At 70.9% G+C, this 48,712-nt stretch carries 47 protein-coding genes and 1 tRNA gene (1 of these 48 running past the window's edge); 19 read left to right on the top strand and 29 right to left on the bottom strand.

Translation table 11 applies throughout. The features are described from left to right. The 6 genes from ACTB72_RS00255 to ACTB72_RS00280 all read right to left on the bottom strand — a co-directional run. A protein-coding gene (locus tag ACTB72_RS00255; protein ID WP_463034962.1) for a hypothetical protein crosses the window boundary here: on the bottom strand, positions 1-306 show its start. The gene continues 933 nt to the left of window position 1, outside the view; 306 of the gene's 1,239 nt are visible here — the first part of the coding sequence; it begins with the start codon at positions 304-306; its stop codon lies off the left edge, out of view. A 58-nt stretch (positions 307-364) separates the two neighbouring features. Beyond that, positions 365-2,380, bottom strand: a complete 2,016-nt coding sequence (uvrC, locus tag ACTB72_RS00260) for an excinuclease ABC subunit UvrC (protein WP_463034963.1) — start codon at positions 2,378-2,380, stop codon at positions 365-367. 336 nt (positions 2,381-2,716) lie between these two features. Further along, the gene (locus ACTB72_RS00265) at positions 2,717-3,568 is read right to left on the bottom strand and encodes an SDR family oxidoreductase (RefSeq protein ID WP_463034964.1); all 852 of its coding nucleotides are present in this window, start codon (positions 3,566-3,568) and stop codon (positions 2,717-2,719) included. Between the two features lie 37 nt (positions 3,569-3,605). Next, a complete protein-coding gene (locus tag ACTB72_RS00270; protein ID WP_463034965.1) occupies positions 3,606-4,586 on the bottom strand; it encodes a calcium/sodium antiporter in 981 nt (326 codons plus the stop codon). A 119-nt stretch (positions 4,587-4,705) separates the two neighbouring features. Beyond that, entirely contained in the window at positions 4,706-4,867 is a 162-nt protein-coding gene (locus tag ACTB72_RS00275; protein ID WP_463034966.1) for a hypothetical protein, read from the bottom strand. 7 nt (positions 4,868-4,874) lie between these two features. Next, positions 4,875-5,732, bottom strand: a complete 858-nt coding sequence (locus tag ACTB72_RS00280) for a S49 family peptidase (protein WP_463034967.1) — start codon at positions 5,730-5,732, stop codon at positions 4,875-4,877. 232 nt (positions 5,733-5,964) lie between these two features. Between ACTB72_RS00280 and ACTB72_RS00285 the strand changes: the two genes are divergently transcribed. The 3 genes from ACTB72_RS00285 to ACTB72_RS00295 all read left to right on the top strand — a co-directional run bounded on the left by ACTB72_RS00285 (position 5,965) and on the right by ACTB72_RS00295 (position 7,984). Next, positions 5,965-6,180 (top strand): YdcH family protein, encoded by a 216-nt coding sequence (locus ACTB72_RS00285; protein WP_463034968.1) that lies wholly within the window; start codon positions 5,965-5,967, stop codon positions 6,178-6,180. A gap of 252 nt (positions 6,181-6,432) precedes the next feature. After that, positions 6,433-6,894 (top strand): 5-(carboxyamino)imidazole ribonucleotide mutase, encoded by a 462-nt coding sequence (purE, locus tag ACTB72_RS00290; RefSeq protein ID WP_463035008.1) that lies wholly within the window; start codon positions 6,433-6,435, stop codon positions 6,892-6,894. Further along, on the top strand, positions 6,884-7,984 hold the full coding sequence (locus ACTB72_RS00295) for a 5-(carboxyamino)imidazole ribonucleotide synthase (protein ID WP_463034969.1): 1,101 nt from the start codon (positions 6,884-6,886) through the stop codon (positions 7,982-7,984). Before purE ends, ACTB72_RS00295 begins: the two co-directional genes overlap by 11 nt. A gap of 79 nt (positions 7,985-8,063) precedes the next feature. On the opposite strand, the gene ACTB72_RS00300 is transcribed toward ACTB72_RS00295, so the two are convergent. Further along, complete coding sequence (locus ACTB72_RS00300) at positions 8,064-8,213, bottom strand: hypothetical protein (RefSeq protein WP_463034970.1); 150 nt, start codon at positions 8,211-8,213, stop codon at positions 8,064-8,066. A 185-nt stretch (positions 8,214-8,398) separates the two neighbouring features. Here ACTB72_RS00300 and ACTB72_RS00305 point away from each other — a divergent pair, with 185 nt between their 5' ends. The 6 genes from ACTB72_RS00305 to ACTB72_RS00330 all read left to right on the top strand — a co-directional run bounded on the left by ACTB72_RS00305 (position 8,399) and on the right by ACTB72_RS00330 (position 13,487). Further along, positions 8,399-9,307, top strand: coding sequence for a LysR family transcriptional regulator (locus ACTB72_RS00305; RefSeq protein WP_463034971.1), 909 nt, complete (start codon positions 8,399-8,401; stop codon positions 9,305-9,307). Positions 9,308-9,437: 130 nt separating this feature from the next. Further along, on the top strand, positions 9,438-9,707 hold the full coding sequence (locus tag ACTB72_RS00310; protein ID WP_463034972.1) for a DUF2312 domain-containing protein: 270 nt from the start codon (positions 9,438-9,440) through the stop codon (positions 9,705-9,707). 567 nt (positions 9,708-10,274) lie between these two features. Beyond that, complete coding sequence (gene arfB / locus ACTB72_RS00315; RefSeq protein WP_463034973.1) at positions 10,275-10,697, top strand: alternative ribosome rescue aminoacyl-tRNA hydrolase ArfB; 423 nt, start codon at positions 10,275-10,277, stop codon at positions 10,695-10,697. Between the two features lie 31 nt (positions 10,698-10,728). Beyond that, positions 10,729-10,932 carry a GFA family protein gene (locus tag ACTB72_RS00320; protein WP_463034974.1) on the top strand — a complete coding sequence of 68 codons (204 nt, stop codon included), beginning with the start codon at positions 10,729-10,731 and terminating at the stop codon, positions 10,930-10,932. A 136-nt stretch (positions 10,933-11,068) separates the two neighbouring features. Continuing rightward, on the top strand, positions 11,069-12,484 hold the full coding sequence (locus tag ACTB72_RS00325) for a TrkH family potassium uptake protein (RefSeq protein ID WP_463034975.1): 1,416 nt from the start codon (positions 11,069-11,071) through the stop codon (positions 12,482-12,484). A 331-nt stretch (positions 12,485-12,815) separates the two neighbouring features. Next, a complete protein-coding gene (locus ACTB72_RS00330; protein WP_463034976.1) occupies positions 12,816-13,487 on the top strand; it encodes a methyltransferase domain-containing protein in 672 nt (223 codons plus the stop codon). 10 nt (positions 13,488-13,497) lie between these two features. Here ACTB72_RS00330 and ACTB72_RS00335 read toward each other — a convergent pair whose 3' ends face one another. From ACTB72_RS00335 to phnC, 7 genes are all read right to left on the bottom strand, one after another. Next, positions 13,498-14,259: a TSUP family transporter gene (locus ACTB72_RS00335; protein ID WP_463034977.1), complete on the bottom strand. Its 762-nt coding sequence runs from the start codon at positions 14,257-14,259 to the stop codon at positions 13,498-13,500. A gap of 331 nt (positions 14,260-14,590) precedes the next feature. Next, positions 14,591-15,376 carry a phosphonoacetaldehyde hydrolase gene (gene phnX / locus ACTB72_RS00340; protein WP_463034978.1) on the bottom strand — a complete coding sequence of 262 codons (786 nt, stop codon included), beginning with the start codon at positions 15,374-15,376 and terminating at the stop codon, positions 14,591-14,593. Positions 15,377-15,396: 20 nt separating this feature from the next. After that, on the bottom strand, positions 15,397-16,527 hold the full coding sequence (locus ACTB72_RS00345) for a TIGR03364 family FAD-dependent oxidoreductase (RefSeq protein WP_463034979.1): 1,131 nt from the start codon (positions 16,525-16,527) through the stop codon (positions 15,397-15,399). A 10-nt stretch (positions 16,528-16,537) separates the two neighbouring features. After that, positions 16,538-17,149, bottom strand: a complete 612-nt coding sequence (locus ACTB72_RS00350) for a DapH/DapD/GlmU-related protein (RefSeq protein ID WP_463034980.1) — start codon at positions 17,147-17,149, stop codon at positions 16,538-16,540. Next, on the bottom strand, positions 17,149-19,371 hold the full coding sequence (phnE, locus tag ACTB72_RS00355) for a phosphonate ABC transporter, permease protein PhnE (RefSeq protein WP_463034981.1): 2,223 nt from the start codon (positions 19,369-19,371) through the stop codon (positions 17,149-17,151). The genes ACTB72_RS00350 and phnE overlap by 1 nt, the downstream gene beginning before the upstream one ends. 89 nt (positions 19,372-19,460) lie before the next feature. Further along, positions 19,461-20,360, bottom strand: a complete 900-nt coding sequence (gene phnD, locus ACTB72_RS00360; protein WP_463034982.1) for a phosphonate ABC transporter substrate-binding protein — start codon at positions 20,358-20,360, stop codon at positions 19,461-19,463. 72 nt (positions 20,361-20,432) lie between these two features. Then, positions 20,433-21,257, bottom strand: a complete 825-nt coding sequence (gene phnC / locus ACTB72_RS00365; RefSeq protein ID WP_463035009.1) for a phosphonate ABC transporter ATP-binding protein — start codon at positions 21,255-21,257, stop codon at positions 20,433-20,435. A gap of 226 nt (positions 21,258-21,483) precedes the next feature. On the opposite strand from phnC, the gene ACTB72_RS00370 reads away from it, so the two are divergent. From ACTB72_RS00370 to ACTB72_RS00380, 3 genes are all read left to right on the top strand, one after another. Further along, positions 21,484-22,257, top strand: a complete 774-nt coding sequence (locus tag ACTB72_RS00370) for an HpcH/HpaI aldolase family protein (RefSeq protein ID WP_463034983.1) — start codon at positions 21,484-21,486, stop codon at positions 22,255-22,257. A 90-nt stretch (positions 22,258-22,347) separates the two neighbouring features. Further along, a tRNA-Met gene (locus ACTB72_RS00375) sits at positions 22,348-22,424 on the top strand. A gap of 387 nt (positions 22,425-22,811) precedes the next feature. Further along, complete coding sequence (locus ACTB72_RS00380) at positions 22,812-23,453, top strand: DsbA family oxidoreductase (protein WP_463034984.1); 642 nt, start codon at positions 22,812-22,814, stop codon at positions 23,451-23,453. Between the two features lie 10 nt (positions 23,454-23,463). Here the strand turns inward: ACTB72_RS00380 and ACTB72_RS00385 are convergent, their stop codons facing one another. From ACTB72_RS00385 to chvE, 8 genes are read right to left on the bottom strand one after another with little or no spacing between them, the layout of a single operon-like run. Further along, positions 23,464-24,324: an SMP-30/gluconolactonase/LRE family protein gene (locus tag ACTB72_RS00385; RefSeq protein WP_463034985.1), complete on the bottom strand. Its 861-nt coding sequence runs from the start codon at positions 24,322-24,324 to the stop codon at positions 23,464-23,466. Further along, positions 24,321-25,280, bottom strand: a complete 960-nt coding sequence (locus tag ACTB72_RS00390; protein ID WP_463034986.1) for a 2-dehydro-3-deoxygalactonokinase — start codon at positions 25,278-25,280, stop codon at positions 24,321-24,323. The genes ACTB72_RS00385 and ACTB72_RS00390 overlap by 4 nt, the downstream gene beginning before the upstream one ends. Before the next feature lie 17 nt (positions 25,281-25,297). Continuing rightward, on the bottom strand, positions 25,298-27,043 hold the full coding sequence (gene araD / locus ACTB72_RS00395) for an L-arabinonate dehydratase (protein WP_463034987.1): 1,746 nt from the start codon (positions 27,041-27,043) through the stop codon (positions 25,298-25,300). Continuing rightward, positions 27,040-27,828: an SDR family NAD(P)-dependent oxidoreductase gene (locus ACTB72_RS00400; protein WP_463034988.1), complete on the bottom strand. Its 789-nt coding sequence runs from the start codon at positions 27,826-27,828 to the stop codon at positions 27,040-27,042. Before ACTB72_RS00400 ends, araD begins: the two co-directional genes overlap by 4 nt. After that, positions 27,825-28,820: an AraD1 family protein gene (araD1, locus tag ACTB72_RS00405; RefSeq protein WP_463034989.1), complete on the bottom strand. Its 996-nt coding sequence runs from the start codon at positions 28,818-28,820 to the stop codon at positions 27,825-27,827. Before araD1 ends, ACTB72_RS00400 begins: the two co-directional genes overlap by 4 nt. 2 nt (positions 28,821-28,822) lie before the next feature. Further along, positions 28,823-30,046 carry a multiple monosaccharide ABC transporter permease gene (gene mmsB / locus ACTB72_RS00410; RefSeq protein ID WP_463034990.1) on the bottom strand — a complete coding sequence of 408 codons (1,224 nt, stop codon included), beginning with the start codon at positions 30,044-30,046 and terminating at the stop codon, positions 28,823-28,825. 14 nt (positions 30,047-30,060) lie between these two features. After that, the gene (mmsA, locus tag ACTB72_RS00415; RefSeq protein ID WP_463034991.1) at positions 30,061-31,596 is read right to left on the bottom strand and encodes a multiple monosaccharide ABC transporter ATP-binding protein; all 1,536 of its coding nucleotides are present in this window, start codon (positions 31,594-31,596) and stop codon (positions 30,061-30,063) included. Between the two features lie 55 nt (positions 31,597-31,651). Continuing rightward, positions 31,652-32,725, bottom strand: coding sequence for a multiple monosaccharide ABC transporter substrate-binding protein (gene chvE, locus ACTB72_RS00420; RefSeq protein ID WP_463034992.1), 1,074 nt, complete (start codon positions 32,723-32,725; stop codon positions 31,652-31,654). Between the two features lie 153 nt (positions 32,726-32,878). Here chvE and ACTB72_RS00425 point away from each other — a divergent pair, with 153 nt between their 5' ends. The 4 genes from ACTB72_RS00425 to ACTB72_RS00440 all read left to right on the top strand — a co-directional run bounded on the left by ACTB72_RS00425 (position 32,879) and on the right by ACTB72_RS00440 (position 37,050). Next, the gene (locus ACTB72_RS00425; RefSeq protein ID WP_463034993.1) at positions 32,879-33,823 is read left to right on the top strand and encodes a LysR family transcriptional regulator; all 945 of its coding nucleotides are present in this window, start codon (positions 32,879-32,881) and stop codon (positions 33,821-33,823) included. Positions 33,824-33,909: 86 nt separating this feature from the next. Next, the gene (locus ACTB72_RS00430; RefSeq protein ID WP_463034994.1) at positions 33,910-34,959 is read left to right on the top strand and encodes a phytanoyl-CoA dioxygenase family protein; all 1,050 of its coding nucleotides are present in this window, start codon (positions 33,910-33,912) and stop codon (positions 34,957-34,959) included. A gap of 130 nt (positions 34,960-35,089) precedes the next feature. Continuing rightward, positions 35,090-36,124 carry a histone deacetylase family protein gene (locus ACTB72_RS00435; RefSeq protein WP_463034995.1) on the top strand — a complete coding sequence of 345 codons (1,035 nt, stop codon included), beginning with the start codon at positions 35,090-35,092 and terminating at the stop codon, positions 36,122-36,124. Then, positions 36,121-37,050, top strand: a complete 930-nt coding sequence (locus tag ACTB72_RS00440) for a DMT family transporter (protein ID WP_463034996.1) — start codon at positions 36,121-36,123, stop codon at positions 37,048-37,050. The genes ACTB72_RS00435 and ACTB72_RS00440 overlap by 4 nt, the downstream gene beginning before the upstream one ends. Here the strand turns inward: ACTB72_RS00440 and ACTB72_RS00445 are convergent. The 5 genes from ACTB72_RS00445 to ACTB72_RS00465 all read right to left on the bottom strand — a co-directional run bounded on the left by ACTB72_RS00445 (position 37,047) and on the right by ACTB72_RS00465 (position 43,359). Next, entirely contained in the window at positions 37,047-38,504 is a 1,458-nt protein-coding gene (locus ACTB72_RS00445; RefSeq protein WP_463034997.1) for an amidase, read from the bottom strand. The two genes, ACTB72_RS00440 and ACTB72_RS00445, sit on opposite strands and share 4 nt — an antisense overlap. Then, positions 38,501-39,172: an HD domain-containing protein gene (locus tag ACTB72_RS00450; RefSeq protein ID WP_463034998.1), complete on the bottom strand. Its 672-nt coding sequence runs from the start codon at positions 39,170-39,172 to the stop codon at positions 38,501-38,503. The genes ACTB72_RS00445 and ACTB72_RS00450 overlap by 4 nt, the downstream gene beginning before the upstream one ends. 111 nt (positions 39,173-39,283) lie before the next feature. After that, positions 39,284-40,405 (bottom strand): CaiB/BaiF CoA transferase family protein, encoded by a 1,122-nt coding sequence (locus ACTB72_RS00455; protein WP_463034999.1) that lies wholly within the window; start codon positions 40,403-40,405, stop codon positions 39,284-39,286. 497 nt (positions 40,406-40,902) lie between these two features. Next, positions 40,903-42,252: an oxygen-independent coproporphyrinogen III oxidase gene (gene hemN / locus ACTB72_RS00460; protein ID WP_463035000.1), complete on the bottom strand. Its 1,350-nt coding sequence runs from the start codon at positions 42,250-42,252 to the stop codon at positions 40,903-40,905. Positions 42,253-42,513: 261 nt separating this feature from the next. Continuing rightward, positions 42,514-43,359, bottom strand: coding sequence for a universal stress protein (locus ACTB72_RS00465; RefSeq protein ID WP_463035001.1), 846 nt, complete (start codon positions 43,357-43,359; stop codon positions 42,514-42,516). 162 nt (positions 43,360-43,521) lie between these two features. Here ACTB72_RS00465 and ACTB72_RS00470 point away from each other — a divergent pair, with 162 nt between their 5' ends. Continuing rightward, on the top strand, positions 43,522-44,511 hold the full coding sequence (locus tag ACTB72_RS00470; RefSeq protein ID WP_463035002.1) for an alpha/beta hydrolase: 990 nt from the start codon (positions 43,522-43,524) through the stop codon (positions 44,509-44,511). Between the two features lie 86 nt (positions 44,512-44,597). Here ACTB72_RS00470 and ACTB72_RS00475 read toward each other — a convergent pair whose 3' ends face one another. Both ACTB72_RS00475 and ACTB72_RS00480 read right to left on the bottom strand, forming a co-directional pair. Then, positions 44,598-45,224: an MlaC/ttg2D family ABC transporter substrate-binding protein gene (locus tag ACTB72_RS00475; RefSeq protein ID WP_463035003.1), complete on the bottom strand. Its 627-nt coding sequence runs from the start codon at positions 45,222-45,224 to the stop codon at positions 44,598-44,600. A 68-nt stretch (positions 45,225-45,292) separates the two neighbouring features. Continuing rightward, positions 45,293-46,147 carry an MlaA family lipoprotein gene (locus tag ACTB72_RS00480; RefSeq protein WP_463035004.1) on the bottom strand — a complete coding sequence of 285 codons (855 nt, stop codon included), beginning with the start codon at positions 46,145-46,147 and terminating at the stop codon, positions 45,293-45,295. 407 nt (positions 46,148-46,554) lie between these two features. On the opposite strand from ACTB72_RS00480, the gene ACTB72_RS00485 reads away from it, so the two are divergent. Both ACTB72_RS00485 and ACTB72_RS00490 read left to right on the top strand, forming a co-directional pair. After that, entirely contained in the window at positions 46,555-48,261 is a 1,707-nt protein-coding gene (locus ACTB72_RS00485) for a type I secretion system permease/ATPase (RefSeq protein WP_463035005.1), read from the top strand. Continuing rightward, positions 48,258-48,692 (top strand): hypothetical protein, encoded by a 435-nt coding sequence (locus tag ACTB72_RS00490; RefSeq protein WP_463035006.1) that lies wholly within the window; start codon positions 48,258-48,260, stop codon positions 48,690-48,692. The genes ACTB72_RS00485 and ACTB72_RS00490 overlap by 4 nt, the downstream gene beginning before the upstream one ends. Positions 48,693-48,712 lie beyond the last annotated feature (20 nt).

Raw genomic sequence — 48,712 nt, forward strand, 5'->3', positions numbered from 1 at the left:
GAGGAATTGCCCACCGAGATTTTTTGCGGGGATGCGCCGTCCTTCAGCGATGCAAGCTTCGAGATGAACTTCGGTTTCTCGGTCGCCCAGCTTGCCAACCGAGTTCAGCATCAAAGCCGATGCAAACTTCAGTCCGGCAAGAGGACCCACATCGTCCGTATCGTGTAAAAGGCCACCCAAGCCGGAAAATGGGGCCACGCGCATCAGCGCCCGTGCGCAGAGAACCTTTTTCACCTTTAGAGGCTGCCTGGCGAGCCAAAGAGCAAGCGAGCCTCCATCGTCCATGCCAGAAGCGCTTTTGACCAATCGCCGTTCCTCCCCGCATCCACCGTGACACGGGCATGAACGGCGGGCAACGGCGCCCTCAGCTCTCGGGATGGAAATGGGCGTGGATGGTTTCGGCCAGCGCGGCGGAGACGCCGGAGACGGCCTTCAGCTCCTCCACCCCCGCCCTTGTCACGCCCTTGGCCGAGCCGAAATGCGCCAGGAGCGCCCGCTTGCGCGTCGGCCCCACGCCCGGCACGTCGTCGAGCGGGTTCTTGACCGAGGCCTTGGCCCGCTTCGCCCGATGCGTGCCGATGGCGAAACGGTGCGCCTCGTCGCGCAGGCGCTGCACGAAATAGAGCGTGGCGGAGCGGTGGGGCAGCGCGAAGGGGGCGCGGCCGGGGGCATGAAACAGCTCCTTCCCCGCGTCGCGATCCTCGCCCTTGGCGACGCCGATCAGGGTCACGTCCTCCACCCCCATCTCGGCCAGCACCCCGGCGGTGGCGGAAAGCTGCCCGGCGCCGCCGTCGATCAGCAGGAGGTCGGGCCATTGGCCGAGCTCGCGGTCCGGATCCTCCTTCATCAGGCGGGAGAAGCGCCGCTCCAGCACCTCGCGCATCATGGCGAAGTCATCGTCGGTGGCGGCCTGCCGGATGTTGTATTTGCGGTATTGCGACTTCACGAAGCCCTCGGGCCCGGCGACGATCATCGCGCCGACGGCGTGGGCCCCCTGGATATGGGAGTTGTCGTAGACCTCGATGCGCTGGGGGGGGGCGTCGAGCCCGAAGGCCTCGGCCAACCCCTCCAGCAACGTCGCCTGGGCGGAGCTTTCGGCGAGCTTGCGGGCGAGGCTTTCCTTGGCGTTGCGGAGCGCGTGTTCGACCAGCATACGACGCTCGCCGCGGATCGGCACGGCGACCTCCACCTTGCGTCCGCGACGGGCGGCGAGCGCCGCGGCCAGCAGCTCCGGGTCCTCGACCGGATCCGACAGCAGCACGCGCTTCGGCGGCTCCTTGGTCGAATAGAACTGGACGAGGAAGGCTTCGAGGATCTCGGCCGGCTCCGCGCCCGCGCCGGTGCGGGGATAGTAGGCGCGGTTCCCCCAGTTCTGGTGCGCGCGGAAGAAGAACACCTGCACGCAGGCCTGCCCGCCCTCCTGGTGCAGGGCCACCACATCGGCCTCGTCCACCGTCTCGGGGTTGATGCCCTGCACGGCCTGCACCTGGGTCAGCGCCTTGATCCGGTCGCGCAGCGCGCCGGCGCGTTCGAATTCCAGCGCGGCGGAGGCGCGTGACATCTCCTCCGCCAGCCCCTTCTGGATGTCGGAGGATTTCCCCTCCAGGAACCGCACCGCGTCGTCGACGGCGCCGGCGTAGTCCTCCTCCGAAATCCGGCCGACGCAGGGGCCGGAGCAGCGCTTGATCTGGAACAGCAGGCAGGGGCGGGTGCGGTTCTCGAACACCGAATCCGTGCAGGTGCGCAGCAGGAACGCGCGCTGCAGCTGGTTGAGCGTGCGGTTCACCGCCCCCGCCCCGGCGAACGGCCCGAAATAGCGCCCGGCCTCGCGCCGCGCGCCGCGATGCTTGGCGATCTTGGGGAAGGCATGCGCGTCGCCGACCACGATGTTGGGAAAGCTCTTGTCGTCGCGCAGCAGCACGTTGAAGCGGGGCTTGAGCTGCTTGATCAGGTTCTGCTCGAGCAGCAGGGCCTCGGTCTCGGTGTTCGTGGTCAGGAACATCATCGAGGCGGTGGCCGAGATCATCCGCGCGATGCGGGCGGTGTGCCCGGTCGGCCGCGCATAGGAGGCGACGCGCTTCTTCAGGCTGCGCGCCTTGCCGACATAGAGCACCTCGCCCTTCACATCGAGCATCCGGTAGACGCCGGGCTGATCGGGCAGGTGGCGCAGTTCGGCCTGGATCACCGCGGCGCCGGTCAGGCCGCCCTGACCGGGGAGGCGGGCGGCCCCGTCCTCGTCATAGCCACCGGATTCGGGGCCGCCGGATTCGGGCGCGTCGTCGGGCGCGCGATCGCGCGCACCCGCATCCGACGCAGCGTCGCCTTGTGCCGGCGGCGGGACGGAATCGGATGGGTCTGGATCTGCGTCTGGCGGGGTCATGAGTCGGGCTCTCGGCTAGAACAGCGGACCGGCGAGTTCAAGCGTGAAGGAGTCCACCGAAACTGTGGATAAGTCTGTAGGCAACTCTGAATGAAATGCGCTTCCCTTTGACGGCAAAGGCCTTTCATCGGGTTGATACTTTTTTAAGCAATTTTGCAAACGCCTGATTCGCAACGTAAAAATAACTCGAAACCGGGTCTTCTTGATTCCGTTGACGTTTTCGCGACGATGGCGCGACGTAAACCGCGACGCGTGGACAACATGCGCGTCACGCGGCCGTCGATCACCCCTGGCGCGGCGGTGGAAATCCTTTCCTCCCGTTAGGGTTGTTCGCCATCACTCCACGCCCTGCACATCCGGCGTGCGCCATCCCAGGTGCTGTCCGCCGTCCAGCGCGACCATCTGGCCGGTCAGCGAGTCGGCCGAGAGAATCCATCTCAGCGCCGCGCAGACCTCGGCGGTGGAGCCGCCCCGTTCCAGCAGCACGGCGCGACGCTGGCCGTCGAAATGCTTCTCGCTCTGGCGGTCGCCCTGCAGGGTCGGGCCGGGGCCGATGCCGTTGACCCGGATGCCGGGCGCGAGCCCCTGCGCCGCCGTTCGCGTGAAAGCCCAGAGCGCGGCCTTGGCGAGCGAGTAGGTCATGAATTCCGGCGTCGGCTTCCATACCCGCTGGTCGATCATGTTGACCACGCAGGCGGTGGCGCGCGCGAAGCCCTCTTCGTCGGTCGCCGGCCCGGGCGCCTGGGCGGCGAAGGCCTGGGTCAGCATGAAGGGCGCGCGCAGGTTCGACCCCATGGCCCGGTCCCAGCTGGTCCGCGTGGCGGAGGCCAGCGTGTCATGTTCGAAGATCGAGGCGTTGTTGACCAGCAGGGTCAGCGGCCTTGCCAGCGCCTCGGCGGCGCGGGGGACGAGGGCGGCGGTCGCGGCCTCGTCCAGCAGGTCGGCGCGCAGCACCACGGCGCGGCGGCCGAGCCCGCGGATCTCGTCCGCCACCGCCTCGGCGCCCTCGGTCGAGGTCATGCAGTGCAGCGCCACGTCCCAGCCGGCCCGGCCCAGATCGCGGGCGATGGCCGCCCCGATCCGCCGCCCGGCCCCGGTGACGAGCGCCGCCCCCGGCGGCACGCCCGCCGCGCGATCCACATCCGAAGCATCCGCGTCCGGCGCGACGCCGCCCATTTGAGAAGTCATCGATAGCCCCCCGGCTGCTGCGCGCGCCGGTCCCGCGTCAGACCGGACCTCCGGTCAGGGCGAAGCCGACATAGGCGACATAGACCGCGATCATCACGGCGCCAGCCGTCCGGCCGAGCACCATCTTGCCGCAGATGAAGGGCGCGATCACCAGGGCGCTGGCCAGCATCACCCAGAGGTCGATGCGCAGCAGGCCCGGCGGGACCTCGAGCGGGCCGAAGAAGCTCGCCACGCCCATGATCGCCAGAATGTTGAAGATGTTGGAGCCGATGACGTTGCCCAGCGCCACGTCGGCCTGCCGGCGCATCGCGGCCATGACCGTGGTGGCGAGCTCTGGCAGCGAGGTGCCCAGCGCCACCAGGGTCAGGCCGATGGCGGCCTCGGACACGCCCATGGCCAGCGCGATGCCGCGCGCGCCCTCGATCAGCAGATGCGCGCCGGCGGGCAGGCCGATGAGGCCGACGCCCAGGAACAAAGCCAGCTTCCATATCGGCATGTTGGGGTCGGCGTCGGCGATCTCGTCGGGGAGGTCGTCATCGGCGTCGCCCGCCCCGGCGCAGACGCCGGCCCTGCGATGGTCCCGGGCCGCGCGATAGGCGTCGTGGAGCACCAGCGACAGGAGCCCGAGCAGCAGCAGCCCCTGCGGCCAGTCGAGCGGCCCCATGAAGCACAGGACGATGTAGACGGCCGACGCGCCGATCATCATCGCGTAATTGCGCCGGCTGTCGCAGTCGCGCGCGTCGATGGCCGAGATCACCGCCGGCACGCCCAGCACCATCAGCACATTGGCGATGTTGGAGCCCACGACGTTGCCGAAGGCGATGCCCGGCGCGTCGTCGAGCGCCGCCTGGACCGAGATCAGCAGCTCCGGCGCCGAGGTGCCGAAGGCGACCACGGTCAGGCTGACCAGCAGCGCGGGGATGCCCAGGCGAAGGCTCAGCGCCACCGCGCCGCGCACCAGCGCATCGCCGGCGCCCAGCAGGATGGCGAGACCGAGAACCGCGGCGACCAGATCCATGAACGTCCTTTCGCATCGGTTGGCCCAGCAAGCCTCGTCATATGGGCGCTGTCCGGCGAGTTGTCAGGGGGCGCGACGATCATGCCGCGAGGCGGAATGGAAAGGCGGGAACGCGGGAGTCAGTCCCGCCTGTCGGGCGGACCCCGCTTGCGCCCGACGCCGCCCAGCAGCCGCCTTATGCCCTGGCCCACGCCCGGGCCGTCGCCGGCCTTCGGGCGTCCGAAGATCATCGCCAGGGCCACCATGGCCAGCAGGAAGAGGAGCGCGAGTTTCCAGAGCATAGTCCGCTCAGGCCCCGAACCGGGACCAGGCGGCGCGGCTCTCCAGCGCCTCGATCGCGGCCGAAGCCGCCTCGGCGGCGAGGCCGGCGGAGGCGCCCGCCCCCGGCCCGCCCCCCGCCAGCCCGATGCGCCGCGCGAAGCTGCGTTTCGCGCCATATTCGCGGTAGCGGACCTTCTCGCCCAGCTTGCCCTCGAGCACCGGGCGCAGATGGCCGAGCCCGTCGGCCAGGCCCAGCTCCACCGACCGCGCCCCGGTCCAGAATTCGCCGGTGAAAAGGTCGTCCTCGGTCAGCTTCGCCCCCCGCCTGCCGCGCACATGGGCGACGAAAGCGTCGTGGATCTCGGCCTGGAGGGCCAGAAGACGGGTCACGTCCTCGTCCTTCTCCGGCTGGAACGGGTCGAGCATCATCTTGCGGGTCCCGGCGGTGTGCACCCGACGCTCCACCCCCAGCTTGCCGATGGCCTCCTGGAAGCCGAAGCCGGCGGAGATCACGCCGATGGAGCCGAGGATGGACGACGCATCCGCCCAGATCTCGTCCGCCGCGCAGGCGAGCCAGTAGCCGCCCGAGGCCGCCACGTCCTCGCAGAACGCGTAGACCGGGATCTTCTTCGCCTCCGCCAGCCGGCGGATGCGGGCGGCGATCAGCGCCGATTGCACCGGCGAGCCGCCGGGCGAATTGATCGCCAGCGCCACCGCCGCGGGTTTCGCGGCGAAGGCGGCCTCGATCGGCTCGGCCAGACCCGCGTCGGACAGCGACGACGACATGCGCCCCGGCATCCCGATGGGGCCGTAAAGGCGCAGCACGCTGACGCGGGGGGCGCGCCGGGCTGCGATGAAGGCGCGGAAAGGTCTGCGAATGTCCATCGTTGTCATCTAGAGGCGAGGAGGGTCCGGGACAACCGCCCCTGCGCGCGGCGCGGCCGGTTGGCGCGGCGGCGCCACGGTCGCGCGCTTCCCCACCCTCCGCCCGCGCGGATCGCTTGTGCGGCGGCCCGCATCGACTATCATGCGCGTCCCGGACCCGAGGCGCGCGCTGCGTCGCCGACGGGGCCCGCCCTGCGCCGTTCCAGACCCCGCAACCGTGCCCGGAGCCCGAATGACGTCCCACGTGATGACCCGCGAGGAGCTTCTCACATCGGAACTCGAGTCCTTCCGGGCCGAGCACCGTGACCTGGACGCGGCCATCGACGCCATGCAGGCCAACCCGGCGACCGACCAGCTGGCGCTGAAGCGGCTGAAAAAGCGCAAGCTGGCGCTGAAGGACCGCATCAGCCGGATCGAAGACGAACTGTTTCCCGACATCAGCGCCTGACCGCCGCCCATCCGGCGCCCATGCGGGCTCGCGCGCGTGCGCGTGCGTGACAGCGTAGGCCTGAACGGCTAAGGCCGGAGAGATGCGGCGCACAGGCCGCGGCGGGCGACACGGAGGACGCGCATGGCCGAAGACCCCGAGATCGAAGACACCGGAGCGACTGAGGACGCGTCGCCCGACGAAATCCTGGACGCGGTCGAAGAGGCCGCCGGGGATGCCGCCGACGCGGTGACGCCGCTGGTCGGCATCGTCATGGGCAGCCAGAGCGACTGGGCCACGATGCGCCCGGCCCGCGACACGCTGCTGGTGCTGGGCGTGCCGCACGAGGTGCGCATCGTCTCCGCCCATCGCACGCCCGACCGGCTCTTCGACTACGCCGAGACCGCGATCGACCGCGGGTTGCGCGCGATCATCGCCGGCGCCGGCGGGGCCGCGCATCTGCCCGGCATGCTCGCCGCCAAGACCCGGATCCCGGTGCTGGGCGTGCCGGTGCGCAGCAAGGCGCTGGCCGGGCTCGACAGCCTCTATTCCATCGTCCAGATGCCCCGCGGCATTCCCGTGGGGACCTTCGCCATCGGCGAGGCCGGAGCCGCAAACGCCGCGCTTTTCGCCGCCGCGATGCTGGCCACCACCGATCCCGAGCTGGCCGAACGGCTCGACATGCTGCGCGAGGCGCAGACCGCCTCCGTGGCCGAGGAACCCGATGACCTCTGAAACGACGCCCGCCGCCCCGGTCGCTCCGATCGGTCCCGGCGGAACCGTCGGCATCCTGGGCGGCGGGCAGCTCGCCCGGATGCTGTCCATGGCCGCCGCCCGCCTCGGCCTGCGTACGGTGATCCTCGCGCCCGACTCCGAGCCCTGCGCCGGCGACGTCGCCCATCAGGTGATCCGGGCGGACTACGGCGACCCGGCCGGCCAGGCCGCGCTCGTCGCCGCCGCCGACGTGATCACCTACGAATTCGAGAACGTGCCGGTGGACGCCGCCCGCGCGCTGGAGGCGCTGGCCCCGGTCCGCCCCGGCCCGATGGCGCTGGAAATGGCCCAGGACCGGCTGACCGAAAAAGACTTTTTGGGCGGCCTCGGGCTGACCACCGCGCCCTATCGCGCCGTCTCCACCGCCGACGCGCTGGCCGAGGCGATGACCGAATTCGGGACCGCCGGCGTGCTGAAAACCCGGCGCATGGGCTATGACGGCAAGGGCCAGGTGCGGCTGGGCGGCCCCGAGGACGCGGCCGGCGCCATGGCCGAGCTCGCCGGCGCGCCCGCCATCCTCGAAGGCTTCGTGACCTTCCGGCGAGAGATTTCGGTGATCGCCGCGCGCGGGCTCGACGGCGACGTGGTGGCCTATGACCCGGTGGAGAACGTGCACGAGGCCGGGATCCTGCGCCGCACCGCCGCGCCGGCCCGGATCGACATTTCCCGGCGGCTCGACGCGGTGACGGCGGCCGGCAAGATCCTGCGCGCGCTCGACTATGTCGGCGTGATCGGGGTGGAGTTCTTCGAGACGGCCGACGGCCTCGTGGTCAACGAGATCGCGCCCCGCGTCCACAACACCGGCCACTGGACGCTGGACGCCTGCCCCGTCGACCAGTTCGAGCAGCATATCCGCGCGGTCTGCGGCTGGCCGCTCGGCGACGGGTCGCGCCACTCGGACGCGGTGATGGAGAACCTGATCGGCGACGAGGCCGACGACTGGGCCGGGCTCGCGGGCGACGCCGCCGCGCGCCTGCACCTCTACGGCAAGGGCGCCTCGCGGCCGGGCCGCAAGATGGGCCATGTCACCCGCCTGACCCCCCGCAGCTGAACCCCGAAAAGACGACGGGCGCGGCGGCCGATCCCCGGCCCCGCGCCCGTTCGCGTTTCAAGCCGGCCTTTCGCCCGCCTCAGCCCCGGTGCCCGCCGCCGAGCCGGCGGCGGATGAGCGCCCGCAGGCTCCAGAACGACCGGCGCGAGGCGCGCGCGGGGCGAAAGGCGTCGGGCGGCGCCGGCGCGCGGGTGGCGGTGAAGATCGTCGCGGCCATCACGGTGAACATGGTCGGGCCTCCTGTCAGGCGTTTCGGTCTGGCGTCGCGGGCCGACGTTCCGGTCCGGTTTCGCGTTGCCCCTCATCTGCGCCTTCCGCCCCGGGATTGCGACTCAGGAATCCTTTTCATATGTAACCTGAAGTTACAGACCAACCCGGAGCCCTCCCGCCCGGGCCCGTCGCCGGAGCCCGCCCATGCCGCCGCTTCCCTCCCTCGCCGCCCTGCGCGCCTTCGAGGCCGCGGCCCGCACCCTCTCCTTCTCCGAGGCCGGACGGGAGATGAACGTCTCCCACGCCGCCGTCGCCCAGAACGTGCGCAAGCTGGAAGGGGAGCTCGGCCGCGCGCTGATCGCCCGCTCGGGCCGCGGACTGGCGCTGACCGCCGACGGGGCGCTGCTCGCCCGCGGGCTGTCGGAGGGGTTCGCGACCATCCGCGCCGCGCTCGACCGCTTCGCGCAGGACGACGCCGCCCGGCCGCTGCGCATCACCATGACCCCCAATTTCGCGGTCGGCTTCCTGATCCCCCGCCTCGGCAGCTTCCGCGCGGCGCATCCCGAGATCGCGCTGGACCTCGACCCCTCCGCCCGGCTGACCGATCTCGGCCCTGGAGGGCCGGATCTCGCCATCCGCTACGGCGACGGCGACTGGCCGGGACTGGAGACCGAGCTGCTGATCGCCGCCCCCAAGGTGATCGTCGCCGCCCCAAGCCTGATCGTCGGCCGCCCGGTGACCCGGCCCGAGGATCTGCTCGCCCTGCCCTGGCTGCAGGAGCAGGGGACGGAGGAGATCCGCGACTGGCTGGCCACCCGCGGCGTCGCTGGCGCGCACGGGGCTGGGGGCGCGATGCTGCCGGGCTACATGCTCTATCCGGCGCTGCTGGAGGGGCAAGGCTGCGCGCTGGCCGGCAAGGTGTTCGTGGCCGACGACATCGCCGCCGGGCGTCTTGTGCGCCTCTTCGAGGACGAGGATCCCGAAGGCCGGCTCGGCTATCACCTGACCCGCCGCCCCGGCCCGCCCCGCCCGGCGCTGACCGCCTTCATGCGCTGGCTGCGGCGCGAGGCGCCCGGCGCCTCCGACGCCATGTCGCTGATCGGACGGCCCTGACGGGCCGCCGCCCGACCCCGACCGACCCCGCCCGCCCTTGCCGGGACCGGCGCGCGCGTCTAGCGTCGCGCCCTCGCCTCGGATCGCCGAATCCGACGCCTCCCAGAATTCGACGGCCGGAGCCCCGGACATGAGCGACGACGACAACGACTTCTCGACCACCACCGTATCCGCCGGCCAGCTTCGCTCGATCATCGAGCGCATCGAGCGGCTGGAGGAGGAGAAGAAGGAGGTCGCGGAGCAGATCAAGGAAGTCTACGCCGAGGCCAAGGGCAACGGTTTCGACGCCAAGATCCTCCGCAAGATCGTGGCCCTGCGCAAGAAGAAGCCCGAGGAGCGCTCCGAGGAGGAGGCGATGCTCGAGCTTTACATGAACGCGCTGGGCATGCTGCCGGGCTGAGGCCCGGGCGCGCCGACCTGAAACGGCCGCCCGGCGCGGCGGCCCCCCCCCGATCGATCTTCCCCCGCCCCGGCCTCGCCGGGCGCGGGTTTTCTTCGCGCGCATCGCCTGCATTTTTTCGTGGACGGACGGGATTTGATCGCGCATGATTCCAACAGGTTCAACAACACGGAAGGAGGTGGTCTGATGTCGAGTGGGATGTTGGAGCAGAAAGTCGGGTCGGCATTCGGGCCTCGCGAATAGCGAGCAGCCTCCATTCCGATGGCCCAAACGCCCGGGACGCTTCGTTCCGCCCGTTTCTGGTTCCACGGCTCACGGGGACCGCGGTTTAGGCCGCGGTCCTTGCTTTTTAGGGATGCATCCCCGATTTTCGTCCCCGGTTCGGTCCGACGCTCCCGCATCGACCGGCGCGATGCGCCCGGCGCCCCCGGTCCAACGCCGCGCGGGCGCGACCGTGCGGCAGGCGCCGAGGTCGACGCGCGGCCTTGTTCCGCCGGGGTCGCCCGGTGCAGGCTGGGCGGCGCGAACCCCGCCCCCGCCTGAACCGGAAAAGCCTGAATCCCCGCCATGCTCCGCGTGACCGACGCCGTCTCCATCGCCGACTGGGAACTGACCGAAAGCTTCATCCGCGCCTCCGGCCCGGGCGGGCAGAACGTCAACAAGGTCTCCACCGCCGTCGAACTGCGCTTCGAGGCCGCCCGCTCCCCCCACCTGCCCGCCGACGCCAAGGCCCGCCTGCGCCGCCTCGCCGGGCGGCGCTGGACCGAGGAGGGCGCGCTGATCATCCGCGCCGAGACCCACCGCTCGCAGTCCCGCAACCGCGAGGACGCCCGCGACCGGCTGGCCGAGCTGATCCGCAAGGCGCTGGAACGCCCCCGGCGCCGCATCGCCACCAAGCCGACGCTCGGCTCCAAACGCCGCCGCCTCGCCGCCAAGACCCAGCGCGGAGAGGTCAAATCGCTCCGCCAGGCGCCTGGCCAGGACGAATGACGACCGCCTCTGCGGCGGCGTGCGCTTCGCGATGGCCGAACCGCTCGGCGCCGCCGTCGACGTCTCGGCCGCGGCCGCGGCCTTCGAGCTCACCCGCGGCGCAGCCTCGGCCTTCGCCGTGGTCCCGGACGCCGGATCGCCCATCATGCGGCATTTCTGCCCGAATTGCGGTTCGCCGCTCTGGTCCTCTTCGCCTGCCGACCCGGATAGGGTCTATGCGAAGGCGCGCGCTTGACGATCCCGACCAGGTCGGCGACCGCAACCGGGCTGGCGCCGGAAAGACGCGCCCGGCGAAATTCGCCGCGCAAGCGATTGACCGGGCGAACGTTCCGCCGCTAATTCCCGCCGGTCGGGGCTGAGGAGGCATCGCCGTGCAGCTCGTGCTGCGCATGAACGGTCTGGTGGCGGTGCTGGTGGGCTTGATCATGCTGATCCCCGCCGCTGCCGACACGAGCCATGCGCGGCCGTTCCTGATGGCGTCCTTCCTGTCGATGACCCTCGGCGCGCTGGTGGCCATCGCCGCCCAGCGCCCCGACTACAGCGGGTTCCGCGCCCGCCACGCCTTCACGATGACCACGTTCGCCTGGCTGACCGCGGCCTCCGTCGGCGCGGCCCCCCTGCACCTTTCGGGGCTGAGCGTGACCGATGCGTTCTTCGAGGCGATGTCGGGCCTCACCACCACCGGCTCCACCGTGATGAACGGCCTCGACGACACCGCGCCGGGCATCCTGGTCTGGCGGGCCATGCTGCAATGGATCGGCGGCATCGGCATCATCGTCACCGCCATCGCGGTGCTGCCGATGCTGCGGATCGGGGGCATGCAGCTGTTCCGCTCCGAAAGCTCCGACACCGCGGACAAGGAGCTCGGCTCCGCCGCCCGCTACGCCGGCGCGACGCTGTGGATCTATGTCGCCCTGACCCTCGCCTGCGCCCTCGCCTACGAAGTCGGCGGCATGAATGGCTTCGACGCGGTGCTGCACGCCATGTCCACGGTGTCCACGGGCGGCTTCTCCACCTATGACGCCTCGCTCGGCCATTTCGACGACAGCTTCATCATGGTCACCGCCACCGTGTTCATGCTGTCGGGCTCGATCCCGTTCGTGTGGTATCTGCGGGTATGGAACAAGGGGCTGTGGCGGTCGGAGCAGGTGGGGATCTACTTCGCCTCGCTCGCCGCGATCATCCTCGGGATGGCGGCATGGCTGACGCTGACCGGCTACGCGGACCCGCTCGACGCGCTGCTGCGCGTGGCGTTCAACGTGGTTTCGGTGGTCACCACCACCGGCTTCGCCACCGAGGACTACACCGCCTGGGGCGCGGCCCCGGTGACGGTGTTCCTGATCGTGACGGTGTTCGGCGGCTGCACCGGCTCGACCTCCGGCGGGCTCAAGGCGATGCGGCTGATCCTGACCGCGAAGGCGATGTTCGCCGACCTGCGCCGCACGCTGAGCCCCAACATGGTCGCCCCGATTCGCTACGAGGGCCGGGTGGTGGGCGACGAGACGCTGATTTCGGTCGTGTCGTTCTGCACCATGTTCCTGATCACCTTCGGCGTGGTCGCGGCGCTGCTGGGCATGCTGGGGCTGGATCTGCTGACCGCGATCAGCGGGGCGGCGACGGCGCTGGCCAATGTCGGCCCCGGCATCGGCGACGTGATCGGACCGGCCGGCAACTTCTCCACGCTGCCGGTGGCGGCGAAATGGGTGCTGGCCATCGCCATGCTGCTGGGCCGGCTGGAGATCCTGACCGCGCTGATCCTGCTGACCCCCGGCTTCTGGCGCAGCTGAGCCTTTCGGGCCGCAGGCGGGCCCGCCCCGCAAGAAACGCGCCGCGCTTCGGCGGCGGCAGCCCTGCGAGAGCCGGCCCCCGCAGCTTCGGCGGAGGCGCGCCACCCTCCGCCTCCGGGCGCCGGAGGAAAAGAGCCGCCGTGTCGAGCGCGCCGGGGCGCCCGCGTCGACCTCCGGGAGGGTGTGCGCGGCCAGCGATAGCCGTGTCGCACCGCGGAGGCGAGATGGCCGGGCAGCGGAAATCGATAAAATTCTACGGATCCAGCGTCGCCGCCCGCCGCCGGTGCGAAGCGCGTGGCGGCGAAGATCCGGGCGCGGTAGGCTGGTTCGCATGACAACACCTGACGCCGCCCCGCTGCCGCTCGACCCCAACCTGTCCGCGGGCCCCGCCGCGCCCGGCTCCGGACCGGACTGGGATGCGCGCTACGCCGCGTCCCAGGGCGGGCTCTTCGGCGAGACGCCCAACATCTGGCTGCGCATGGCGCTGGCCCGGCCGGGACCGGCCCCGGTCTCGGCCCTGCTGATCGCCGATGGCGACGGGCGCAACGGCGCCTGGATGGCCACGCAGGGGCTGTCGGTGACCGCCTTCGACCTCTCCTCCGAAGCGACCCGCCGGGCCGAGGCGCGCGACCGCGCCGCCGGGGTGCGGGCCGAACGCTTCGCCGCCGACGTCATGACCTGGACCCCGGACGGGCGGGTCTGGGACCTGGTGGCGCTCGTCCACCTGCAGGGGCCCGAGGGGCTGCGCCGGGCCGCCTTCTCCGCCGCCGCCGCGGCGCTGGCGCCCGGCGGACGGCTGGTGCTGGAAGGCTTCGGCGGCGAGGGCGGCGGCCCCGGTCCCGAACGCACCGCCCAGCGCTGGCAGGACGTGGAGGTGGAGGCCTGGACCGCCGCCGCCGGCCTCGTGGTGAAGGAGCTGCTGGAGGGGACCGTGACGCTCGACGAAGGGCCGCGCCACCAGGGGCCGGCCCGGATGCTGCGCCTGATCGCGCGGCGCCCGTAGGGGCCGGCCCTCAGACCTCGAGCAGATCCATGACCCCGGCGATCACCAGCCGGGCGGCGAGCGCGCAGAGGATCCAGGTCAGGATCCGGTGAAACCGCGCGTCGTCCGACCTGATCAGCAGCCGCTTGCCGACCAGCGTGCCGGCGAGCCCGGTCGCGGCCATCGCCAGCACCGGGACCAGCCACGGCCCGAAGGCGAAGCCGAGCAGCCCGAAGGCCATGACCTTGATCAGGTGCTGCCCGGTCATCATCGCGGCATGGGTCGCGACATGGGACAGCCGGTCGAGCCGCAGGGTTTTGACATAGGCCGCCACGAAGGGGCCGGTGGCGCCGAAGAACATGGTCAGCAGGGTGGAGACGAAGCCGGCGGGCGCGGCGGCGCGGGCGAGCGCGGCGGGCGGGCTCGCCAGCGCCGACCAGGCCACGAACACCCCCACCCCGATCGCCACCGCCGGCCCCGGCAGCGCCACCGAAACCGAGCCGCCCAAGCCCGCCCCCAGCACGGCGCCCGCCAGGAACGGCAGCAGCTTTTCGGCGCGCACATGGGCGGCCAGGGCTGCGGCGCGCCCGGCATTGGAGGCGAGCTGCACCAGCCCGTGCACCGGGATCAGCGCCGCGGGCGGGATGACCGAGGCGAGGATCGCCAGCATCGCCACCCCGCCGCCCAATCCGAAAGCGGCGGTGAGGAACGACGTGGCGAAGCTCGCCGCCGCGATCAGCCCGAAAGCGGCGGGGGAGAGCTCGGGCGGCAGGACGAAGAGATCGGCGATCATCGCAGAGGTCCGGCACGGAGGCGGGGCGGCTCGCCCGCCTCTCCCATCCCCCCGGCGTCGCGTTCGCGTCAAGCGTTTCGCAGGCCGCGCGACGCCCGATGCGCGCGTGGCGGCGGGGCGCTCGCGCGGCGTTGGACCGGAGGCGCGGATGGGCAGGGGCCCGACGGAGCCGGTGGGACCAAGACCGAGCCCGCAGCCGCCCCCGCCGAAATCCATGCCCCTGCGCCGACACTGGAGACGCCCCCGCCGGGCGACCCGCCGCCCCGCGCCGCGGGCGGGACGTGGCCGTCGGCGCGACCTCGACGCGGCGCCCGGCGCAGGCGGCGCGATGTCAGACCTTCGCCCGCTCCAGCATCGCGATCAGCGCCGGCAGGTCGGCGACCGTGTCGATCACATGATCGGCCCCCGCGCCGCGCAGCGCCTCGGACGCGCGCGCGCGCAGGCGGTCCCGCTCCGGCCCCGGCAGGGCCGCCAGATCGTCCGGGGTCAGCCCCACATGGTTGCCCGACATCGCCACGCCCACCGTGATCGCGCCGACCGCCACGCCCTCGGCGATGCCCGGCTCGGTGTCGTCGACCTTGATCACCGCGCCCGCGTCCGAAATCCCCATCAGCTCCATCGCCCGCAGCATCTGGCCCGGCCCGGGCCGCCCCTCGGCCACGTCGTCGGCGCAGACCACGCAATCGGGCGCGTAGCCCTGCGCCGCCGCCGCCGGCAGCACGCGGGCCATGATCGAGCGCGTGTAGCCGGTGGTCGAGCCCACCGCCACGCCCCGCGCCCGCAGCCCGTCATAGGTCGCCTTGGCGCCGGGGATCAGGGCGGCGTAGCGGGGCGCGACCTCCTCGTTCATCGGCACGAAGATCTCGTAGAGCGCATCGACGTCGGCCTCGGTCGGCGCGCGGCCATGCGCGGCCTCCCACTGCTTGCGGATCCCGCTCAGCGCCATCATCGCCTGGATATGCGCGCGCTTCGGCCGTCCCATCGGTCCGCGGGCGTCGGCGATGGTCGCCTTGATCCCGAAACGCGAAAACGCCTCCACGAACACGCCCATCGGCGCGAAGGAGCCGAAGTCGATCATCGTGCCGGCCCAATCGAACACGGCGGCCTGGAGTTTCATGGCGAGGGTCCTCTTTGGGGTCAGTCGAAGAGCGCGGCGACGGTCTCCTCGCCGATGGCGAAGCCGGTGGAGGCGCCGCAGCCGGCGGTGACGATCACCACCCGCGTGGCCGCGTCCGGCGCGTCGGTCAGCCGCCAGCGGCCCGCGTCCTTCCCTGTCGCGGAAGCGTAGGTGCCAAGCCAGCGGTCGGTGGTCCGCCAGGGGCCCAGCGCCAGCGTCGCCTCCATCTCCTCGGTGATCAGGTCGTCGACCGACTGGGGCGCGAGGGGGTCGGGGGTGGCGGAATAGTGGTGACTGTCGCCGACCACCAGCGAGCCGTCGGCCGAGCGCACCACGATCAGGTGCACGCCGTTGGCCCGCTGGCCGGGCTGCTCGGCGTCCAGCCGGGCGGCGAGCGCCGCCGCCTCGGGCAGTTCGGCATACCCAAGATACCGCGCGAGACCGAGATCGGACATCACCGCCGCCTCCAGTTTCACGGGGGTTTCGGGGCGGACGCGGAGCATGTGCAGCTTGCAGCGGGTGAGCTCGTAGGCGGCGAGCCGCTCCGCGAACGGCCCGGTATAGTCGTCGCCGGGGCAGAAAATGACGGCCTCGGCGTGAATCGGGCCGGCGGAGGTTTCCAGGCGCGGCGTCTCCACCCCGTGCACCTCGACGCCCCAGCGGAACTCGACGCCGTGGGCCTCGGCCAGCCACCGGGCCAGCGCGGGGAGCGCGTCGCGGCTCTCCACGCGAAGCTCCAGCGGCGACCACAGGGCGCCGGTGACGGCGGCGGCGATCGGGGCGCGCTCGGCCGCCTCGGCCAGCGTCAGGCGGCGACAGGCGGTTTCGCGGGCCATGTCGGTGGCGAGATAGGCGTCGATCACCGCCTCCGCCTCCGGCCGGCGGGCGGTGACCATCATGCCCTGGTGGATCACCGGGATGCCGGCGGCAGGGGCGACTTCGGCCCAGACCTCGCGCGTCCGACGCGCCAGCCCCCAGCAATCGCCCGCTTGCTGGCCGTTGACGGTCACAAACCCGAAATTGCGGATCGAGGCGCCGTTGGACTGCGCGCTCCGGTCGATCACCACCACCCGCTTGCCGCGCCGGGCCGCGGCCAGCGCATGGGCGAGGCCGAGGATCCCGCCCCCGACGACGGCGACGTCATAGGTCATGCGGACACGCTCATTCGTATTTTTCGAGAAACGCCTCGACCGGGAGGCTGCGGAAGTCGTCGAGCGTATAGCGAAGCCGCTGGTGATCCCAGTCCCACCACGCGAGCGCCTGGAGCCGATCCGCGATCCCGTGTGGGAACCGCCGCTTGATCTCCGCCGCCGCGACGCCGCCGACGATGGCGTAGGGGGCCACGTCCTTGGTCACCACCGCCCCGGCTGCGACGATGGCGCCGTCGCCGACGGTCACGCCCGGCATGATGATCGCGTTGTAGCCGAACCAGGTGTCGTGGCCGACGGTCACGCCGTTGCGGCGACGCGCCTCGAAGACCTCCGCCTCATCCTCGGCGTCGTCCCAGTAGTTCGAGGCGCGATACATGAAGTGATGCAGCGAGGCGCGCTGATACGGATGGTTGGTCGGGCAGATCCGGCAGCCCGACGCGATGTTGGCGAATTTCCCGATGCGCGAATAGGCGATCTCGTTACGCCCGGCGCAATAGGAATAGTCGCCGAAATCCACCTCCAGCAGCGAGGAGCCCGCCATGACCTCGGTGTAGCGGCCGAGGCGCGAGTTCAGCACCTGGCTGGTCGGGTCGACCCACGGGGTCTCGGACAGGCGCGACATCAATGCTCTCCCTGCGCTCCGCCCTGTATCAGGCGGCGACGCAGCCAGCTCGACGCTGCGTCCATGGCGAACACCACAAGAATGGTCAGGATGATGATGTAAAGGGTGTTCTCCCAGTCGCGCGAGGTGCGCATCGTCTCCACCAGCATCAACCCGATGCCGCCCGCGCCGAGCGCGCCGATGACGGTGGCCGAACGGGTGTTCGATTCGAGATAGTAGAGCACCTGGGAGACGAAGACCGGCAGGATCTGCGGGATCACCCCGAAGCGGTAGCGCTGCAGGCGGCTGGCCCCGGTGGAATGCACGCCCTCCACCTGCTTGTCGTCGACATTCTCCAGCGCCTCGGAGAACAGCTTGCCGAGCGAGCCGGTGTCGGTGAAGGCGATGGCCAGCGCGCCGGTGAGGGGGCCGAGGCCGAAGGCCCGGATGAAGATCAGCGACCAGATCAGCATGTCGATGCCGCGCAGAAGGTCGAAGCCCCGGCGCACGAAGAAGCGGATCCCCTGGCTCGGCGTGAAGTTCGACGCGGCGAGGAAGGCCAGCGGCAACCCGACGAAGGCCGCGACCAGCGTGCCCAGCACCGCCATCATGATCGTCTCGAGCAGCGCCTGGAACACCTCGCCATGCTGCCAGCCGGGATTGCCGCGGAACTCTTCGAAGATGAAGGCGGCGTTGGACATCGCGGGGTCGAGGCGCTCCGACGACCAGGCCAGCGCCCAGACCTCGCCGGCCGAGAACCCGCTGAGCGGCGAGCGGAAGTCGAACCAGAAATTCTCCCAGCCCCAGAAATAGCGGTGGACCTCCACCTTGGCGGACGAGACCTGGATGCGCTTGCCGATGCTGGGACGGGCGTCGAATTTCTTCTCGGACAGGTTGAGCCAGTCGGGGACCGGGCCGGGGGGCAGCGTGGCGCTGACGGAGCGGTCGGCCGCCTCCACCCGGATCAGGCCGTAGCCGGGCGCGTCGATGGTCACCAGCGGACCCGCCATCGTCACCCGCCAGCCGTCCCCGAGATCGATGTCGAGCGCCTGCTCGCCGGCCGGGGTCTGGCCCAGCGGACGCACCCAGTCGGGATAGGTCCCCTCGGCCCAGGTGGCGCTGCGCTCGCCCTCCACCGCGATCGCGAGGCCGCCGCGGCGCAGATCCTCTTCGACATGAACCTTGTGCATCACCGCGTCGGTGGCCAGCAGCGCCGCCCGGTCGGGCTTGGCCGAGGCGACCAGCCCGCTCATGTCGAAGGCGACCCAGGCGTAGCCCAGATAGACGACGGCCAGCGCCGGGGCGGCCATGGTCAGCAGCATCCGCCGGCGCACATGGGCGGCGGCGCGCCCGACGCGGTCCTCGCCCCCGGCCTCGGTCTGCGCCTCGCTCTCCTCGCCCTGCCCGGCCTTGCCGGCGAGCTTCGCCCGGCCCCAGGACGACAGCTGGTCGATCAGAAAGATCGAGGTCACCAGCAGCACGAACAGCGCGATGGTCTCGTCCCCCGCGCCCTGGCCCCAGCCGATGGTGCGGCTCAGCTCGCTGCCGATGCCGCCCGCCCCCACGAAGCCGAGGATGGCGGAGGCGCGCACGTTGATCTCGAGGCGCAGCAGGAAATAGCTCAGCCAGTTCGGCGCAACCTGCGGGATCACCCCATAGCGCACCCGCTGGAACCAGGAGGCGCCGGAGGCGGCGAGCCCCTCCAGCGGCTTCACGTCGATGTTCTCGTTGACCTCCGAGAACAGCTTGCCCAGCGCCCCGACGGTGTGGAAGGCGACCGCGATCATCGCGGGGACCGGCGAGGTGCCCAGCACGAAGATCAGGAAGAGCGCGATGATGAGTTCCGGAAACGCCCGCATCACGTCCATCATGCGGCGCACCGGCAGGCGCAGCCAGGCGGGCGCGCCCAGGTTGACGGTGGCGGCGAGCGACAGGACCGCCGCGCCGATCCCGCCCAGCAGCGTGGCGGCGACGGCGATGTTCAGCGTCTCCAGCAGCGCCGGCATGAAGCGCCACAGCAGGCCCGGGAAATCGGCGGCCTTCTCCCAGGTTTCGGCGAACAGCGCCGCGGGATAGTCGAAGAACTGCGTCATCCCGTTCCAGAACGACCCCGAATTCATCGAGTTCGACAGGTCGAATCCCGAGACCAGCACCGCGACCAGCAGCAGCGTCACAAGACCGGAATAGAGCTGACGGCGGCGGGTCTGGCGGACGATCTCGGATTCAAGCGCGGCGAGCGTCATCGGGGCGGCCTCGGGTCGAAAGGGAGGGGGCGGACGGAAAGAGGCCCCGGAGGATGCTCCGGGGCCTCTGGATCAGCGTGGGTCGCGGATCACTCGGACTTCGAGAGGCGGGCCGCCACGATCGACTCGTAGGCCGCGTGCGTGATCGGCATGAAGCCCTTGGCCTCGCCCGCCATCACGCCATAGGCGCATTCCGGATCCATCGAGGTCAGCGAGGCGACCAGCGCGGTCATCTTGATCTTCACGTCCTCGGGCAGGCCCTTGGCCAGCACGATCGGGCCCTCGGGGATCGGCTTGGAGGTCCAGATCTGCACCAGCTCGGACATGTCGACCAGGCCGGCGTCCACCGCCTTGCGCAGGGCGCCGGAGTTGTAGCCGTCTTCCCACTCGCCCAGACCGTCGGCCCAGGTCACGCCGGCGTCGACGTCGCCGTTGTTCACCGCGACGATGGTCTGCTCATGTCCGCCGACGAACACCACGTCCTTGAAATACTCGCCCGGCTTCATCGAATAGCCCTGCTTGGGGATCTCGATGGAGGGGATCAGGTAGCCGGAGGTGGAGTTCGGGTCGCCGAAGGCGAAGACCTTGTCCTTCATGTCGTCGAGCGAGGTGATGCCCGAGTCGACGCGGGCGAAGCCGATCGAGTAGTAGCCGTAGGAGCCGTCGGTGTTGACCTTGACCAGCACCGGCTCGACCGCATCGGGGTTGGTCACGAACACCTTGGCGTAGCCGGAGGCGCCGAGCCAGGCCATATCGAGATTGCCGCCGAGAAGACCCTCGATCACGCCGTTGTAGTCGGCGGGGGCGAAGAGCTTGGTGGGGACGCCGAGCAGCGCCTCGGTCTTCTCGCGCAGGCACTCGTTGGAGCGCATGCGGTCGGAGGCGTTCTCGCCGCCGAGCAGGCCGATGCGGAACTCCTTGATCTCCTGCGCGGAGGCGGCGGAGGCGAGGGCGGCGGCCGCGAAGGCGGCCAGGGCGATGGTCTTCATCGGGAGGATCTCCGTGAAATTCGGTCTGGGGTCGGGGGAACGAGGGCGGATCGTGCGCGGGATGCGCGCCGGTCAGCCCGTGGCGGAGACGGCGGCCGCGGCGGGGCCGCGGGCCGGCGCGAGGGCGCTGAGCGAGGTGGAGGTGGCGGCCTCCGAGAATTCGGCCCCCGCCCCGTAGATCTCGCGCGCCATGGCTTCGGTGAGCAGCTCGGACGGACCGTCGAACACGATCCGCCCGGCGCGCATGCCGATCACCCGGTCGCAATAGCGCCGCGCGGTGTCGAGCGTGTGCAGGTTGCAGATGACGGTCAGCCCGTCCTCCTCATGGATGCGGCGCAGCGCCTCCATCACCACCTGGGCGTTCATCGGGTCGAGCGAGGCGATGGGCTCGTCGGCCAGCACGAATTTCGGGTTCTGCATCAGGGCCCGCGCGATGGCGACGCGCTGCTGCTGGCCGCCGCTGAGCGCCTCGGCCCGCTTCAGCGCGTGGCCGGCGATGCCGAGCCGGTCGAGATGGGCGAGCGCCGCGCGGATGTCGCCCTCGCCGAAGATGTTGAAGGCCGACGCCAGCGCCGAATGCCCGTTCAGCCGGCCGAGCATGACGTTGGTGATCACGTCGAGCCGCGGCACCAGGTTGAACTGCTGGAAGATCATCGCGCAGTCGCGCCGCCAGGCCCGCAGCTCGGCGCCCTTTAGGGTCAGCACGTCGCGCCCCTCGACCACGATCCGGCCGGAGGTGGCGTCGGTCAGCCGGTTGATCATGCGCAGCAGGGTGGACTTGCCCGCGCCCGATCGCCCGATGACGCCGATCATCGCCGGCTTGTCGACCAGGATATCGGCCCGGTCGACAGCGGTCGCGCCGCCGAAGGTTTTCGTAAGAGACTCGATTTTCAACAGCATGCAGGGCTCCCGTCCGACGCCGGGGGTGTAGTCGGCGCCTGAGACGGTTGGCTGACGAATGCAAAACGCTTTTGCGACAATTGCCGCGGACCGCGGGCCCCGCCTGTCCCCCGGCTTCCCGCCGCCGGCGCCAGCGGTTAAGACGGGCGCTGGAAGCCGCCGGTTCCAAGGCGGCGCGGCGCGCGGATCCGGTCCGCCCGCCCGGCCTCAGGGAGCGCCCCCCATGCCCGACTTCTCCGTGCCCGTGAACCGCCTCAAGGCCGACCTGCTGGGGCGGGAGCGCAAGCTGACCGGCCTGTGGCTGGCGCTGGGCTCCGAGCCCGCCACCGAGATCCTGGCCGACGCCGGCTTCGACTTCGTGTGCGTGGACGGGGAGCATGCGCCCCTCGATCAGGACCTGATCCGCCGCCAGCTGGCCGCGGCCGAGCTCGGCGCCTCCTCCATCGTCGCGCGCCCGCCGGTGAACGAGGCCTGGGTGATCAAGCAGATGCTGGATTCGGGCGCCCAGACCCTGATCATCCCGATGGTCGACACGGCCGAACAGGCCGAGGCCGCCGTCGCCGCCTGCCTCTACCCGCCGCTGGGCATCCGCGGGGCCGCAGGCGGGGTGCGCGCCGCGCGCTACGGCCGGATCCGCGACTATCTCACCGCCGCCAATCCCGAGATCTGCGTGATCCCCCAGGTCGAGACCATGCTCGCCGTCGACAACATCGAGGCGATCTGCGCGGTGCCCGGCGTGGACGCGATCTTCATCGGGCCGTCGGATCTGTCGGCCTCGATGGGCTTCGTCGGCCGCTCGACCGCGCCGGAGGTCGATGACGTGATCAAGGAGTCGATCGCGCGCATTCATGCCTGCGGCAAACCCGCCGTGACGCTCAGCTTCGACGCGGCCGTGGCGAGGCGATATTTCGAGTTCGGGGCCGATATGGTCGCCGTGGGCTCGGATTCGAGCCTGCTGATGCGTGCGGCGGCCGAACTGCGCAAAGCCTTCGCCTGAGCGCGGCGGCGCGAAAGCGCGGGCCGGCGCGGAAACCGTGCCGGCTCGCCTTGACGGACCCCCGCGCTTTTCGTATCAGGCGCGCGGCTCGGCGGAGTAGCTCAGTTGGTTAGAGCAGCGGAATCATAATCCGCGTGTCGGGGGTTCAAGTCCCTCCTCCGCTACCAAATCCCCCCGGATCGGTTGACGCGCCCCAGGCGGGCAGGCGCATGGGATGACCGCGCGTGCTTTCGCGTGGCCATGGTCCTGCGCCGCTCGCCCGCCGACCCGATCCCCGCCCGCCGCCGCTCATGTCCATCCCGCACCGGATCGGCGCGGTCGCCGCCGGGCTGCGTGACGGCGGCGTGGCCGAGCCGCCCGACGACAAGCCGAAGTCCGCGGCGAAGGCGCCGATCCGGTGCGGGATGGACGGCGACCGGGCGGACATGCGCGCGGCTTGCAAGAGTTCCCGCGAAAGGGCGTTCGCGCGCGGCGTCGCCGTCCTGCGTCGGGGCGTTCTAAACTGCGCCTGGACGTGCTAATTCCTTCTGCGAAACCATTCGAGGAGATGGCCCATGCCCGCCCCCATCCGCGTCGACATCGTCTCCGACGTCGTGTGCCCGTGGTGCGTGATCGGCTGGCGCCAGCTCGCCGCCGCCTCGCGCGAGACGGGGATCGAGGTCGACGTCCACTGGCACCCGTTCGAGCTCAACCCCGACATGGGCGACGAGGGCGAGAACATCCGCGAGCATGTGGCGCGCAAATACGGGGCGAGCGCGGAGTCCTCTCGCCAGGCCCGCGCCCGGATGACCGAGATCGGGGCGGGGCTCGGCTTCGTCTTCGACTACGGCGACGACAGCCGGATGCGCAACACCTTCCGCGCCCATCAGCTGATCGACTGGGCCGAGGGCCAGGGCCGCGCGCATGACGTCAAGCAGGCGCTGTTCGACGCCTTCTTCACCCGCGGCGAGGACGTGTCGGACCCCGCCGTGCTGGCCGAGGTCGCCGGGCGCGTCGGCCTCGACCCCATCGCCGCGCGGGCGATGCTCGACAGCGGCGAACGGGCGGAGACGGTGCGGGAGCGGGAGCATGAGTGGCTTGAGCGGGGCATCAGCGCCGTGCCCGCCATGGTGTTCCAGGGCCGCCGGCTGGTCCCGGGCGCGCAGGGCGAGGAGACCTACGCGATGATCCTGCGGCGGCTGGCGGAAACCGTCTGAGGCCGCCGGATCACAGGATCACGCGCGGCTCCGGCAGGCCGGTCGCCTCGACCTCGACCGCATAGACCTTTCCGGCGCCGGCATGGGCGGGGTCCGACATCTCCAACCCCTCCTGCGCCGTGGTGACGTGGAGCGTGGAAAACCCTTCTCCCCCGAAGGCGGGGCAGGAGACGTTGGCGGCAGGGAACGTCGGCCCGTCGGTCATCGTCCCGTCCGGCGTGACCACCGCCACGCGGGACGCGCCCCACAGCGCCAGCCACATGCGACCTGCGGCGTCGATCACCGCCCCGTCCGGGTTCAGCCCGGCGGCGGAGAGGTCGAGGAACAGCTCCGGCTCGCCCACCGGCCAGCCCTCGGCCGGGTCGAGCCGCTGTCGCCACAGTTTTCGAAGCGCAGTGTCGGCGAAGTGCATGAAGCCGCCGTCGGGGGCGAAGCAGATGGCGTTGGGGATGGTGACGCCGGGATGGATCCGGCGCAACTCGCCGCGGAAATAGCGATAGATGGCGCCGGCGCCCTGTTCGGCCCGCTTGCCCATGGTCCCGACCCAGAACCCGCCCCAGGGGTCGGCCCGGCCGTCATTGGACCGGGTCGCGGGATTCTCCGCCTCCAGCGACGCGACCGGCTCGATGGCGCCGGAGCCGAGGTCGAGCAGGCTCAGCCCCCGCTCCCCCGCCACCAGCAGCCGGTCCCGATCCACCCAGCCGGCAGCGGAGACATGGCCGTCGAACCCCCAGTCCCGCGAGCCGGAGGCGCCAGCGCTCAGCAGCCGGTTCTCCAGAATGTCGAACCAGAACAATTGCCCACGCTCCGGATGCCAGAGCGGCCCCTCGCCCAGATGGCAGGGGCGCGGGTCGTGGACGCGCGCGGTCACGCGGCCGGTTCCGTGAGGGCGGCGTAGGCGGCGCGCAGCCCGTCGAGCGTCGCCTCGGTCGGGTCGAGGCGCGTGGCCGGGACGCCCTGGGCGTCGAGTGCCGCGGCGTAGCCCGCGGTGGGCGCCGGCGCGCCGATCAGCGCCACTTCGCGCCCCAGCCACCAGGGCCGGGCGGCGGCGAGTTCCATCCCGATCAGCATCCCCGACAGCCGCGCCCGGGCGCGGGCGGGGGAGAGGCCGGTCAGCAGATGCTCGGCCCTCAGCGCGAAGAGGTTGGACGACACCGCCTCGGGTCTCGACATCGCGTCGCCCAGCGCCACGAGGAAATCGGCCTGCGCCTCGGGGTCCTCGTCATCCCCCGCCATGCCGTGACGCAGGACGGACGCGGTGGAGAGCAGCGCGAACAGCTCCCCGGTCATGAAGCTGCGGAAGGAGACGACCTCTCCCGCGCTGATATGGGCCCATTTGGTGTGGGTGCCGGGCAGGCAGACCACGCCGTCGAAGCGGGGGCGACGCGCGATCAATCCGGCGATCTGAGTCTCCTCGCCGCGCATCACGTCGGCGGGTTTCGACTGGCTGAGACCCGGCAGGATGCGGACCGAAAGCCGTGGGCCGGCTTCCGCCATCACCGCGCGGGCGGGGTCGGCCGGGGCGCAGGGGACGGGGAGGTAGGGCGCCTCCACCCAGCCGGTGCGGGCGCCGGCCATGCCGCAGATCAGCGTGGGGACCGGATCGGACAGACCGCCCGGCAACCCCTGCGGCGGCAGCCAGTCGCCGACCAGTTCCAACAGCGCCGGCGCGAAGTCGGCCGGGCTCAGCCCGCCCATGCCGCGGGGGGCCGAACCCTCGGCCAGCACCGCGCCCCCCGCATCCATCGCCCAGGCGCGCAGGTTGGTGGTGCCCCAGTCGACCGCGATCCAGTGGGGTCCGACCCGCTCCGCACGCTCTCCGCTCATCGTCGCTCCTGTCCGTCTCAGTGACTGTCGCGCGGCACCGGCGCCCCGCGGCAACCTTTCAGAAAGTCGAAATCCGCCCCGGTGTCGGCGCCCTGCACATGGTCGTGGAAAAGCCGCGCATAGCCGCCCGCGGGCGGCTCGATCGGCGTCCTCCACGCGGCGAGCCTCGCGGCCAGCTCCTCGTCCGAGACCTCCAGCGTCAGGGTCCGCGCCGGCACGTCGAGCGCGATCATGTCCCCGGTCCGCACCACCGCCAGCGGCCCGCCGCGCGCCGCCTCGGGCGCCACGTGCAGGACCACCGTCCCGTAAGCCGTGCCCGACATCCGCGCGTCCGAGATCCGGACCATGTCGGTGATGCCGCGGCGCAGCACCTTGGGCGGCAGGCCCATGTTGCCGACCTCGGGCATCCCCGGATACCCCCGCGGCCCGCAATTGCGCATCACCATCACGCAGGTCTCGTCGATGTCCAGATCCTCGTCCTCGATCCGGGCCTTGTAGTCGTCGATGTCCTCGAAAACCACCGCCCGGCCGCGATGGACCAGCAGGTGCGGCGACGCGGCCGAGGGTTTCAGCACCGCCCCATCCGGCGCGAGGTTGCCGCGCAGCACCGCGATGCCGCCTTGCTGGGTCAGGGCGCGGGAGACGGGGCGGATCACCTCCTCGTTCCAGTTGCGCGCGTCCTTCACCTCGTCCCAGACCGGCCCGCCGGAGACGGTGATCGCGTCGCGGTTCAGGAGCCCGCCGTCGCCGAGCATCCTCATCACAACCGGCAGGCCGCCGGCGTAGAAGAACTCCTCCATCAGATATTCGCCCGACGGCATCAGGTTGACGATGGTCGGCACATCGCGCCCCAGCCGGTCCCAGTCGGCGAGGCTGAAATCCAGCCCGACCCGGCCGGCGATGGCGAGCAGGTGGATGACGGCGTTGGTCGAGCCGCCGATGGCGCCGTTGGTGCGGATGGCGTTTTCGAACGCCTGCAGGGTGAGAATGTCGGAGGGCTTGAGGTCGTCCTTCACCATGTCGACGATGCGCCGGCCGGTGAGGTGGGCCATCACGCGGCGCCGGCTGTCCACCGCCGGGATCGCGGCGTTGCCCGACAGCGCCATGCCCAGCGCCTCGGCCATGCTGGCCATCGTGGACGCCGTGCCCATGGTGTTGCACGACCCCGGCGAGCGGGACATGGCCGACTCCGCCTCCAGAAACTCCGCCTGGGTCATCTTCCCGGCCTTGATGTCCTCGGACATGCGCCAGAGGGCGGTGCCCGAGCCGACCCGTTCCCCCCGGAACCAGCCGTTCAGCATCGGCCCGCCGGAGACGAGGATGGCGGGGATGTCGACCGAGGCCGCCCCCATCAGCAGCGCCGGGGTGGTCTTGTCGCAACCCGCCAGCAGCACCACGCCGTCGAGCGGGTTGGCCCGCAGCGCCTCCTCCACATCCATCGCCGCCAGATTGCGATACATCATCGCCGTGGGGCGCAAGGCGCTTTCGCCAGGGCTGAACACCGGGAATTCCAGCGGCAACCCGCCCGCCTCGTAGATGCCGTGCCTCACCCGCTCCGCCAGATCGCGCAGATGGGCGTTGCAGGGCGTCAGCTGGGACCAGGTGTTGCAGATTCCGATCACCGGGCGTCCGTCGAACAGGTCCGCCGGCAGGCCCTGGTTCTTCATCCAGGACCGATGATAAATGTGATCGCGCGAGGTCGAGCCGAACCATTCGGTCGAGCGCAGCTTGCGCGGCCAGGCCGCGGGCTTGAAGCCGGTCATACCCATCCCCCATCCACGATGAAATTCTGCGCCGTGCACATCGACGATGCGTCCGAGGCGAGGAACAGCGCCATCTGCGCGATATGCTTCGGCAGGACCGGCCCCGGCAGACATTGCGCCCGGGCGATCTGCTCGCGCGCCGCGTCGTCGACCCAGAGGCGGAGCTGCTTTTCGGTCATCACCCAGCCGGGAACGAGCGTGTTGACCCGGATCCGGTCCTGGCCGAGGTCGCGGGCGAGCGACCGGGTCAGCCCGTGGGTCGCAGCCTTGCAGGTGGCGTAGACCGGGTAGCCGCCCCCTGCCATCATCCAGCTGATCGAGCCGAAATTGATGATCGCCCCGGCCCCCTCCGCCCGCATCATCGGCGCGACCGCCTGGGCCGCGACGAAGGCGTGCTTGAGGTTGACCGACACGATCTGGTCGAAGCGGTCGGGGCTGATCTGCTCGACCCCGTGACGCTGGTCGTTGGCGGCGTTGTTCAGAAGCGCGGTGATCGGGCCGAACCGCTCCGCCGCCGTGCGGATCGCGGCCTGGTAGCGGCTGGAATCGGTGATGTCGACGGGCTGGAACAGGATCTCGGCCTCGTCCTCGCAGAGCTCTTCGGCCAGCGCCTCGCCGGCCTCCCGGTCGAGATCGACGAAGGCGACGCGGGCGCCCTGGCCCGCGAAGGCGCGGACCAGCGCCTCGCCGATGCCGGTCGCCCCGCCGGAGATCAGCACCGACCGCCGCCGCAGGTCGGGATAGAGCGCGGATTCGGCCAGCCGCTCGGCCAACGCCACGTTCACAGCGCCACCACGAGGGTCTGCGCGCCGGTCTGCGCGCCGGTCGGGGCCGCCGCCAGCGGATTGCGCAGCGGCAGGCCGAAGGCGGGGGCGGCGATTTCGAAGACGTCGCCGGGGCGCGTCGCGAACCCATCCGAAAAACTCAGGGTCGCGGTGCCGAACATGTGCACATGCACGTCGCCGGGCTGGCGGAAGAGATCGTATTTGAAGTGATGCGTCTCGAGGTTGGCGATCGTGTGGGACATGTTGGCCTCCCCCGAGAGGAACGGTTTCTCCCAGGCCACGGCGCCTTCGCGGAGGATGCGCGAGGTCCCCTCCACATGCTCGGGCAGCGGGCCGACCCGCAGCTCCGGCCCGAAGGCTGCGGGGCGCAGTTTGGAGTGGGCGAGGTAGAGGTAGTTGATCCGCTCGGTCACATGATCCGAAAACTCGTTGCCGAGCGCGAAGCCGAGCCGGAACGGCGTGCCGTCCGGGCCGATCAGGTAGATGCCGGCGATCTCGGGTTCCTCGCCGCCATCCAGCGCGAAAGCGGGCGAGGCGAGCGGAGCGCCGGGAGCCACCGCCACGGCGCCGGTGCCCTTCCAGAACCATTCGGGCTGCACGCCGAGGGCGCCCGGGGCGGGCTTGCCGCCCTCGATCCCCATGCGGAACATCTTCATCGAGTCGCTCATCGCGGCCTCGCCCTCCGCCGCCGCCTTGGCGTGCATGGCGTCGCGGGCCGAGGCGGAGCCCAGATGGGTCAGCCCGGTGCCGGTCAGCATCATGTGCCCGGGATCGGGGTGGCGGACCGGGCAGTCGAGCCGGTCCGCGGCGAGCAGGGCCGCCAGATCCGCCGGATCGCCGTCGCCCCGCCGCGCCACGATTTCCGCCAGGCCGGCGCCGGCCGCGATGGCCTCCTGCGCCAGCTCCAGCACCGTGCCGGCGCCGGGGACCAGACGCGCGTCATCCCCCTGACGGCGGACCACGCCGCCGCCCTTCAGTTGCGAAAGGTGCATGTTCAGCCCGCCTTGTTCCGGTTGTAGACGTCGAAGATCACGGCCGCGAGCAGCACCAGCCCCTTGATCACCTGCTGGTAGTCGATGCCGACGCCGAGCAGCGACATGCCGTTGTTCATCACGCCCATGATGAAGGCCCCGACCACGGCGCCGATGATCTTGCCGACCCCGCCCGACATCGAGGCGCCGCCGATGAACACCGCCGCGATCACGTCGAGCTCGAAGCTCACCCCCGCCTTGGGGGTGGCGGTGTTGAGGCGGGCCGCGAAGATCAGCCCGGCCAGCGCCGCCAGCATCCCCATGTTGCAGAAGGTGAGGAAGGTGAGCCGCCTGGCGTTGATGCCCGACAGCTGCGCCGCCTTGTAGTTGCCCCCGACGGCGTAGATCCGCCGCCCGATGACGGTGGAGTTCATCAGGAAGGTGTAGGCGCAGATCAGCGCCGCCATGGTGATCAGCACATTGGGCAGGCCGCGATAGGTGGCGAGCAGCCAGGCCACGTAGACGATCGCCCCCGCCACCAGCGCGTTTTTCAGGAGGAACATCGCCATCGGCTCGTCCTCGATCCCGTAGCGCACGCGCCGCGCCCGGGCGCGGGCGGCCATCCACACGATGGCGGCGGCCCCGGCCGCGCCGAGCAGCGCCGCGGTCCAGTTCGGCTTGCCGGAGGTGAAGATGTCCCCCACGAACCCGGTGGAGAGCGCCTGAAAGCTCGGCGGGAACGGGCCGACCGACTGCCCCTCCAGCAGCCAGAGCGTCAGGCCGCGGAACACCAGCATGCCCGCCAGCGTCACGATGAAGGAGGGGATGTTCCAGTAGGCGATCCAGTAGCCCTGCGCCGCGCCGATCAGCGCGCCGGCCACAAGGCAGACCGGGATCACCACGAAGATCGGCCATCCCCAGTGCACCACCATCACCGCGGCGAGCCCTCCCACGAAGGCCACCACCGAGCCGACCGACAGGTCGATATGCCCCGCGACGATGACCAGCAGCATGCCCAGCGCCATGATGATGATGTAACTGTTCTGCAGGAACAGGTTGGTCAGGTTCACGGGGCGCATCAGCGTGCCGTCGGTGACCACCTGGAAGAACAGCATGATGGCGAACAGCGCCAGCAGCATGCCGTATTCGCGCAGATGGCTCTTCAGGAAGACGCCGACGCCGCCATGGGCGGCGGGCTTGGCCGCCCCCGCCTCGGCGCCGGTCTCGTTCTCGGTCGTGCTGGTCATCTTCGGCCCCTCCCTCAGGCCCGGACGATCATCGACATGATCTTCTCCTGGCTCGCCTCATCGGCCGCCAGCTCGCCCGCGAAGGCGCCCTCGTTCATCACGTAGATGCGGTCGCACATGCCCAGCAGCTCGGGCATTTCGGACGAGATCATCACGATCCCCCGCCCCTGCCCCGCCAGATCGTTGACGATGTTGTAGATCTCGAACTTCGCGCCCACGTCGATGCCGCGCGTCGGCTCGTCGAGGATCAGCACCTGCGGATCGGCGAACAGCCATTTGCCCAGCACCACCTTCTGCTGGTTGCCCCCCGAGAGGTTCGCCGCCTTCTGGAAAACCGAAGGCGTGCGGATGCCCAGCGCGTCGCGATAGCGCTCGGCGACCTGCTGCTCCTCCGCCCCGTTGATCACGCCGCGTTCGGAGACGCCTTCCAGATGCGCGAGCGTCACGTTGCGCATTATGGTGTCGTCGAGCACGAGGCCCAGCGCCTTGCGGTCCTCGGTGACATAGGCGAGGCCCGCATCCACGGCCTTGCGCACGGTCGAGACGTCGACGGGCCGACCCTTGACCCGCACCTCGCCGCGGATGTCGCGCCCCCAGGAACGTCCGAAAAGGCTCATCGCCAGCTCCGTGCGGCCCGAGCCCATCAGCCCGGCGATGCCGACCACCTCGCCCTCCGCCACGGTGAAGGAGACATTCCGGATCGCCTCCCGCTCCGCGTCCACCGGGTGGCCGACCGACCAGCCTGAGACCTCCAGCAGGGTCTTGCCGATCCTGGGCGTCCGGGCCGGGTAGCGGTGGGCCATGTCGCGGCCGACCATGTCGCGCACGATGCGCGCCTCCTCGACCGGGACCTGAGCCCCGGAGGCGTCGCGGCCGTCGATGGTCGACACCGCCGCCCCGTCGCGGATAACGGTGATCCGGTCCGCCACCCGGCTGATTTCGTTGAGCTTGTGGGAGATCAGGATCGAGGTGATGCCCTGCGCCCGGAATTCGCGGAGCAGATCGAGCAGCTTCTCGCTGTCCGCCTCCTGCAGGGCCGCCGTCGGCTCGTCGAGGATCAGGAGGCGCACCTCCTTGGAGAGCGCCTTGGCGATCTCCACCAGCTGCTGCTTGCCGACGCCGAGGCCGCCGACCGGGGCCGCGGCGCGCTCGCGCAGGCCGACCTTGGCCAGCAGCGCCTCGGCCCGCCTGTTGGTCTCGGGCCAGTCGATGACGCCGCGGGTGGCGACCTCGTTGCCCAGAAAGATGTTCTCGGCGATGGACAGTTCCGGCACCAGCGCCAGTTCCTGATGGATGATGATGATCCCGCGCTTCTCGCTGTCGACGATCCCGCCGAAGGCGACGGGGGCGCCCTCGTAGATCAGCTCTCCCTCGAAGGAGCCGTGGGGGTAGACCCCGCTCAGCACCTTCATCAGCGTGGATTTGCCCGCCCCGTTCTCGCCGCACAGCGCATGGATCTCGCCGCGCGCCACGGTCAGGGAAACGTCGTCGAGCGCCTTCACGCCGGGGAAGCTCTTGGTGATGCCGCGCATCTCCAGGATGGCGTCCATTGGCCTGCTCTCCGCTGAAAGGGGGCCCGCCGCGGGGGGCGGCGGGCCCGCGCGCTTATTCGACCTGGTCGGCGGTGTAGTAGCCGCTGTCCAGAAGCACGGCCTTCCAGTTGTCGGCGGTCACGGCCACCGGCTCCAGCAGGTAGGCGGGCACGATCTTCTTGCCGTTGTCGTAGGTGGTGGTGTCGTTGATCGGCGGCTCGGCCCCGCCCAGCACCGCCTCGACCATCTTCACGGTGACGGCCGCCAGTTCCCGCGTGTCCTTGAAGATCGAGGAATACTGCTCCCCGGCCTTCATCGACTTGACCGACTGGATCTCGGAGTCCTGGCCCGACACGATCGGCATCGCCAGATCGCCGGAGCCGTAGCCGACGCCCTTGAGCGACGAGAGAATGCCGATCGAGAGCCCGTCATAGGGCGACAGCACGCCGTGGACGCGCTTGTCGGCGTAGTGGGCCGACAGCAGGTTATCCATGCGGGCCTGGGCGACGGCGCCGTCCCAGCGCAGGGTGCCGACCTTGTCCATGCCCATCTGGCCGGACACGATCTCGACCGAGCCGTCGTCGATCAGCGGTTGCAGCACCGACATGGCGCCGTTGTAGAAGAAATAGGCGTTGTTGTCGTCGGGGGAGCCGCCGAAAAGCTCGACGTTCCACGGCTTCACGTCCGGAAAGCGCTCCTTCAGCCCTTCGACGATGGTGGAGGCTTGCTGCACGCCGACCTTGAAGTTGTCGAAGGTGGCGTAATAGTCGACATATGCGCTGTCGCGGATCAGCCGGTCATAGGCGATGATCTTGATGTCGGCGAAATGCGCGTTCTCCAACGCATTCGACAGCGTGGTGCCGTCGATGGCCGCGATGACCAGCACGTTCACGCCCTTGACGATCATGTTCTCGATCTGGGCGAGCTGATTGGGGATGTCGTCCTCGGCGTATTGCAGGTCGACCTTGAAGCCCGCCGCCTCGAACTGCTTGACCATGTTGTTGCCGTCGTCGATCCAGCGCGCCGACGACTTGGTGGGCATGGCGATGCCCACATAGCCCTCGGCGGCGACCGATGGCGTGGCGAAAACCGAGGCGATGAGCGTCGCCCCAAGCGCGAGCGCGCCCAGACTGGCGGTGATCTTCATGATGTCCTCCCTGCGGCGCCGTTCGCGATGCGCGCGCTTTGCTTTTCGGCGAGGTCCCTCCTCGGACCCGAGGCGACCGTAGCGTCAGGGTTGCATAGCGCTCAATTGACGATTTCGACTTCTTTCATACCAGATTTGATATATGATCGACGAATGACCGACGTCCCCCTGCGTCTCAAACAGGCGCATCTGCGCCTGATCGCGGCGATCGACGAACATCGCCAGCTCGGCCTCGCCGCCGAGTCCCTCGCCATGACCCAGCCGGCCGCGTCCCGGATGCTGCGCGAGATCGAGACGGCGGTGGCGGCCAAACTGTTCGAACGTCACGCCCGCGGCATGGCCCCGACCCTGATCGGCCGGGCGCTGGCGCGTCGCGCCCGCGGGCTGGCGGAGGAGATGCGCGATCTCGCGGCGGAGATCGAGCAGCTCCGCTCCGGCCGCGGCGGCGTGGTGCGGGTGGGGGCTGTGACCGGCGCGTCCGTCGGCTACGTGGTGCCCGCCATCCGGCAGCTGAAGGCCGCCGCCCCGAATTCGGAGGTCTATGTGGACGTCGAACCCTCCGACGTGCTGGCCCGCGGGCTGATGTCGGGGGCCTACGATTTCGCGCTCGGCCGGATCCCGCCGGGGATCGACCCGCGGGAATTCGAGGCGATCCCGGCAAGGCCCGAGATCGTCGACCTGGTGGTGCGCCGCGAACACCCGATGGCCAGCGCCACCCGGCTCGATCTGACGGAGCTCACCGCCTACGACTGGGTGATGCAGTCCCCCGGCGCCCCGATCCGGGTGGCGGTGGAGACGGCGTTCCTGAACGCCGGCGCCCGGCTGCCGCGGTCGATCATCAACACGCCGTCGCTGCTGGTGGTGATCGCGCTGCTGACCTCGTCGACCGCCATCGCCCCCATGGCCCGCGAGATGAGCGACCTGCTGACGGGGTCGGAGGTCGCGGCCCGTCTGGTCCCGCTCGCGGTGCGCGACGAGATCGTGGTCGCGCCCTACCACATGCTCACCGCACGCCGCCGCCGGCTGTCGCCCGTGGCGGAACGGCTGCGGGCGCTGGTGCTCGACCAGCTGGGCCTGCCCGTCCGCCGGACGCGGTGATCCCCCGGGCGGCGCCGGCTCAGGCGCCTCGCGCGGCATCTGGACAAGACGGCGCGGCGGCCCAATTATTAATGCCAGCATTACGCATGACGGGCTCTCTCATGGACATCTTCGCTCCCGCCAAGGCCGTCGGCTGGATCGCCGGCGTGCTGGGCGCCGAAAAATCCTTCGTCGCGAACCCGATCATCGGCAGCCCGCGCCTGAATCGCATGGGCCTGCATCGCAGCCGCGTGGCCGCCGCCGCCGCCATGGCCGCCCGCCGGCGCCGGGCGATGGCGCCGAACATCGACCCGGCGGACCGCGAGGCCTTCGACCGCGACGGCTTCGTCATCAAGCGCGGCTACCTGCCCCCCGACATCTTCGCGCGACTGCGCCGGGAGATCCTGTCCGGCCCCCTGCCGGCGCGGGAGATGCGCCAGGGCCAGACCGTGACCCGGATGATCCCGCTCGGCCCGGCGGTGGCGAGCCGCCTGCCCACCGCCCGCGCGGTGATCGAGAACGCCACCCTGCGCGCGCTGACCGGCTATGTCGCCGGCAGGGCCGGGGAGCCGCACGCCTTCGTGCAGACCGTGATCGCCGAGCCCGCCTCCGGCGGCCGCGATCCGCAGACCGCGCTGCATGCCGACACCTTCCACGCCACCGCGAAATACTGGCTGTTCCTGCATGACGTGGGCGAGGACGACGGGCCGTTCATCTACCTCCCCGGCTCCCACCGCCTGACGCCGGAACGGCTGGAGTGGGAATACGCGCAAAGCCTCGGCGCAAGGGATGAGGGACGGCGGCACCATGCGCTCGGCTCGTTCCGCATCGCACCGGGCCAGGCCAAGGCCCTGGGCTATGGCGAGCCGGTGCGGGTGGCGGTGCCGGGCAACACGCTGGTGGTGGCCGACACCTACGGCTTCCATTCCCGCGCGCCCTCGGACCACCCCACCGTTCGCACCGAGATCCATGGCGCCCTGCGCCGCAACCCGTTCGCCCCGTGGAACGGGCTGGACCCGCAGGCGCTGCCGGGCATCCGCGGGCGGCAGCTGGACCTGTTCCTGGCCTACGCCGACTGGCGGTCCCGCCGCTCGGGCAAGCCTCATATCTGGCGCGACGTGGGCGAGGTGCGCGCCGACGGCCCCGCCTCGATCTGAGGCCGCGCGCCCGCCGCGCGTCCTGACGCGGACGCTTCCGTTTCCCCGGTCCGACCTGCGCCGCGCCCATTGCCCCGGGCGCGGCATTCCGTCATGTTCCCTTACAAACCACCAGCCGACCGAGGGGCTCATGCTGTTTTTCCAGGACGACCGCCACCGCCTGCATTTCCCGCAGGCCGAGCTTCACGGCGGAGAGTTCGTGACCCCGTTCGAGCGTCCGAGCCGCGTCGAATACGTCCTGCGCCGCCTGAACGAGACGGGGATGGAGGCGGGCGTTCCCGGCCCCCTCGACCTCGCCCCGGTGCGCGCGATCCACGCCCCCGACTACCTGGAATTCCTGGAGACGTGCTGGGAGGAATGGATCGCCTCGGGCGCGCGGGGCGAGATCATCGCCTGCTCCTATCCGGTGCGCCGCATGCGCCAGAAGCCGCCGCGCAACATCGACGGCAAGGTCGGCTATTACTGCCTCGCCGCCGAAACCGCGATCACGTCGGGAACCTGGGAGGCGGCGCAGGCCTCCTGCGCGCTGGCCCAGTCGGCGCAGCGGGCGGTGGCGGCGGGGGCGCGGGCGGCCTTCGCGCTTTGCCGGCCGCCGGGGCATCACGCGGCCTCGGATCTTTACGGCGGCTACTGCTTTCTCAACAACGCCGCGGTGGCCGCCCAGATGTTCCGCGACGACGGCGCGGCCAGGGTCGCCGTGCTCGACATCGACTTCCACCACGGCAACGGCACCCAGGACATTTTTTACAAGCGCGGCGACGTGTTCTTCGCCTCGATCCACGGCGCGCCCGAAGACGCTTTTCCTTACTTCCTGGGCTACGCCGATGAGACCGGCGAAGGGCCGGGGGCCGGCGCCAACCTCAACCTCCCCCTCCCCCCCGGAACCCCTTATCCGCAATGGGCCGAGGCGCTGGACGCCGCCATCGCGGCCATAAAAGCCTTCGGGGCGGAAGCGGTGGTGGTCTCGCTCGGCACCGACGCCTTCAAGGACGACCCGATCAGCTTCTTCAAGCTCGAAAGCGCCGACTTCGCCGATGCCGGCCGCCGCATCGCAGGCCTCGGCCTGCCCACGGTCTTCGTGATGGAGGGCGGCTACGCCATCGAGGAGGTCGGCATCAACGCGGTCAACGTCCTGCAGGGCTTCGAGCAGGGGGCCGGCGCATGAGCGCGCTGCGCGTCCCCTCGACCCCGCCCCCCCGGCGCCCCGACGACGTGCGCGCGGGGATCATCTGGATGGTGGTCACCACGCTGCTCTTCGTCTGCGTCACCGGGATCGTGCGCCATATCGGCATGTCCCTGCCGGCGGCGGAGACCGCATTCCTGCGCTACCTCTTCGGGCTGATCCTGATCTTCCCCTTCATGGGCGGCCTTCTGAAGAACCGGCCCGACAAGCGCACCTGGTATGTGTTCGCCCTGCGCGGCGTGCTGCACGGGCTGGGCGTGGCTTTGTGGTTCTACGCCATGGCCCGCATTCCGATCGCCGAGGTGACGGCGCTGGGCTACATCACACCGATCTTCGTCACCATCGGCGCGGCGATCTTCCTGGGCGAGACCCTGCGCCTGCGCCGGGTGATGGCGGTGGGCATCGGTCTTCTGGGCGCGATGATCATCATCCGCCCCGGGTTTCAGGAGATCAACGCCGGCCAGCTCGCGCAGCTCGCCGCGGCGCCGCTCTTCGCCGGGTCCTATCTGATGGCGAAGCGGCTGACCTCGAACCAGGACAGCGCGGTGATCGTGGGGCTGCTCTCGGGCTTCGTGACGGTGACGCTGGCCCCGCTCGCCGCCGCGCAATGGCAGACGCCGAGTCTGGACCAACTGGCCTGGCTGGCGCTGACCGCAGTCTTCGCCACCGGCGGGCATTACACCATGACCCGCGCCATCCAGGCGGCGCCGATCACCGTCACCCAGCCGGTGCAGTTCCTGCAACTGGTGTGGGCGACGATGCTGGGCATCATCGTGTTCGGCGAGGCGCTGGACCCGTTCGTGATCATCGGCGGCGGCATCGTGGTGGCGGCGGCGACCTTCATCTCGCATCGCGAGGCGATGGCGTCCCGGCAGACCACCCCCCCCGCCGCAGCGACCAAGCTTTAGCTGAGCGCCGGCGGGCGACGGGCGGCCCAGGGGGCGGCGGCTTCCAGTTCGCCGGCGAGCGCCATGAGGTCCGCATCCGCGCCGACGGGGGCGGAGAAGTGGAGGCCGACGGGCAGCCCCTCGGACGAGACCCCCAGCGGCAGCGACATCGCCGGCTGGCCGGAGGCGTTGGCGGCGACCGTGAAGGGCGAATAGTCGAAGCAGCCCTGCGGGCCGAGGCGATAGGCGAGAAAATCCTCGAATTCGGGGCGGGCATGGGCGAAGCGGCCGATCTTCGCCGGCGGCTCGGCCAGCGTGGCGGAGACGAGCACCTCGTAGCCTTGCGCGTGGAACGCCGCCATCCGCCGCCCGAAGGCGTGGACGTGGTCGATGGCGGCCAGGTAATCCGCCCCGCTCAGCCCCATCGCGTGCCGGCAGGCGCCGCGGGTCACGGGCTCGAGCAACGCAAAACCATGGTCGTCCAATCCCTGCGCCCGCGCGTCCGCCTGCACCCAGCGCCAGGTGCCGCAGGCGACGATGTCGGACCAGGCGCGGATCATGGCGCGCTGGTCGGCGTCGGGGCGGGCCTCGGCGACGTGGTGGCCGAGGGCTTCCAGAAGGCGCCCCGTCGCCTCCACCGCGGCGCGGCAGTCGGGATGGATCGGGGCGCCCTCGTAGGTCGTGGGGCAGAGCGCGATCCGCAGGCGACGCGGCGGGCGGGCGAAGGCCTGGGCGAAGGTCCCGCCCATCGCCGGCGCCACATAGGGCGCGCCGAGATCCGGGCCCGCCACCGCGTCGAGCAGCAAAGCCTGGTCGCGGACCGATCGGGTCAGAAACCCGGCGGTCGCCATGCCGCCCCAGCCCTCGCCCGCCCCCGGGCCTTCGGGCAACCGCCCGCGGGAGCATTTGAACCCGACCAAGCCGCAGGACGCCGCCGGGATCCGCACCGAACCGCCCCCGTCCGAGCCATGCGCCGCCGGCACGATCCCCGCGGCCACCGCCGCCGCCGCGCCGCCGGACGATCCGCCCGAGGTCCGGCCGAGGTCCCACGGGTTGCGCGTCGGCCCGCCATAGACCGCGGCCTCGGTGGTGACGCCGATGCCGCCTTCGGGCGCGGTGGTGCGGCCGAACATCACAAGGCCGGCGCGGCGCAGGCGGGTCACCATCTCCGCGTCATGGTCATGGCGGGTGGCGCGGCTCAGGCGCGATCCGTCATGCGAGGGCAGGCCCAGCGCCGCCGCATCCATGTCTTTCAGCAGGAACGGCACGCCCCGCAGCGGTCCATCCGGCAGGCCCGCCCCGATCGCCTCCCGCGCCGCCTGAGCGGCGAGGTTTGTCACCGCATTGATCGCCGGGTTGCGCGCCGCAGTCAGGTCCAGCGCGAGGGCGAGCAGCGCGTCCGCCGTCGTCTGCCCCGCCGAAACCAGGGCGGCGAGGCCGGTCGCGTCCAGCGCCTCGTAGTCCTGCGGGGTCATGCGATGGCTCCCTCGGCCGCCCCGATCTCATCCAGAAACCCGTCATGGAAAGCGACCAGCCGGTCATGGCGGGCGGCGGCGAGCCGGGCGCCTTCGGACGTCCGAAACCCCTCGGCGAGGCCCAGCAGCTTGGCCGGAAAATGGTCGAGCGCGTAGCGGGCGTCGTCGAGCGGGCGGGTTTTGGCCCGCGGATCCTCGGGATCGCAGAGCGCAGCCCCCAGCCGCCCGGCGGTGTAGAAGCAGCGCGCCACGCCGACGAAGCCCAGCGCGTCGAGCCGGTCGGCGTCCTGGAGGATGCGCGCCTCGAGGGTCTCGGGTTCGATGCGGGCGGAGAAGGAATGCGCCTCGATGGCATGGGCGACCGCCTCGATCCGGGGGGCGGACCAGCCGAGGGCCGTCAGCGCCTCGCGCGCCCGCGCCGCGGCGAGGCGGGAGGCGAAGGGACGATCCGGCGAATTCTTCTCCACCGAGACGCAATCATGCAGGAGGGCGGCGGCGGCGAGGATCTCCCCGTCCCCGCCCTCGACCAAAGCGATGCGGCGGACATTGGCCCAGACCCGCGCCAGATGCGCGAGGTCATGGGACCCGTCGCCTGCGCCGGAGACGGCCACGGGCATGAGCCGGGCGGCAAGCGCCTGATGGGGGGCGAAGAGGTTGGCGGCGGTCATCGGGCGCGGCTTTCGTCGAAACGGGAGCCGCCAGAACGCCCCGCCTGTCCGCCTCCCGTCAACCTTGCGCGGCCCCGCGCCCCCCCGACTGCGGCGAGGGGGCGCGGCCGGTCAGCCCTTTGAAAACTCCGCGCGGATCGCGTCGTCGTCGCGGCCGAGCGCGGGGACCGAGCCGTAGGTCGGCGTCTCGCCGGCGAAGACCGCGCCGGGGGCGATCATCTCGATCTCGCCGCCATCGGTCTGCACCGAGATCAGCCGCTGCTGCGGGTGGTCGATCAGATCCTGCATGTCCGAGAGCCGGCCATAGGCGATGCGGGCGGCGTCGAGGCGTTTGGCCATCTCCTCGCGCGGGTGCCGGGAGAAGAGGTCGGCGACGAGATGATCGAGCGTCTCGCGGTTCTCGATCCGGGCGGAATTGTCGTGGAAGCGCGGGTCCGTGGCGAGGCTGGCGTCGCCCAGCACCTGCTCGCACAGCATCGCCCATTCGCGTTCGTTCTGGATGGAGATCAGCAGCGCCCCGTCGGAACAGGGGAAGACGCCGTAGGGGGCGATGGTGGGATGGCGCAGGCCCTCGCGCGCCGGGGGGCGGCGCCCATAGCGGGTCTGCAGGTAGGGGACGTTCATGTAATCGGCCATGGCGTGGAAGAGCGAGACCTCGATGGTCCGCCCGACCCCGGTGCGGGCGCGCCCGACCAGCGCCTGCAGGATGGCGGCGAAGGAGGTCATGCCCGCGGTGATGTCGCAGACCGAAACGCCGACCCGGGCCGCGCCGTCCGGCGTGCCGGTGATCGAGGCGAGGCCGACTTCGGCCTGGATCAGCAGATCATAGGCCTTCTGGTCGCGGCGGGGGCCGGCCTCGCCATAGCCGGAGATCGAGCAGCAGATCAACTCGGGGCGCTTTTCGCGCAGCGCGGCGGCGCCGAAGCCGAGGCGGGCGGCGGCGCCGGGGGCGAGGTTCTGGATGAAGATGTCGGCCTGGTCGAGCAGCCGGGCCATCAGCGCATGGTCGGCGGGGTCGCGCAGGTCGAGGCGCAGCGATTCCTTGCCCCGGTTGAGCCAGACGAAATAGGCGCTCTCGCCCTTGGCCATGCGGTCGTAGCGCCGGGCGAAGTCGCCCTCGGGGCGTTCGACCTTGATCACCCGCGCGCCGGCGTCGGCGAGCTTGGCCGAGGCGTAGGGCGCCGCCACCGCCTGTTCCAGCGAGACCACCAGCAGCCCGTCGAGATCGCCCATGCCGTTTCCCCTTCGCTTTTGCCGGACCGCGGTGCGGAATGCGCGGCCCTGGCTCTTTCGACAGAAGCCGGGGCCGGAGGTCAAGGGGCGGGAAGCCTGCACCGCCGCGCCCGGCCCCCGCCGGGGGAGCCGCGCGACGACCGGCCCGAAGGTCGCGAAGGAGCGCCCGCGCGGCGGGCCCGGCGTCAGCGCCGGCGACGCCGTTTCCCGGTTTCCATGCGCAGCCGCGAGTCTTCGGACGGGTCAAGGCTCGCGAAGCGACCGCCGCAGGCGGCTCGGCCTTGAGGCGGCCGGAGACTCGCACACGCTCGAACAAGGCCCCCCTGGGGGCCGTCTCAGCAAACCCGCGCCCTTGCCCGCCACCAGCGAAACGCCGGCCTCTCTCTGGGACGGCCGCAATCCCGCTCCCCTCTCCCCACGGGGAGAGGGTCAGGGAGAGGGGGCGCCCCGCAGTCCGTTCACGGCCGAAGACATCGGAATGCCCGGAACGGGCGCCGTCAGACCGCCATCGAATGCCGGGCGGCGCCCGTTTCCAAATAGGCGTCGAAGGCGGCGGCGGCGATGCGGACCAGCGGGCGGCCGGTCTCGGTCAGGCGCAGACGCCCGCCCTCGACCACCGCGAACCCGTCCGCCCGCAGATCCCCGAGCCGGGCGAAAGCGTCCTTCGCCCAGTCCGGCGCGGCGCCGAAGCGGGCGGCGCCCTCGGCCGCGTCCAGTTCGAAATCGCACATCAGCCGCTCGATCGCCCAGCCGCGCAGCCGGTCGTCGGCGCTCAGCGCCCGGCCTTTGGCCACGGGCAGGCGCCCGGCCTCGACCTCGCGCGCCCAGGCCCCGGTCTCGACCACGTTCTGCGCGAACCCCGCCGGCGTGCGGCTGATCGAGGTCGCGCCCAGCCCGATCAGCGTCTCCGCCCGGTCGGTGGTGTAGCCCTGGAAATTGCGCCGCAGCCGCCCCTCGGCCGCCGCGCGCGCCATCGGGTCGCCGGGGCGCGCGAAATGGTCGAGGCCGATGCGGATGTAGCCCAGCCCCTCCAGCGCCTCCGCCGCCGCCGCGGCCTGGTCGGCGCGCTGCATCGGGCCGGGCAGCGCATCCTCGGGGATCATCCGCTGGTTCTTCGCCATCCACGGCACATGGGCGTAGCCGAAGAGCGCGATGCGCCCCGGCCCCATCTCCGCCGCCCTCCGAACCGTGTCGACCAGCGTCGCCACAGTCTGGAAAGGGAGCCCGTAGATCAGGTCGAAGCTGATCGCCTCCACCCCTGCGGCGCGCAGGCGGGCCACGGCCTCGGCCACCATCTCGGGCGGCTGGATGCGGTTGATCGCCTGCTGCACGCGCGGATCGAACTCCTGCACGCCGAAGCTGGCGCGGGTGAAGCCGAGCGCCCCGATGCGCGCGGCCATCTCCGCGGTCAGCGTGCGCGGGTCGCTCTCGATCGAAAGTTCCGTCCCCGGCGCCAGATCGAAGCGCGCGCGGATCGCAGCCATGGCGCGACCGAGGTCGTCGGGCGCCAGCGCCGTGGGCGTGCCGCCGCCCCAGGCCAGATGCGACACCGCGAGCCCGTCGGGCGCCGCATCCGCCACCAGCTCGATCTCGCGCAGCAGGGTCGTCAGATATTCCGCCACCGGGCCGTAGCGCCGGGCGAGCTTCATGTTGCAGCCGCAATACCAGCACATCGCCCGGCAGAACGGGACATGGAGATAGAGCGAGACCGGGTCCGCCGGGTCGAGCGCCCCCAGCCAGCCGCGCCAGGTCTCCTCCGCGAAGCCCGTCTGGAAATGGGGCGCGGTGGGGTAGGAGGTGTAGCGCGGCGCAGGGCGGTGGGCGTAACGGGCGAGCAGGGCGGACATCGGATAGCTCCCGGTCGGATCGGACGGGCATCGTCCCCACCGGCTTAGGCCGGCATGGGCCTGCGTCCCATGACCTGGATCAAATCGCGACGCCCCGTGCCGTCCGCCGGGCCAGGCGGCGTCGCGACCCGCGCCCCCGGCGCCCCGCCGCGCGGGCGTGAGAGGGCCGCCGGCGCGACGGCGGTCGCGCGGCCCTCGCCCCCAAAAACACGAAAAGGCCGGGCGAGGCGCCTGCCCCGCCCGGCCTTTTCGCCGCCCAGATCAGTGAGAGATCAGCACCGGGACCGACGGCCCTTCCAGCACCGAGCGGCTGACGCCGGAAAAAATCGCCTCGCGAATCCGCGAATGGCCGTAGCCGCCCATCACCAGCAGGTCGGCCCCGATCTCCACCGCCGTCGCCTGCAGCCGCTCGGCCACGCTGGCGCCGGCGCGGGCGAGGGTCTGCACCTCCACCTTCGCGCCATGGCGGGCGAGCACCGCGGCGATGTCGGCCCCCGGTTCCTCGCCGGTGCCGTCGATGCCCGGATCAGGGTCGACGATGGCCACCGTCACCTTTTCGGCCGTTTCGATGAAGGGCAGCGCGTCATGCAGCGCCCGCGCCGCCACCTGGCTGCCGTCCCAGGCCACCATCACCCTTGTCCCGATCGTGTCCCCGGTCCAGCCCGTCGGCATCACCAGCACCGGCCGGCCCGAGCTGAACAACGCCCCGTCGAGCACCGCGTCCGCGATCTCGCCGTCCACGCCCGCCCCTCCGGCCTGACCGACCACGCTCAGGTCCGAATGGCGGGCCGACCGCGCCGCCGTTTCCGCAAGACCCGAGGCGATGGAGGACGCCCAGCGCGCGTCGTTGCCCGCCCCCGCGGCGTCCATCTTCGCGGCGACCTGCTTGGCCAGGGCCTGGGCCTCTTCGCGCGAGCGGTCGATGGCGGTGAAATCCATCGCCATCTCGGCCCCCGGCATGGCGTAGACGCCGAGGTCGATCTGACGCGTGCAGGCGACCGCGACCAGATGCGCCCCCTGCGCCGAGGCCAGCGCGCAGGCCGAGCCCAGGCGGGCGTCGCTGGCGGCGGAGGCGTCGACGAACACGGTGATGGTCTTGAAGGACATGAATCCTCTCCCGGATCGGTTGGTTTGACGCAACCCTAGACCGGATGCGGGCGCGCGCCTTGCTCTGGATCAACTGACCTTGCGCAAAGCGCCCCCCGCTGGACGCTTGAACGCCTCAGGGGGATGCGTGAGGATGCGGCAACCATAAGGGAGGAGAACAAAATGGATGGACATGCCGGAACCAAGGCCGCAACCGGGCCGGACTATGACTGGATCCTCGCCCCGGACACCCAAGCCTATATCCGCAAGGTGAAGGAGCTGACCGCCACCGGCCCTGGCCCGCTGACCGCCGAGATCCGCCGCGCCGCCTACGACGCCGGCTGCGCGCATTTCCATGCCGGCCATCCGCCCGGCGTGACCACCGAGGACTTTTCCATCGACGGCCCCCGCGGTCCGATCCCGGCGCGCCGCTACCTGGCGGCCTCCGGTCCCGGCAACGCGCTGATCGTCTATTATCACGGCGGCGGCTTCGTGGTCGGCGGGCTCGACAGCCATGACGACGTCTGCGCCGAGTTCTGCGACGGGACCGGCTACGAGCTGATCTCGGTCGACTACCGCATGGCCCCGGAATTCCAGCATCCGGCCTTCTTCGACGACGCCTACGCCGCGTGGAAATGGGCGGCGGAGACCGAGGCGAAGGGCGCGGGCCGTCCGATCATCCTGTCGGGCGACAGCGCCGGGGGGACGCTCGCCGCAGCCGTCACCCAGGCGACTCGCGGGCAGGCGGGCGCGCCGGCGGGACAGGTGCTGATCTATCCCGGCCTCGGCGGCGACCCGACCAGGGGCAGCTTCGCGCTCCACGCCGACGCGCCGATGCTGTCGCGGGCGGACCGCGCCTTCTACCACTCGCAGCGCGATTTCAGCCTGGTGCCGGACGACGATTTCCGGGCCTACCCGCTGCGCGACACGGATTTTTCGGGGATCCCGATGACCGTGTGCATCAACGCGCAATGCGATCCGCTGGCCGATGACGGCAAGAACTATCGCGACGCGATCCTGGCGGCGGGAGGACGGGCGATCTCCATCGAGGAGCCGGCGCTGGTGCATGGCTTTTTGCGCGCCCGCAACCACTCGGCCGGATCCAAAGCCGCTTTCGGGCGGATCGTGGAGAGCCTGCGCGCGCTGGGCGCGGGAGAGCGGCCGAATTTCTGAGAACCGGGCCTCCGAAACGAAACCGGCGCGTCCCGCCCCTCAGGGCCGGACGCGCCGGTTGTTTCTTGGCCGGGACGCGCCCCGCGTCATTCGCCCGAGATGCGCCCCGCGGCGAGGTCGGAGATGAACAGATCGACGTTTCCGCCGCGCTTGTCGATCATCGCCGCGAACTCCTGACGCTGGCTTTGCAGCAGCGACACGCCCTCGGCCACGACGTCGACCAGCTTCAGCCCGTCGCCGCCGCGGTCGGAGACCAGCCACTCGACCTCGGTGTTCTCCAGCCGCTCGCCCTTGCCGGCGGTCTTGACCAGCACGCCCTTGGCGCCGAAGTCGGTGGCCCCGGTCACCTCCAGGGTCTGGCCCTGATAGTCGTTCAGAAGCCCGGTGTAGATGCGGCCGACATAGGTCACCACCGCGTCCTGCGCCTTGAGCTGCTGCGCCTCCGACATCTCCCGCCAGACCCGGCCCATGACGAAGCGGGTGACCTGCGGAACCGCGGCGTAGCGGGCGAAGAGCTGCGAGAAGGCGGTCGCCTGCACCTCGATCGGCTTGCCGGACTGCACGAGCGTGGTGACCTCGGCCACCATCTTCTTGATGAAGCCGGCCGCGTCGTCGGCGCTCGCCGCCGCGCGGGCGGGCGACAGCGCGCCGATGGCCAGCGCCAGGGCGGCGGCCGCGCCGGCGCCGATGACTTCGCGTCGATCAAGTCTCATTCGGTTCACCCCGTGATCCGTTTGCGTTCCGCGTCCGTGATGCTCGGCGCCCGGCTTTCAGGCCTCGCCTAGTCGGAGAAGACGTCAGGCAGCGTGTCCGCCTGCGTCTCGCCCCCGGCCGCTTCGCGCCGCCGCAGCTGCAGATAGTAGCTGCGCGTCGTGATGTAACTGTCCTCGCTCTCGTAGAGCACCTGATCGATCGCACCGCCGTATTCGGAACGGACGACCATCGCGCGGACCGGGTAGATCCAGTAGGAATCGAGGACGTCGGACACATCATCGTCGATGGCCGAGATGTTGGCGACATAGGTCAGCGGGTCGAACGCGATATGCCCGACGCGGCCGATCCCGTCGCGCAGCGTGGCGGGCCCGAGCACCGGAAGCTCCAGATAGGGGCCTTCCTCGAATCCCCATGCGGCGAGGGTGAGGCCGAAATCGGTCCCTTCCTTGGGCAGCCCCATCTCTGTCGCGGGATCGAGCAGAATCCCGCCCATCACGATGTTGACCCCGAAGCGGCCGACGCCGGCCAGCGCCTGCTCGAAATCGCCCTGCAGCGCGTGGTTCACGATGATCGCCGGCATCTGCAGCATGTCGAGGCCGTTGCGCACCAGCAGCTTCACCAGCCCGGGCGTCGCGAAGTCGTAGGCCTGCGACGCCGGGCGCAGCAGCACCGTGTCGAGACCCTTGTTGAATTCATGGATATGGCGATTGGTCTGCTCATACGGATCGTAGACGAAGTCGGGATCGGACCCCGCCGACGGGCCGGAGGCGCAGCCGGCGAGCAGGCTTGCGGCGACCAGGGCGGCGGCGAACCGGACCGCGGGGCGCGACGCCGGGCGGGCCGCGGGACAGGCCGCGTCGGCGCAGGCCAGGGCGGTCCCGGCAGCGTCGACCCGGGACATGTCGGAGCGGAAAAGCGTCACGACGGATGGCCTCGATTTTTTTGCGTTGCGACAGAAAGCTGTCACCAGATAGCGATACGAGGGCCGGCGCGCAATCGGGCCAAGGCGTCGTGCGCGTCCGCGAGGCATCGGGACAGTGTCGTGGACGGGAAATGTTGCGTCTCGGGAACAAGCGCGAGGATCGCTCGGATGCGATGCAAAGGCCGGGACCGGATCTGTGCGTCGCACTGGCGCGGATCGCATCGGAGTCGTAAGGGAGGGCGTCCGCCGCGGGCCTTCGTCCATGCGGAGGACGCCACGCGTGCGCTTCCGCAGCGGGCGTGGCGAATCGCGGGCGCGGCGACCGGCGACTCGGGCGCCCGGGACGGTCGATCGGGGGTTGAATCGTGAAGGGTCAGGGCCAGGCAGGTCGGGCGGAGCTCAGGTCGGTGCTCGCCGAAGGACGTTCGCTGTTCATTTCGGTCGGGCTGTTCAGCGTTTTCGTAAATCTGCTGATGCTCACCGGCCCCATCTACATGCTGCAGGTCTACGACCGGGTCATGGCCAGCCGGTCGGAGGCGACGCTGGTCGCGCTGACCGCGATCATGGCCTTCATGTTCCTCATCATGGGCGTGCTCGACTACGCCCGCGGCCGGGTTCTGGCCCGGGCCGGCGCGCGGTTCCAGGCGCGGCTCGACAACCGGGTGTTCGAGGCGGTGCTGCGCCGCTCGGTGTCCCCGACCGAGCGCGCCCGGCCGGCCACCGGGCTGCGCGACCTCGAATCGATCCAGCGGCTGATGTCGGGCCCCGCGCCCTTCGCCGTGTTCGACATCCCCTGGACGCCGTTTTTTCTGGCCGCGATCTTCACCTTTCACTGGATGCTCGGCTGCCTCGCCGTCGCCGGCGGGCTGCTCCTGATCTCGCTGACCTGGGCTAACCAGTATTTCTCCAAGCAGCTGCAGATCGACGCCAACGTCGCCTCCGCCCAGTCCGAGGGCTTCACCGAAGCGGTGCGCGCCCAGGGCGAGACGGTGCAGGGGCTCGGCATGCGTCGCGCGGTGCTGGCGCGCTGGCAGAAGCTGCGCGGCAAGTCGCTGACCACCACCATCACCGCGTCGGACCGCACCGGCATATTCTCCAACGCCTCCAAGACTCTGCGGTTCTTCCTGCAGTCGATGATGCTGGGCCTGGGCGCCTGGCTCGCCATCGGCGGCGAGCTGAGCCCGGGGATGATGATCGCGGGCTCGATCCTGATGGGCCGGGCGCTGGCCCCGATCGAGCAGGCCATCGGACAATGGGCGCTGGTGCAGCGGGCCATGCAGGGCTGGAAGTCGCTGGCCGATCTGCTGGAGAGGACGCCGGAGCAGGAGGAGCGGACCAAGCTGCCCGCCCCCCGCGCCATCCTGGAGGCGCAGCAGGTCACCGTGGTCGCGCCGGGGGAGCAGTCGGCCGCGATCCGCATGGTCTCGTTCCGGATGGAGCAGGGACAGGCGATGGGCGTGATCGGCCCGTCGGCGTCGGGGAAATCCACGCTCGCGAAAGCCATCGCCGGGATCTGGAAACCGGCGGCCGGGCAGGTGCGGCTCGACGGCGCCGCGCTCGACCAGTACGGCGACGACGATCTGGGCAAGCATGTCGGCTACCTGCCGCAGGAGATCGCGCTGTTCGACGGCACCGTGGCCGAGAACATCGCCCGCATGTCGATGGCCCCCGATTCCAATGCGGTGGTGACCGCCGCCAGGCGCGCCGGGGCCCATGAGATGATCCTCGGCCTGCCCGGCGGCTATGATTTCCAGGTGGCGGCGGGGGGCGGCAAGCTCTCGGGCGGGCAGCGGCAGCGCATCGGGCTGGCGCGCGCCATGTACGGCGACCCGGCGGTGGTGATCCTGGACGAACCGAACTCGAACCTCGACGCGATGGGGTCCGACGCGCTGAACCACGCCATCGCCGACCTGAAATCGCGCGGCAAGGCGGTGATCATCATGGCCCACCGGCCCGCGGCCATCCAGCATTGCGACCTGATCCTGATGATGGAGGACGGCGTGCGCAAGGCCTTCGGCCCCAAGGAAGAAGTGCTGCGCCAGCACGTGCGCAACTATCCGCAGGTCGCCGGCGCCGGCGCGGAGGCGGCCCCCGCCGCGGAGGCCGCCCGATGAGCCACGACCGCCGCAAGCCCGACGCCTCCGCGCCCGAGATCTCCAACATCTTCGCCGAGACGCAGGCCAAGCCGGATCACGGGCCTCGCCCGGACCGCGCCCGCGCGGCGGAGGTCGAGGACGCGACGCCGGCGTCTTCTCCCGCCGCCTCCGTGCGGCGATCCACCCCGGCGGAGGCGCGTCGGCCGCAGGGCGGGGCGCCGGTCGGCTCGTCTATGCCCTTCCCTGCCACGCCCGAACGCACCGGCGCGCCCTCGCCGGAGATGCGCCGCATGTCCTCGGCCGACCCGTCGGTCGACGCCGTGGCCGAGGCCGCGGGCAAGGCCGTTCTGTCGCGCCGCCGCCCGCCGAGGGATCGACCCGCAGCGGCCCGCCCGAGTTCTTCACCTCGCAGATGGAATATCCCGAAAAGCGGCTCGAGCTCGGCATGAACACCCCGCGGCTGGCGAGC

The organism is Albimonas sp. (genome assembly GCF_055129145.1).

Coding starts and splice junctions, on each gene's coding strand:
- ACTB72_RS00425 (WP_463034993.1), top strand. CDS start 32,879: ATGACCGACGTCCCCCTGCGTCTCAAACAGGCGCATCTGCGCCTGATC.
- ACTB72_RS00465 (WP_463035001.1), bottom strand. CDS start 43,359: ATGTCCTTCAAGACCATCACCGTGTTCGTCGACGCCTCCGCCGCCAGC.
- ACTB72_RS00470 (WP_463035002.1), top strand. CDS start 43,522: ATGGATGGACATGCCGGAACCAAGGCCGCAACCGGGCCGGACTATGAC.
- ACTB72_RS00320 (WP_463034974.1), top strand. CDS start 10,729: ATGGCCGAACCGCTCGGCGCCGCCGTCGACGTCTCGGCCGCGGCCGCG.
- ACTB72_RS00280 (WP_463034967.1), bottom strand. CDS start 5,732: ATGGACATTCGCAGACCTTTCCGCGCCTTCATCGCAGCCCGGCGCGCC.
- chvE (WP_463034992.1), bottom strand. CDS start 32,725: ATGAAGATCACCGCCAGTCTGGGCGCGCTCGCGCTTGGGGCGACGCTC.
- ACTB72_RS00350 (WP_463034980.1), bottom strand. CDS start 17,149: ATGTCGCGCCTGTCCGAGACCCCGTGGGTCGACCCGACCAGCCAGGTG.
- mmsB (WP_463034990.1), bottom strand. CDS start 30,046: ATGACCAGCACGACCGAGAACGAGACCGGCGCCGAGGCGGGGGCGGCC.
- ACTB72_RS00370 (WP_463034983.1), top strand. CDS start 21,484: ATGCCCGACTTCTCCGTGCCCGTGAACCGCCTCAAGGCCGACCTGCTG.
- araD (WP_463034987.1), bottom strand. CDS start 27,043: ATGACCGGCTTCAAGCCCGCGGCCTGGCCGCGCAAGCTGCGCTCGACC.
- ACTB72_RS00330 (WP_463034976.1), top strand. CDS start 12,816: ATGACAACACCTGACGCCGCCCCGCTGCCGCTCGACCCCAACCTGTCC.
- ACTB72_RS00445 (WP_463034997.1), bottom strand. CDS start 38,504: ATGACCCCGCAGGACTACGAGGCGCTGGACGCGACCGGCCTCGCCGCC.
- phnX (WP_463034978.1), bottom strand. CDS start 15,376: ATGAAACTCCAGGCCGCCGTGTTCGATTGGGCCGGCACGATGATCGAC.
- phnD (WP_463034982.1), bottom strand. CDS start 20,360: ATGAAGACCATCGCCCTGGCCGCCTTCGCGGCCGCCGCCCTCGCCTCC.
- ACTB72_RS00345 (WP_463034979.1), bottom strand. CDS start 16,527: ATGACCTATGACGTCGCCGTCGTCGGGGGCGGGATCCTCGGCCTCGCC.
- ACTB72_RS00455 (WP_463034999.1), bottom strand. CDS start 40,405: ATGGGCGATCTCGACGGGCTGCTGGTGGTCTCGCTGGAACAGGCGGTG.
- ACTB72_RS00265 (WP_463034964.1), bottom strand. CDS start 3,568: ATGACTTCTCAAATGGGCGGCGTCGCGCCGGACGCGGATGCTTCGGAT.
- ACTB72_RS00335 (WP_463034977.1), bottom strand. CDS start 14,259: ATGATCGCCGATCTCTTCGTCCTGCCGCCCGAGCTCTCCCCCGCCGCT.
- mmsA (WP_463034991.1), bottom strand. CDS start 31,596: ATGGACGCCATCCTGGAGATGCGCGGCATCACCAAGAGCTTCCCCGGC.
- ACTB72_RS00430 (WP_463034994.1), top strand. CDS start 33,910: ATGACGGGCTCTCTCATGGACATCTTCGCTCCCGCCAAGGCCGTCGGC.
- ACTB72_RS00380 (WP_463034984.1), top strand. CDS start 22,812: ATGCCCGCCCCCATCCGCGTCGACATCGTCTCCGACGTCGTGTGCCCG.
- araD1 (WP_463034989.1), bottom strand. CDS start 28,820: ATGCACCTTTCGCAACTGAAGGGCGGCGGCGTGGTCCGCCGTCAGGGG.
- ACTB72_RS00390 (WP_463034986.1), bottom strand. CDS start 25,280: ATGAGCGGAGAGCGTGCGGAGCGGGTCGGACCCCACTGGATCGCGGTC.
- ACTB72_RS00450 (WP_463034998.1), bottom strand. CDS start 39,172: ATGACCGCCGCCAACCTCTTCGCCCCCCATCAGGCGCTTGCCGCCCGG.
- ACTB72_RS00300 (WP_463034970.1), bottom strand. CDS start 8,213: ATGTTCACCGTGATGGCCGCGACGATCTTCACCGCCACCCGCGCGCCG.
- hemN (WP_463035000.1), bottom strand. CDS start 42,252: ATGTCCGCCCTGCTCGCCCGTTACGCCCACCGCCCTGCGCCGCGCTAC.
- ACTB72_RS00270 (WP_463034965.1), bottom strand. CDS start 4,586: ATGGATCTGGTCGCCGCGGTTCTCGGTCTCGCCATCCTGCTGGGCGCC.
- uvrC (WP_463034963.1), bottom strand. CDS start 2,380: ATGACCCCGCCAGACGCAGATCCAGACCCATCCGATTCCGTCCCGCCG.
- ACTB72_RS00285 (WP_463034968.1), top strand. CDS start 5,965: ATGACGTCCCACGTGATGACCCGCGAGGAGCTTCTCACATCGGAACTC.
- ACTB72_RS00295 (WP_463034969.1), top strand. CDS start 6,884: ATGACCTCTGAAACGACGCCCGCCGCCCCGGTCGCTCCGATCGGTCCC.
- arfB (WP_463034973.1), top strand. CDS start 10,275: ATGCTCCGCGTGACCGACGCCGTCTCCATCGCCGACTGGGAACTGACC.
- ACTB72_RS00490 (WP_463035006.1), top strand. CDS start 48,258: ATGAGCCACGACCGCCGCAAGCCCGACGCCTCCGCGCCCGAGATCTCC.
- purE (WP_463035008.1), top strand. CDS start 6,433: ATGGGCAGCCAGAGCGACTGGGCCACGATGCGCCCGGCCCGCGACACG.
- ACTB72_RS00275 (WP_463034966.1), bottom strand. CDS start 4,867: ATGCTCTGGAAACTCGCGCTCCTCTTCCTGCTGGCCATGGTGGCCCTG.
- ACTB72_RS00475 (WP_463035003.1), bottom strand. CDS start 45,224: ATGAGACTTGATCGACGCGAAGTCATCGGCGCCGGCGCGGCCGCCGCC.
- ACTB72_RS00310 (WP_463034972.1), top strand. CDS start 9,438: ATGAGCGACGACGACAACGACTTCTCGACCACCACCGTATCCGCCGGC.
- ACTB72_RS00440 (WP_463034996.1), top strand. CDS start 36,121: ATGAGCGCGCTGCGCGTCCCCTCGACCCCGCCCCCCCGGCGCCCCGAC.
- ACTB72_RS00305 (WP_463034971.1), top strand. CDS start 8,399: ATGCCGCCGCTTCCCTCCCTCGCCGCCCTGCGCGCCTTCGAGGCCGCG.
- ACTB72_RS00435 (WP_463034995.1), top strand. CDS start 35,090: ATGCTGTTTTTCCAGGACGACCGCCACCGCCTGCATTTCCCGCAGGCC.
- phnE (WP_463034981.1), bottom strand. CDS start 19,371: ATGACGCTCGCCGCGCTTGAATCCGAGATCGTCCGCCAGACCCGCCGC.